General features: G+C 39.5%; 66 protein-coding genes, 9 tRNA genes and 2 pseudogenes (2 of these 77 only partly in view). 22 read left to right on the top strand and 55 right to left on the bottom strand.

All coding sequences use genetic code 11. The annotated features are described in order from the left end of the window. On the bottom strand, window positions 1–1,648 hold the 5' portion of the coding sequence (locus HNQ85_RS02580; RefSeq protein ID WP_181535910.1) for a restriction endonuclease-like protein. 827 nt of this gene lie to the left of the window's left edge; only the first 1,648 of its 2,475 coding nucleotides appear in the window; it begins with the start codon at window positions 1,646–1,648; its stop codon lies off the left edge, out of view. After that, window positions 1,623–3,158, bottom strand: a complete 1,536-nt coding sequence (locus tag HNQ85_RS02575) for an McrB family protein (RefSeq protein WP_181535907.1) — start codon at window positions 3,156–3,158, stop codon at window positions 1,623–1,625. The genes HNQ85_RS02580 and HNQ85_RS02575 overlap by 26 nt, the downstream gene beginning before the upstream one ends. A gap of 214 nt (window positions 3,159–3,372) precedes the next feature. Here HNQ85_RS02575 and HNQ85_RS02570 point away from each other — a divergent pair, with 214 nt between their 5' ends. Next, window positions 3,373–3,609: a hypothetical protein gene (locus HNQ85_RS02570; protein ID WP_181535905.1), complete on the top strand. Its 237-nt coding sequence runs from the start codon at window positions 3,373–3,375 to the stop codon at window positions 3,607–3,609. A 158-nt stretch (window positions 3,610–3,767) separates the two neighbouring features. Here HNQ85_RS02570 and HNQ85_RS02565 read toward each other — a convergent pair whose 3' ends face one another. The 4 genes and pseudogenes from HNQ85_RS02565 to HNQ85_RS02555 all read right to left on the bottom strand — a co-directional run bounded on the left by HNQ85_RS02565 (window position 3,768) and on the right by HNQ85_RS02555 (window position 6,220). Beyond that, window positions 3,768–4,382, bottom strand: a complete 615-nt coding sequence (locus HNQ85_RS02565) for a hypothetical protein (RefSeq protein ID WP_181535903.1) — start codon at window positions 4,380–4,382, stop codon at window positions 3,768–3,770. A gap of 900 nt (window positions 4,383–5,282) precedes the next feature. Continuing rightward, window positions 5,283–5,794, bottom strand: a pseudogene (locus HNQ85_RS02560) (multidrug resistance efflux transporter family protein). Window positions 5,795–5,862: 68 nt separating this feature from the next. Further along, window positions 5,863–6,090: a hypothetical protein gene (locus HNQ85_RS17990; RefSeq protein WP_409994108.1), complete on the bottom strand. Its 228-nt coding sequence runs from the start codon at window positions 6,088–6,090 to the stop codon at window positions 5,863–5,865. Then, window positions 6,053–6,220: a hypothetical protein gene (locus tag HNQ85_RS02555; RefSeq protein WP_181535902.1), complete on the bottom strand. Its 168-nt coding sequence runs from the start codon at window positions 6,218–6,220 to the stop codon at window positions 6,053–6,055. The genes HNQ85_RS17990 and HNQ85_RS02555 overlap by 38 nt, the downstream gene beginning before the upstream one ends. Window positions 6,221–6,536: 316 nt before the next feature. Between HNQ85_RS02555 and HNQ85_RS02550 the strand changes: the two genes are divergently transcribed. The 3 genes from HNQ85_RS02550 to HNQ85_RS02535 all read left to right on the top strand — a co-directional run bounded on the left by HNQ85_RS02550 (window position 6,537) and on the right by HNQ85_RS02535 (window position 8,207). Next, on the top strand, window positions 6,537–7,025 hold the full coding sequence (locus HNQ85_RS02550) for a CBO0543 family protein (RefSeq protein WP_181535900.1): 489 nt from the start codon (window positions 6,537–6,539) through the stop codon (window positions 7,023–7,025). 373 nt (window positions 7,026–7,398) lie between these two features. Then, entirely contained in the window at window positions 7,399–7,833 is a 435-nt protein-coding gene (locus tag HNQ85_RS02540) for an SRPBCC family protein (protein ID WP_181535896.1), read from the top strand. After that, entirely contained in the window at window positions 7,833–8,207 is a 375-nt protein-coding gene (locus HNQ85_RS02535) for an ArsR/SmtB family transcription factor (protein ID WP_181535894.1), read from the top strand. Before HNQ85_RS02540 ends, HNQ85_RS02535 begins: the two co-directional genes overlap by 1 nt. 99 nt (window positions 8,208–8,306) lie before the next feature. Here HNQ85_RS02535 and HNQ85_RS02530 read toward each other — a convergent pair whose 3' ends face one another. From HNQ85_RS02530 to HNQ85_RS02505, 6 genes are all read right to left on the bottom strand, one after another. Beyond that, window positions 8,307–8,675 (bottom strand): VOC family protein, encoded by a 369-nt coding sequence (locus HNQ85_RS02530; RefSeq protein WP_181535892.1) that lies wholly within the window; start codon window positions 8,673–8,675, stop codon window positions 8,307–8,309. A gap of 198 nt (window positions 8,676–8,873) precedes the next feature. Continuing rightward, window positions 8,874–9,653, bottom strand: a complete 780-nt coding sequence (locus tag HNQ85_RS02525) for a YhfC family intramembrane metalloprotease (protein WP_246326757.1) — start codon at window positions 9,651–9,653, stop codon at window positions 8,874–8,876. Window positions 9,654–10,479: 826 nt separating this feature from the next. Beyond that, window positions 10,480–10,992, bottom strand: coding sequence for a DIP1984 family protein (locus tag HNQ85_RS02520; protein ID WP_181535888.1), 513 nt, complete (start codon window positions 10,990–10,992; stop codon window positions 10,480–10,482). A gap of 105 nt (window positions 10,993–11,097) precedes the next feature. Beyond that, window positions 11,098–11,487, bottom strand: coding sequence for a VOC family protein (locus HNQ85_RS02515; protein WP_181535886.1), 390 nt, complete (start codon window positions 11,485–11,487; stop codon window positions 11,098–11,100). 239 nt (window positions 11,488–11,726) lie between these two features. Then, entirely contained in the window at window positions 11,727–12,614 is an 888-nt protein-coding gene (locus HNQ85_RS02510) for a 5'-3' exonuclease (RefSeq protein ID WP_181535884.1), read from the bottom strand. A 63-nt stretch (window positions 12,615–12,677) separates the two neighbouring features. Then, window positions 12,678–13,118: a GNAT family N-acetyltransferase gene (locus HNQ85_RS02505; RefSeq protein WP_181535882.1), complete on the bottom strand. Its 441-nt coding sequence runs from the start codon at window positions 13,116–13,118 to the stop codon at window positions 12,678–12,680. 99 nt (window positions 13,119–13,217) lie between these two features. On the opposite strand from HNQ85_RS02505, the gene HNQ85_RS02500 reads away from it, so the two are divergent. After that, window positions 13,218–14,459: an aminopeptidase gene (locus HNQ85_RS02500; protein ID WP_181535880.1), complete on the top strand. Its 1,242-nt coding sequence runs from the start codon at window positions 13,218–13,220 to the stop codon at window positions 14,457–14,459. Between the two features lie 683 nt (window positions 14,460–15,142). On the opposite strand, the gene HNQ85_RS02495 is transcribed toward HNQ85_RS02500, so the two are convergent. Then, window positions 15,143–15,409, bottom strand: a complete 267-nt coding sequence (locus HNQ85_RS02495; protein ID WP_181535878.1) for a hypothetical protein — start codon at window positions 15,407–15,409, stop codon at window positions 15,143–15,145. 22 nt (window positions 15,410–15,431) lie between these two features. On the opposite strand from HNQ85_RS02495, the pseudogene HNQ85_RS17480 reads away from it, so the two are divergent. Continuing rightward, window positions 15,432–15,575: pseudogene (locus HNQ85_RS17480) on the top strand (STAS/SEC14 domain-containing protein); the annotation flags it as partial. A gap of 123 nt (window positions 15,576–15,698) precedes the next feature. Here the strand turns inward: HNQ85_RS17480 and HNQ85_RS02490 are convergent. Next, window positions 15,699–15,899 carry a cold-shock protein gene (locus HNQ85_RS02490; protein WP_181535876.1) on the bottom strand — a complete coding sequence of 67 codons (201 nt, stop codon included), beginning with the start codon at window positions 15,897–15,899 and terminating at the stop codon, window positions 15,699–15,701. A 603-nt stretch (window positions 15,900–16,502) separates the two neighbouring features. Here HNQ85_RS02490 and HNQ85_RS02485 point away from each other — a divergent pair. The 4 genes from HNQ85_RS02485 to HNQ85_RS02470 all read left to right on the top strand — a co-directional run bounded on the left by HNQ85_RS02485 (window position 16,503) and on the right by HNQ85_RS02470 (window position 20,522). Next, window positions 16,503–17,990, top strand: coding sequence for a flavin monoamine oxidase family protein (locus tag HNQ85_RS02485; protein WP_181535874.1), 1,488 nt, complete (start codon window positions 16,503–16,505; stop codon window positions 17,988–17,990). Between the two features lie 220 nt (window positions 17,991–18,210). Then, on the top strand, window positions 18,211–19,104 hold the full coding sequence (locus HNQ85_RS02480; RefSeq protein WP_181535872.1) for an acyl-ACP desaturase: 894 nt from the start codon (window positions 18,211–18,213) through the stop codon (window positions 19,102–19,104). A 591-nt stretch (window positions 19,105–19,695) separates the two neighbouring features. Next, the gene (locus tag HNQ85_RS02475) at window positions 19,696–20,151 is read left to right on the top strand and encodes a CBO0543 family protein (RefSeq protein ID WP_181535870.1); all 456 of its coding nucleotides are present in this window, start codon (window positions 19,696–19,698) and stop codon (window positions 20,149–20,151) included. A gap of 176 nt (window positions 20,152–20,327) precedes the next feature. Next, window positions 20,328–20,522 (top strand): hypothetical protein, encoded by a 195-nt coding sequence (locus HNQ85_RS02470; RefSeq protein ID WP_181535868.1) that lies wholly within the window; start codon window positions 20,328–20,330, stop codon window positions 20,520–20,522. A 148-nt stretch (window positions 20,523–20,670) separates the two neighbouring features. Here the strand turns inward: HNQ85_RS02470 and HNQ85_RS02465 are convergent. From HNQ85_RS02465 to HNQ85_RS02425, 9 genes are all read right to left on the bottom strand, one after another. Next, window positions 20,671–20,744 (bottom strand) — tRNA-Arg (locus tag HNQ85_RS02465). A gap of 154 nt (window positions 20,745–20,898) precedes the next feature. Next, a tRNA-Ile gene (locus HNQ85_RS02460) sits at window positions 20,899–20,975 on the bottom strand. A gap of 4 nt (window positions 20,976–20,979) precedes the next feature. Next, window positions 20,980–21,053, bottom strand: a tRNA-Gly gene (locus HNQ85_RS02455). A gap of 4 nt (window positions 21,054–21,057) precedes the next feature. Continuing rightward, a tRNA-Cys gene (locus HNQ85_RS02450) sits at window positions 21,058–21,131 on the bottom strand. 8 nt (window positions 21,132–21,139) lie between these two features. Continuing rightward, a tRNA-Gly gene (locus HNQ85_RS02445) sits at window positions 21,140–21,211 on the bottom strand. Between the two features lie 4 nt (window positions 21,212–21,215). Then, window positions 21,216–21,290: transfer RNA gene (locus HNQ85_RS02440), tRNA-Gln, on the bottom strand. Window positions 21,291–21,528: 238 nt separating this feature from the next. After that, window positions 21,529–21,604: transfer RNA gene (locus HNQ85_RS02435), tRNA-His, on the bottom strand. A gap of 7 nt (window positions 21,605–21,611) precedes the next feature. Continuing rightward, window positions 21,612–21,685, bottom strand: a tRNA-Trp gene (locus HNQ85_RS02430). A gap of 27 nt (window positions 21,686–21,712) precedes the next feature. Continuing rightward, window positions 21,713–21,797 (bottom strand) — tRNA-Tyr (locus HNQ85_RS02425). A 267-nt stretch (window positions 21,798–22,064) separates the two neighbouring features. Between HNQ85_RS02425 and HNQ85_RS02420 the strand changes: the two genes are divergently transcribed. The 3 genes from HNQ85_RS02420 (at window position 22,065) to HNQ85_RS02410 (ending at window position 23,970) form a co-directional block, all read left to right on the top strand. Beyond that, window positions 22,065–22,352 carry a hypothetical protein gene (locus HNQ85_RS02420; protein ID WP_181535866.1) on the top strand — a complete coding sequence of 96 codons (288 nt, stop codon included), beginning with the start codon at window positions 22,065–22,067 and terminating at the stop codon, window positions 22,350–22,352. 109 nt (window positions 22,353–22,461) lie between these two features. Beyond that, the gene (locus HNQ85_RS02415) at window positions 22,462–22,905 is read left to right on the top strand and encodes an Hsp20/alpha crystallin family protein (RefSeq protein ID WP_181535864.1); all 444 of its coding nucleotides are present in this window, start codon (window positions 22,462–22,464) and stop codon (window positions 22,903–22,905) included. Window positions 22,906–23,175: 270 nt separating this feature from the next. Beyond that, a complete protein-coding gene (locus tag HNQ85_RS02410) occupies window positions 23,176–23,970 on the top strand; it encodes an EcsC family protein (RefSeq protein WP_181535862.1) in 795 nt (264 codons plus the stop codon). Window positions 23,971–23,998: 28 nt separating this feature from the next. On the opposite strand, the gene HNQ85_RS02405 is transcribed toward HNQ85_RS02410, so the two are convergent. Then, window positions 23,999–25,666: a glycerol-3-phosphate dehydrogenase/oxidase gene (locus HNQ85_RS02405; RefSeq protein ID WP_181535860.1), complete on the bottom strand. Its 1,668-nt coding sequence runs from the start codon at window positions 25,664–25,666 to the stop codon at window positions 23,999–24,001. Window positions 25,667–25,805: 139 nt separating this feature from the next. Further along, window positions 25,806–25,997, bottom strand: a complete 192-nt coding sequence (locus HNQ85_RS02400; protein ID WP_181536519.1) for a hypothetical protein — start codon at window positions 25,995–25,997, stop codon at window positions 25,806–25,808. 267 nt (window positions 25,998–26,264) lie between these two features. Here HNQ85_RS02400 and HNQ85_RS02395 point away from each other — a divergent pair, with 267 nt between their 5' ends. Continuing rightward, a complete protein-coding gene (locus HNQ85_RS02395; protein ID WP_181535858.1) occupies window positions 26,265–26,738 on the top strand; it encodes an Hsp20 family protein in 474 nt (157 codons plus the stop codon). 110 nt (window positions 26,739–26,848) lie between these two features. Here HNQ85_RS02395 and HNQ85_RS02390 read toward each other — a convergent pair whose 3' ends face one another. Beyond that, entirely contained in the window at window positions 26,849–26,998 is a 150-nt protein-coding gene (locus tag HNQ85_RS02390; protein WP_181536518.1) for a hypothetical protein, read from the bottom strand. A gap of 134 nt (window positions 26,999–27,132) precedes the next feature. Between HNQ85_RS02390 and HNQ85_RS02385 the strand changes: the two genes are divergently transcribed. Both HNQ85_RS02385 and HNQ85_RS02380 read left to right on the top strand, forming a co-directional pair. Then, entirely contained in the window at window positions 27,133–27,312 is a 180-nt protein-coding gene (locus HNQ85_RS02385; protein ID WP_181535856.1) for a hypothetical protein, read from the top strand. Then, the gene (locus HNQ85_RS02380; RefSeq protein WP_181535854.1) at window positions 27,312–27,566 is read left to right on the top strand and encodes a sigma-G-dependent sporulation-specific acid-soluble spore protein CsgA; all 255 of its coding nucleotides are present in this window, start codon (window positions 27,312–27,314) and stop codon (window positions 27,564–27,566) included. Before HNQ85_RS02385 ends, HNQ85_RS02380 begins: the two co-directional genes overlap by 1 nt. Window positions 27,567–27,659: 93 nt before the next feature. Here HNQ85_RS02380 and HNQ85_RS02375 read toward each other — a convergent pair whose 3' ends face one another. Next, window positions 27,660–28,013 (bottom strand): YppG family protein, encoded by a 354-nt coding sequence (locus tag HNQ85_RS02375; RefSeq protein ID WP_181535852.1) that lies wholly within the window; start codon window positions 28,011–28,013, stop codon window positions 27,660–27,662. A gap of 170 nt (window positions 28,014–28,183) precedes the next feature. On the opposite strand from HNQ85_RS02375, the gene HNQ85_RS02370 reads away from it, so the two are divergent. Beyond that, complete coding sequence (locus HNQ85_RS02370; RefSeq protein WP_181535850.1) at window positions 28,184–28,384, top strand: YppF family protein; 201 nt, start codon at window positions 28,184–28,186, stop codon at window positions 28,382–28,384. A 179-nt stretch (window positions 28,385–28,563) separates the two neighbouring features. Next, entirely contained in the window at window positions 28,564–28,734 is a 171-nt protein-coding gene (locus HNQ85_RS02365; protein ID WP_181535848.1) for a hypothetical protein, read from the top strand. A gap of 115 nt (window positions 28,735–28,849) precedes the next feature. Here the strand turns inward: HNQ85_RS02365 and HNQ85_RS02360 are convergent, their stop codons facing one another. Both HNQ85_RS02360 and HNQ85_RS02355 read right to left on the bottom strand, forming a co-directional pair. Beyond that, window positions 28,850–29,224 (bottom strand): YppE family protein, encoded by a 375-nt coding sequence (locus HNQ85_RS02360; RefSeq protein ID WP_181535846.1) that lies wholly within the window; start codon window positions 29,222–29,224, stop codon window positions 28,850–28,852. Between the two features lie 35 nt (window positions 29,225–29,259). After that, window positions 29,260–29,514, bottom strand: a complete 255-nt coding sequence (locus HNQ85_RS02355; RefSeq protein WP_181535844.1) for a hypothetical protein — start codon at window positions 29,512–29,514, stop codon at window positions 29,260–29,262. Between the two features lie 284 nt (window positions 29,515–29,798). Here HNQ85_RS02355 and recU point away from each other — a divergent pair, with 284 nt between their 5' ends. Together recU and HNQ85_RS02345 are read left to right on the top strand one after the other, a co-directional pair. Then, window positions 29,799–30,416: a Holliday junction resolvase RecU gene (gene recU, locus HNQ85_RS02350; RefSeq protein ID WP_409994107.1), complete on the top strand. Its 618-nt coding sequence runs from the start codon at window positions 29,799–29,801 to the stop codon at window positions 30,414–30,416. Window positions 30,417–30,483: 67 nt separating this feature from the next. After that, entirely contained in the window at window positions 30,484–33,216 is a 2,733-nt protein-coding gene (locus HNQ85_RS02345; RefSeq protein ID WP_181535840.1) for a transglycosylase domain-containing protein, read from the top strand. A gap of 46 nt (window positions 33,217–33,262) precedes the next feature. On the opposite strand, the gene HNQ85_RS02340 is transcribed toward HNQ85_RS02345, so the two are convergent. The 4 genes from HNQ85_RS02340 to asnS form a co-directional block, all read right to left on the bottom strand. Beyond that, window positions 33,263–33,793 (bottom strand): YpoC family protein, encoded by a 531-nt coding sequence (locus tag HNQ85_RS02340; RefSeq protein WP_343046471.1) that lies wholly within the window; start codon window positions 33,791–33,793, stop codon window positions 33,263–33,265. After that, the gene (nth, locus tag HNQ85_RS02335; RefSeq protein ID WP_181535836.1) at window positions 33,768–34,439 is read right to left on the bottom strand and encodes an endonuclease III; all 672 of its coding nucleotides are present in this window, start codon (window positions 34,437–34,439) and stop codon (window positions 33,768–33,770) included. Before nth ends, HNQ85_RS02340 begins: the two co-directional genes overlap by 26 nt. Window positions 34,440–34,532: 93 nt before the next feature. Further along, window positions 34,533–35,240 carry a DnaD domain-containing protein gene (locus HNQ85_RS02330; RefSeq protein WP_181535834.1) on the bottom strand — a complete coding sequence of 236 codons (708 nt, stop codon included), beginning with the start codon at window positions 35,238–35,240 and terminating at the stop codon, window positions 34,533–34,535. A gap of 230 nt (window positions 35,241–35,470) precedes the next feature. Then, window positions 35,471–36,763 (bottom strand): asparagine--tRNA ligase, encoded by a 1,293-nt coding sequence (gene asnS, locus HNQ85_RS02325; RefSeq protein ID WP_181535832.1) that lies wholly within the window; start codon window positions 36,761–36,763, stop codon window positions 35,471–35,473. Window positions 36,764–36,933: 170 nt separating this feature from the next. Between asnS and HNQ85_RS02320 the strand changes: the two genes are divergently transcribed. Then, window positions 36,934–37,149, top strand: coding sequence for a hypothetical protein (locus tag HNQ85_RS02320; protein WP_181535830.1), 216 nt, complete (start codon window positions 36,934–36,936; stop codon window positions 37,147–37,149). Window positions 37,150–37,203: 54 nt separating this feature from the next. Here HNQ85_RS02320 and HNQ85_RS02315 read toward each other — a convergent pair whose 3' ends face one another. The 14 genes from HNQ85_RS02315 to HNQ85_RS02250 all read right to left on the bottom strand — a co-directional run bounded on the left by HNQ85_RS02315 (window position 37,204) and on the right by HNQ85_RS02250 (window position 50,304). Beyond that, entirely contained in the window at window positions 37,204–38,391 is a 1,188-nt protein-coding gene (locus tag HNQ85_RS02315) for a pyridoxal phosphate-dependent aminotransferase (protein ID WP_181535828.1), read from the bottom strand. 21 nt (window positions 38,392–38,412) lie between these two features. Next, a complete protein-coding gene (locus HNQ85_RS02310; RefSeq protein ID WP_181535825.1) occupies window positions 38,413–38,889 on the bottom strand; it encodes a cell wall elongation regulator TseB-like domain-containing protein in 477 nt (158 codons plus the stop codon). 11 nt (window positions 38,890–38,900) lie between these two features. Then, entirely contained in the window at window positions 38,901–39,071 is a 171-nt protein-coding gene (locus HNQ85_RS02305) for a YpmA family protein (RefSeq protein ID WP_181535823.1), read from the bottom strand. 289 nt (window positions 39,072–39,360) lie between these two features. After that, window positions 39,361–42,144: an ATP-dependent DNA helicase DinG gene (gene dinG / locus HNQ85_RS02300; protein ID WP_181535820.1), complete on the bottom strand. Its 2,784-nt coding sequence runs from the start codon at window positions 42,142–42,144 to the stop codon at window positions 39,361–39,363. Window positions 42,145–42,381: 237 nt separating this feature from the next. Beyond that, a complete protein-coding gene (panD, locus tag HNQ85_RS02295; RefSeq protein ID WP_111643991.1) occupies window positions 42,382–42,765 on the bottom strand; it encodes an aspartate 1-decarboxylase in 384 nt (127 codons plus the stop codon). Window positions 42,766–42,778: 13 nt separating this feature from the next. Next, entirely contained in the window at window positions 42,779–43,627 is an 849-nt protein-coding gene (gene panC / locus HNQ85_RS02290) for a pantoate--beta-alanine ligase (RefSeq protein ID WP_181535818.1), read from the bottom strand. Further along, on the bottom strand, window positions 43,624–44,463 hold the full coding sequence (gene panB, locus HNQ85_RS02285; protein WP_181535816.1) for a 3-methyl-2-oxobutanoate hydroxymethyltransferase: 840 nt from the start codon (window positions 44,461–44,463) through the stop codon (window positions 43,624–43,626). Before panB ends, panC begins: the two co-directional genes overlap by 4 nt. Before the next feature lie 257 nt (window positions 44,464–44,720). Then, window positions 44,721–45,710 carry a biotin--[acetyl-CoA-carboxylase] ligase gene (locus tag HNQ85_RS02280; RefSeq protein WP_181535814.1) on the bottom strand — a complete coding sequence of 330 codons (990 nt, stop codon included), beginning with the start codon at window positions 45,708–45,710 and terminating at the stop codon, window positions 44,721–44,723. Next, window positions 45,668–46,885, bottom strand: a complete 1,218-nt coding sequence (locus HNQ85_RS02275) for a CCA tRNA nucleotidyltransferase (protein ID WP_181535812.1) — start codon at window positions 46,883–46,885, stop codon at window positions 45,668–45,670. The genes HNQ85_RS02280 and HNQ85_RS02275 overlap by 43 nt, the downstream gene beginning before the upstream one ends. Beyond that, entirely contained in the window at window positions 46,882–48,018 is a 1,137-nt protein-coding gene (bshA, locus tag HNQ85_RS02270; protein ID WP_181535810.1) for an N-acetyl-alpha-D-glucosaminyl L-malate synthase BshA, read from the bottom strand. The genes HNQ85_RS02275 and bshA overlap by 4 nt, the downstream gene beginning before the upstream one ends. Next, a complete protein-coding gene (gene bshB1 / locus HNQ85_RS02265) occupies window positions 48,015–48,731 on the bottom strand; it encodes a bacillithiol biosynthesis deacetylase BshB1 (protein ID WP_181535808.1) in 717 nt (238 codons plus the stop codon). Before bshB1 ends, bshA begins: the two co-directional genes overlap by 4 nt. Window position 48,732: 1 nt before the next feature. Beyond that, entirely contained in the window at window positions 48,733–49,143 is a 411-nt protein-coding gene (mgsA, locus tag HNQ85_RS02260; RefSeq protein WP_181535806.1) for a methylglyoxal synthase, read from the bottom strand. 14 nt (window positions 49,144–49,157) lie between these two features. Continuing rightward, window positions 49,158–49,958, bottom strand: a complete 801-nt coding sequence (gene dapB / locus HNQ85_RS02255) for a 4-hydroxy-tetrahydrodipicolinate reductase (protein ID WP_181535804.1) — start codon at window positions 49,956–49,958, stop codon at window positions 49,158–49,160. Between the two features lie 7 nt (window positions 49,959–49,965). Next, window positions 49,966–50,304, bottom strand: coding sequence for a nucleotide pyrophosphohydrolase (locus HNQ85_RS02250; protein WP_181535802.1), 339 nt, complete (start codon window positions 50,302–50,304; stop codon window positions 49,966–49,968). Between the two features lie 135 nt (window positions 50,305–50,439). On the opposite strand from HNQ85_RS02250, the gene HNQ85_RS02245 reads away from it, so the two are divergent. Beyond that, window positions 50,440–51,309, top strand: coding sequence for a YitT family protein (locus tag HNQ85_RS02245; protein ID WP_181535800.1), 870 nt, complete (start codon window positions 50,440–50,442; stop codon window positions 51,307–51,309). Between the two features lie 115 nt (window positions 51,310–51,424). Here HNQ85_RS02245 and ypjB read toward each other — a convergent pair whose 3' ends face one another. The 8 genes from ypjB to HNQ85_RS02205 form a co-directional block, all read right to left on the bottom strand. Next, on the bottom strand, window positions 51,425–52,210 hold the full coding sequence (ypjB, locus tag HNQ85_RS02240; protein WP_181535798.1) for a sporulation protein YpjB: 786 nt from the start codon (window positions 52,208–52,210) through the stop codon (window positions 51,425–51,427). 74 nt (window positions 52,211–52,284) lie between these two features. Then, window positions 52,285–52,863 (bottom strand): lipoprotein heptaprenylglyceryl N-acetyltransferase LhaT, encoded by a 579-nt coding sequence (gene lhaT / locus HNQ85_RS02235; RefSeq protein ID WP_181535797.1) that lies wholly within the window; start codon window positions 52,861–52,863, stop codon window positions 52,285–52,287. Window positions 52,864–52,938: 75 nt separating this feature from the next. Then, on the bottom strand, window positions 52,939–53,706 hold the full coding sequence (locus tag HNQ85_RS02230) for a menaquinol-cytochrome c reductase cytochrome b/c subunit (protein ID WP_181535795.1): 768 nt from the start codon (window positions 53,704–53,706) through the stop codon (window positions 52,939–52,941). A 54-nt stretch (window positions 53,707–53,760) separates the two neighbouring features. Then, window positions 53,761–54,435: a menaquinol-cytochrome c reductase cytochrome b subunit gene (qcrB, locus tag HNQ85_RS02225; protein ID WP_181535793.1), complete on the bottom strand. Its 675-nt coding sequence runs from the start codon at window positions 54,433–54,435 to the stop codon at window positions 53,761–53,763. A gap of 3 nt (window positions 54,436–54,438) precedes the next feature. Continuing rightward, window positions 54,439–54,948 (bottom strand): QcrA and Rieske domain-containing protein, encoded by a 510-nt coding sequence (locus HNQ85_RS02220; protein ID WP_181535791.1) that lies wholly within the window; start codon window positions 54,946–54,948, stop codon window positions 54,439–54,441. A 146-nt stretch (window positions 54,949–55,094) separates the two neighbouring features. After that, window positions 55,095–55,550, bottom strand: a complete 456-nt coding sequence (locus HNQ85_RS02215; protein WP_181535788.1) for a DUF2487 family protein — start codon at window positions 55,548–55,550, stop codon at window positions 55,095–55,097. Between the two features lie 89 nt (window positions 55,551–55,639). Continuing rightward, a complete protein-coding gene (locus HNQ85_RS02210; protein WP_181535786.1) occupies window positions 55,640–56,176 on the bottom strand; it encodes a ReoY family proteolytic degradation factor in 537 nt (178 codons plus the stop codon). A 90-nt stretch (window positions 56,177–56,266) separates the two neighbouring features. Continuing rightward, on the bottom strand, window positions 56,267–56,380 hold the 3' portion of the coding sequence (locus HNQ85_RS02205; RefSeq protein WP_181535784.1) for a tetratricopeptide repeat protein. 1,146 nt of this gene lie beyond the right edge of the window; 114 of the gene's 1,260 nt are visible here — the last part of the coding sequence; the start codon falls outside the window, past its right edge; it ends in the stop codon at window positions 56,267–56,269.

Genomic DNA, 56,380 nt, shown 5'->3' with positions numbered 1-56,380 from the left:
ATTCTTCTTGATTCCATGGAAATAATACATACGCACCAAATGCGGTGCGCTCGTATGGACCGTTCTGTTCACTTACTAACGCATCACGGTAACGATGCATTGTATTGATATCCTCTTCTAAAGGCCCGGGTGATGGTTGACTAGTATCGCTGTAATCAATCCGATACTTTGCATCAAATATATAGTTATACGTATAGGACTTTCCTTGTTTCTCTAGTGTTAATACCATATCAGGCTTTTGGGTAACAGTTGGGAGATTTCCAACTGACTTTTGATAGTATAATGTGATTTTTTCTTTCGTTTTCGGATGGATAAATGTTTGTTTGGCAGTTCTGGATTCATCTAATGTGAGATATAATCCATTATTGTTAACCTTTATAATATCTTGTTCAATTGGCAAATATTTTTTAGCTAAAATTTGGCTTAATTTAATAAACGTCCAATACTCGTAAAGCTTGGCAACGTCTTTTACAGACATTTTCATTTGAATGCCTTCTAGCGAAAGCCCACGTAGCATCAACGTATACATTTCAAACGCATCCCGATAACCAGGAGCCATTTGGATGACAAGTGAAAAAATAGAACGGTCAAGTTCCCCGATCTCTCTCCAAAAACTTCGTGATAATTCATTCTCAATTTGTTGCATCCACTTAACGATTCTTTTTGTTAAATGTTCATCCGGATCATGTTCGCGAAAGCGTCGAGGACGTTGAATCTCCTTATATAAATCCTGCATTTTATAATTCAGCCGCTGCATCATCCATTTCACAAAACGATTTTCTAGTGTATCAAAAGAAATTTCTTTTTTAATCGTTAGCCCTGCCGTTGGTATAAGTGTTTTATTATGAATATGGATTCCATTTTTCGTTTCAACAAACAGATATGGTCGCCTATGTAAATAACTACGGCAAAAAGAATCCATTCTCTTAATCTTTTCGCCGCGAACTTTATCGTATTGCTTTGTTAACTCATGATGCGGCTGTCTTTTAATTTGCTCAACGGCATGCATGAAGCGAGTGAAATAGTGCTCCAGCAGGCGATAAAATTCACTCATCGTTGGATTAGTACTTTCGTGAGAACCTGCATGGAGATATGTTTTTTTCAAAAAATGATAGGCCAAATTATAGATTTCATCATTCACTTCATGCAGTAAACGTCTGTAATCTTCCTTATAATCTAGCTTTGTTGGAAAAATTTCAATCGTAACTGATAATAAACATTCCGTTCCATCGTAAATCTCAAAAGTAGAAAAACCGATTTCGTTTTGAAAATGTAACGTTCCCGTTAAGAAATTTTGTGTACCAATTTTCGATGCACTTACCGCTGTACGTAATCGTGGGTGCTCATGATAGAACGTTAATTGTTTGTTTTCCTTTGATATAACAAGTAATTCATATAATTCATTTTCAAAAAAGATGGGACTATGTTCTCCATGGGGAGTAAGTTTATTCACGTTTCTATCAAATACTTCAATTCTTTCAATATTTTTACCTGTACAGTTAAAAAACATTTTTTCGCTTGTATGTAGATTTAAAGCGATATGTTTCAAGTTAGGAAGCTTCCCTTTCATCACTAAAGAAAGATGGGCTGTTTCAATTTTTATGAGTTCAACAATCTCTGAATTAGAACCAGAAGGAAGTAAACCCATCTTCATCAAGCCTCCGTAACATGGTTTGCACTTTTTTAGTTGACTTAGGAAAACGCATATACGAGATTTCAATGACTTCTTCTTCACGATAAGCTTGGTTTGCACAATATTTATATAGTTCAGTTAATACTCGTCGAGTACGTGGGTTACTCCCAGCAATTCGAGGTAAAATCTTTTGATGAATTTGAAAATCTAACGCTTGTTCAAATGAAAGCAGATTTGCTCGTTTGTTATAAATCATATAAAAGCATATTTCATCACGGACACGATAGCCGATTTGAGCACCAATTTCTTCAATAATTGCATTTATTTTTATTAGCTCTTCCGTCACTTGATGCACAATATCTTTATTTTCCTCATAGCAATCCACTATATGAAGATAGTCACTTTTTAAAATATCATTCGTGATGATTAGACTTTCAAGTGCACTGTCTTGTTGGACAAAGTGAAACCGGTCAAGAAACACATCGTTAAATTCAATCGTATTTGCACGGTCAAGTACCTTTTTACTAAATGGATACGTTGTCTCATCCATATTAACTGTACCAATAAAATAGACGTTAGGTGGAATCGGTAAAGGTTGTCCTAAACGCTTTGGTGATAATACGCTTGAGATAACAATTTTTCCATCTTTCCACTTACGGCTTTCCATAACACTTAATAAATCACTGAAATAGTATTCAACACGCGCTAAATTCATTTCATCGAGCACGACAAAATACGGAAGATGTTCATTCTTACTTGCGCTGATCAACACTTCTGTAAGAGGTCCTTTCACAAACTCCCCCTTAATATCAGTATATCCAAGCAAATCGGAACCATCGCTCCAATCAGGACGAACAGGAATAAGTGTAAAACGACCGTTTTCTTCCGTGGCTCCGAGACTTTCTGCAAACCATTGAATCATTTTTGTTTTTCCCGTTCCGGAAATTCCAGATAAAATCACGAAAGGTTTAGTTTTTAGTGATAAGAAAAAATTGATTATGTCATTTCGTTCGTAAGTAAACCCTTTGCTTTGTATGTATCTGTACACATAATCTAGTGTTTCGGAAATATCCAATTTAGTATTAGAGTTATTTGTGACTAACTTTAAACGATATACAAATGGCTTACCTGTGGAGTAAAATTCAATATATTCTGCGAGATGATCCGGTACTACAATCATTTTGTTTTGTTTAGATTTTTGCTCTTGAATATATGTATAGGAAGTATGAAACGTTTCGGTGAAAAATTTTTTCAAATCGCTATTGTACACAATCTGTAAAGTGTCCGAAGGTGTATTTCTATCTTTATTATATAAATAAGCATCAAACTCTTTTTCATCGATCAACAGCGTTACTTTTTCTCTCTCCCCCCTTTTAATATATTGGTTATTATTAGCCATTTGGAAATCTTCATGAAATTCAATCGGAATAGTAGTACCAAAATCGAATATAGATTGATCTACTCTCTTACGACCAATTAAGTTTGGAATATTAGGCTTTGACCAACTTGCTTTTTCTTTTAACATCATTCTTCACCTTAACTTTGTCATTACTATTTGAAACTATTATAAAATTTTTACCAATTATTTTCTATCAAATCATCGTCTTCAAATCTTTTATAACAACGCTAATTGCATACTTTGATGGATCTGCTTAATAGATTGATCTATAATAAATCAGAGAGTTTAACATCCATTTTTCAGTTTACTAAATTATGGAACGTAAAGAGGGAGTAAATATATGAACCTCTACAAATTCACCGAACTATCCGAAAAGGCTAAACGAGTAGCTGCTGAAGGTTATGTCGAGGATGCCCACGCCTTTGGATTTGACCCAACAGTAACTTTAGAAGAAGCATATGAGATTTTAGCCAGTCCATGGGAACGGCATCGCTATGATGAAGAAGGGATATTAATTGGAAAAGTATACTACTCATGCAATGGAGAAGTGTACTTCGAAGAAACGGGAATGTATTGAAAACGTTCATTCGAATATTTTGCCAAGGCGTTAAACAATTTCAGTCTTCCTCACCATTGCTCTTTTCATCTTGCTTTTCTTGATTTAGCTTTTGATAAGCTGGAGCTTAAAACTGAGTGCTGAACACAGGCTTTGAAAAAAACAAAAATCCCTCTCTATTATTCTTCTCCTCTTACTGCCCCTAATATTTTCATATATTCCTCTTTATACTCGTCCTTCACATACTTTACAAACAGGTCGTTTGGGACAAAAATTCCTTCATCCCATTGTCCGATTAGCTCTATGTTTTCTCGCGGTATTCGCTCAAAGAAAAGAATCTCATCATCCCCCTGAACATGGCGATCCTTCCTTCTTGTTCGCCGATCATACTTAATGAAGTCCTCTAACGAGCAAGAGTAATTCCAATATTTTTTGCCGACATCTTCTTTAATAAATAGAAGATCTTCTTCATCCATTTCCTCGAGCGGGCATTCGGTTAGGCAAAACCCGCCATACAATTGACTGCCCATCCACCCTTTATTATTGGGTAATTTCACAGCATATAAATCACTGGATGGATAACCAATCATCAATAAAAAATCAACCGTTATTTCCGGATACAGATAAAGAGCATTCATACGCTTTACCCAGTCAGGAATCCACTTTGGCTTTATGCTATCTAACATTCGACTGGCGTTTTGCACATCTTTTTGGACCTTTTGGGAATTTGGCAACAAACCGTTCTGCAAAATCGATTTTCTATTTTCCCGCTCTGTAGTGTGGTAAGCAATCATAGAGTGATGTACATCACGGAACAGTTTGGCCCTTTATAATAAATTCCATATCCCCATCGTATTAATTCCGGGACTTTCCCAAGTTGAATATGCTCGTGAAACCAATTTTCCATCATTCTGTATAAACCTTTTCTAAAACGGCCGCTGAACTTGATCGTATCACTCTCTTCAACCCCTCCAGTTTCAACGTGAACACGTTGATCCTCATAATATAATAGTGCTTTAAGGCATCAGTTATTATAATGAACCCAGATATCCTTCATAGCCATTCTCCTTGTGATGTATAATGCCAGCAGTTCAATACGAAATATATTTGATATATAACTTTCTCATGAAATCTCTCCCACCTATACTCCGTTTAGAGGAGGGAGACTTCTCGAAAAACATGTTAATTAAAAATATAGGAATTCGAAAGACACGATTGACGCATTCTTTCAATTCCAATGATGCACACCCTTTCTCCTCAAAAGGTTCGTTTTTATCTGAATTCATTTTTCTCATCGTCTTTTTATTAGTCTATATACTGAGAAAAGATTTAGAAAGAAATAGTGAATAAACTTCCCAAACTTCAGAACCTTTTTTATGTATAGAGCATGATTCATTTTTAGTGCAAAAGTCTATCAAACTTGAACATACTCCAAAAGTAATCACAAACAAGTGCATATCTCATGCATCGCTAGTTAATATGACATACTATTATAAAAAGTTTTAGGAACAATAAATAATCCAAATTGCCCTTTAACCATTTAACGCTTTTTAGTAAAATAGCATATATCCTTCTTCATGAAGTACCCCTATATTATATATTTATGACTAGAGCCAACCTTTAAATGGTTGGCCCTTTTTTTTAGAATGTTAAGGAACAATGAGCAGCTTTCAAACAAATGTATATCGTGTATTTCAGGCACTGACCTCTTGTTTATCGGTAACTTTGCTTTTGTGTGAAGCATAACTATGTGAAACCATACCAAACATTACAATAAACATGCCACACCAAGATAAAGCGGAAGGAAATGGAGAAGCTAACAAAATGAATTCTCCAGCTACTGTGAAAAGCACCTCCATAGATTGTGTTGCTTCAACAGCAGCTAGCTTTTGCCGCTCCCTCTTACCATTATCAGTTACACAGAAGAAGAGTAGCGTCACAATGCCCCCGCGGCTAAAACAGATTGTATCGTTTGTTCCTTACTCGGTACTCCCGCAGTGAATAAACGATACAACGAAAGCAAAAACCAAAATGGTAAACTAGCTCATGTCATACCCAGTACACGTTGATAAGCATCTAAACGATCGACACATATACCCATCATTTTCCGATTACCAAGTGGATAAGCAAATGACACAATCATTACAAGTATGCAAACTAACAATATCTCTTTTAAAGAAAGATGATTTGCCTGTCCCACGTGCATAAAGACTATTCCTAGAAGAATAAGGAGTGATATAGCAAGACCCTTAACCGGTCATTTCCCTCTTACTTTTAAAGGACCATTTGCTGCCTCAATAGCATGTAAAAAAATGGAATGAACAAAAAACCAGATATAATGGTAATCTGCCTTGTTCCGGCAATAAGCCAACCTGGTAATACAACAAGACGCAGCATAAAAACTCCTCGTTGCAGTTCAGGAGGAGTTGGTGACATCAGTAAGGATAATCGATCAGTAATTACTTCACTCTTTATCTTTATAACGTATAGCAATAATAGCATTTACAAGTAATCCTAAACCAATTCCGACTAAAATACCTACACTCGGCTTTCCAAATAGCATACCAATACCCATACCTAGAAAAAGAAAAGCTCCGTAAAGTAATCCAGCATATCGATAATGTTTTTTCAAAAATCCACCTCTTTTAAGCTTTTTTATTAGGATTTCTTTGAAAATATACGCTGCATGATCTGAACCTATGTTAAAAACAACTTTCTATTTACATAACATTTCTTTTAGGAAGTTGGTATAAATCCCCACTTAGCGCCCAAGGTGGTTCATTTCTTCCGTTTTTACCGTTTATGCAGGATTTTATACATGGTTGATAAATCAACGTTTTCGGCTTTTGAAGAAGCCTAAAGTCCTTTTTATACATTGATAAATATTTAATTTTTACTTGGGTATAATAAACGATAAAGCAAATGAACAATGGGAGACGAATTGATCCATGGACAGAATCATTTTGTGGTCATTTTTTATCATTGGAATTGTCTTATTATTTTTCAGTTTCCGAAAACCATTAATCAAAGAAAGAAAACCAATCATCAAAGACACGATTTTAGTTTTCCTGATGAAAGCTTATTTTTCAACATTTATTGGCATTTTTGTTGCAAAAGAAAAAATGATTGAATATCCTGTAAGGTTTTTAAGTAAATATTTCGAAACCAGCATTATTTTTGAATCCTTTCTATATCCAATTATGTGTGTTTATTTATTTCAAACCACTTATCATTCAAGATTTCTAGGTATTATTGTACAATGTGCATTGTATACCGCTGCGTTAACGATCATTGAGGTTTTTTGTGAAAAATATACCGATTTAATTCATTACCATACATGGACATGGATGCACTCGTTTATAACCATCTTTCTTCTATCCCTTTTTGTCCGTATCCTTATGCAATGGATAAACAAAATGGATCAATCAAAGGTATAGCGTGCTTTATAGCGCGCTATAAAATCTTTTATATTACTCCTCTTCTAAAATTGTCCCCTTTTTTCCTTAACTAACTCAATTTTTTCCTTTTCATCTTGATATTTTTTCGTTTTGTTATCGATCAGGAGACCAGCTGATTCTTTGATTCGATGACATACTCCATATAAAGCTGCCACCTCAAGAGGACTTTCTTCTTTCTCATAGAGCATTAGGCGTGGGATTTTCCTTTTTCCAAAAAACTCTAAATATAAATGTTCCACTGCTGTTTCATGGCTATTCTTGATCATAAAAGATTGACATGTAACCAAAAAGTTTCATATAATCAATACGAAACCTTTTGGTTACATATTAATGCAACATGGAGGTACGTTAGATGCAAACCAATAATCAAAGCAAAGTTCCAGACATTCGAAAAACGGCTGTATTTAATGCACCGATTCAAAAAGTGTGGGAAGCAGTAGCAACTTCAGAAGGAATCGCCGCATGGTTTATGCCGAATGATTTCGAGCCAAAAGTTGGACATGAATTTACTTTGCAGACACCTTTTGGACCATCACCTTGCAAAGTTCTTGAACTCGACCCGCCTCATCGCCTTTCCTTTTCATGGGATACATCCGGTTGGCGTGTTTCTTTTGAATTAAAGGAACTAAATGGAAAAACGGAATTTACACTCATTCACTCCGGTTGGGGAGAGACGCATGAGATTATTCCAAAAGCAGGAGAAACACATTCAGTAATAAGAAACCGAATGGACAATGGTTGGGAAGCGCTTGTTAATGAGAAACTGCGCAAGGTAGTTGAAGGTTAATGTCTGCGGCGCAAAAACATGATATTTTTCAAGCTATTGCTGATCCTACTCGGCGTAAAATCCTCAAACTTCTTGCTGATAAGAAATTACCTGTCACCGCGATAAGCAGGCATTTTCCTATGAGTCGTACAGCCGTTTCTAAACATTTACGCATCCTTTCAGAATCAAAACTTGTAAGTGTGGAGAAAGCAGGAAGGGAGAAATTGTATAAGCTCCAGCCAGAGGCGCTGCTCGAACTCAAAGAGTGGCTTTCCTTTTTCGAGCAATTTTGGGACAACAAGATTTCCATGCTTAAATATTTTGTAGAAAACGAAGAAATCGGCAAGCTAAATCTGATAATGCCTGAATCCAATGAGGAATCTAAGGATTCGTGACTAGAAGATTAGAATGGTCAACATTTCCATCACCTCTCCCTCATCGAAGTGGATAATAGAAGGGAGAGGTTGATTTTTGCGACGGAGTCCCCACGTGCTTTACTGTTTCTCTAAAAACTCAATCCGATTGTGAAACGGATCACGGAATGAGAAACGAATGACATTTGGAATCGGTTTTTCATCATACGTTTGTACACCTTTTTCTTCTAAATAACGTCTCACTTCTTCAATATTCTGAACTTCAAATGCCGGATGGCTCTTACTGTTATATCCGTCTCTGTTTTCGACTCCGATATGCAGCTCAATATCACCAACTTTATACCATAAACCGCCATTTGTTTTTAATGTCTCTGGTTTCTCGATTTCGGTAAATCCTAATAAATCCGTATAAAATGCTCGTGCCTCGTCCTCCGCTCCTACTGGAATACAAATTTGCACATGGTCTAAACGTTTTACTTGAATTTTCAACGACACTTTCCCCCATTTTCCTAATTTCTTTTTCATAGGAATCCGTTATTCGAAACGTACCTAACATATTTATTATAACATTTAATAGATTGTGCCAAAAACACGGTTAGGGCAAAAGAGATGATAAAAAAACGCAGCAACACTCATAGCCCATATGTTTTGGCTCAGAAAAAGATGCATTAGCATCCTAATGCATCTTTACACTTGAAATCTCTTTCTTATTTTCAGCGTAAACATAAAGGCAGCGATACCAAACAGTAAAATCACCGCTTCAGCAATCCAAACATTTGTCACAACTCCTGTTTGATAAAGTGCCGGCACAACGTCCATCAGCGCATGCAAAAGAATCGCGTAAATAACAAAGATAAAACGGCTTTGGCGAATGCCAAGCAAAACTAAAAGCGACATCGCAATATGGAATGAAATCGCTGCCATCCGCTCGATACCGGCTAATAGATACTCATCAAATCCAGTGTTTAGCACTCTCTCTTTCAGGAATGCGGCTTGTTCTGCTGGAAGCGCAGGAGCAACCGTCGCATCAAATGCCCCTGAATTCACTAAATTCGCCAAAACAAGCGCATTGATCGCACCTAACGTACCGATTAAAATCGCTTCAATCCCGCCGTGTCCTAACCCAAACGACAAGCCGTCTTTGTATTCCCGGTTGTTTTTCAACATCCATTTAAAACCGAAATAGCGGCCAAGTTCTTCAAAAATTCCTGCCGCTAATGTCCCATATAAAACAAAAAGAAAGACGCTGTCCGTCCATTTCAAAGACGGGCCGCTTGCATCAATCATGACAAAATGCAGCGCTTTTTCAAGAACTTGTGAAAATAAAATAAAAATAAGAATCCCTACACCCAGTGGCTTCCATGAAAACAACTGTTTTTTTCGCAAATAAATCAACAAACCAATCGGAAATAAAAGTGAAATGAGAAGCTGAATGATCATGCCTGTCATCGTAAAAGAACTAATCAATATAAACTCCCCCATAAAAATTAGTGTCTTTCAAATAATATATTCCATCATTGTCAACTCATTCTTTATACAAGTTTTAAGATTTTCATATAATTTTGTTTATACTCTTCTTTCACGTATTTTTCAAATGAATCTGCGGTGTAAAAATGCCATGATACCATTGTCCAATTCGTTCGATGTTTTGTGGTGGTATCGCCCCCAAAAAGAGAATTTCATCAAATTTTGGGACATAGCGATTTTTTTTTTCGTACTCTTCGGTCATATTTAATATCATCTTCTAGCCAACAAGAGTAATTCCAATATTTTTCCCTACATCCTCTTTTAAAAATGCCTACACTTCTTCTTCAATTTCTTTCATATTCGCATCATTAAGAAAAAAACCTGCGTATATGAGCGATTTTGACGAATCATTTTTGTAGCGAATCCAAATGTCCTTCATGTTGTACTCCTTTTCTATGTATCACAAATAGATCATGTATGGATGACTGTACAACAAAAATGGAATATTTAAGTAAATAATATGTTAAAAGAGCCATGTCTCGATAGACAGTGACTCTTTAACCATCTTTTTCGATTAAGTTGTTTGATACGAGAGCTAGAGAACGAAGCGAATGGATGATTTACCAAAAACAATAACCCGTTCGTAACCTGTAAATCGTAAGTTCGTAACACGTTTAACGTTCACCGGTCGCGTTCCCACATAAGAGCTTACTGACTATTCTCTTCTTTGTTACCCACAAAGATAAGGGATGCTTACACTTCTCTGCGCTCTCGTTTGGTGCCCAGGCACCCATAAGGGCACTTTTCTAAATGCCCTTAAAGCTACCTACGCATCTAAATATTTATCGGCAAGCGGCACTTCCATTTCGACCGTATAATTTACTTTATCAATACGGCTGGACAACAATTCGACTTGCCGGGACAACTTTTCCGCTGCCTTTTTATATTCGCCCGGGTTAAATAAAGCGACCATTTCCATGACGACATTTCCGCCATAATATTCTCTCTGTTTTGTCTCGCCAAGCCGCTTATACAAGTGAATTTGATTACGCAACACTTTCGCCGTCTCAATCGCGCGAATAAGCGGAATGTTTTGACCATCCCATTCCACCGTATATTGCATATTCGTTTTATGAATCAATTCCTGTAACTCAAGTACATCTTTCTGAATTTCCGCTAACTCTTCAAGAACCTGCTCAACCGTCCGTTCAGGCGGAATATACGTTTCCCCTTTTGGAACAGTAATCGTATGAATTTCGAACAATTCCGTTTCCAACTCATATGACCGTTTCTTAAGAAAAGAGAGGAGATTAATAGATTGCGCTAACGTGATTTTCATTCGCTAATCCTCCAAGTAAACTCATTAATGCCATTATATAGTAATAAAGATGCATTAAAAAGTCAATTTACAGTTTGCTAGAATTGCGCGATTTTTCCTTTCCCATTACTGCCACACCTTCATCCGTTCCGCAAGCGTCGATGTATGTAGCTCAAGCTGTGTGCCGTCCAGGTCAAGAAAATTAACCGACCAGCCAAGTCCACGCTTTATCGGGCCGCGGACAATTTCGACATTGTTTTCTTGCAATTGCTTTACCGCCTTATCGAAATCTTTCTCGTCAATGTAAAATGCAACATGATCGACTCCAAGCTGTTCTCGTTGCTTCGCCTTTTCCGGGCGTTCCTGCAGACAAATCCAAGCGCTGCCCCACTCTAAATAAGCGTCTTTCCGCCCGCGATGAACAAGCCGCATCTTTAGAACATCGAGATAAAATGACAGCGAATGGTTTAAATCGCTTACGTTAATCGTTACATGGCTGAATCCTTGCACGTTCATCTTTCTCCTCCTCCAAAAACTACTAACTTCTCATTTATATATCGACACGATGCCATTGATCTTCCATTGCCTTTTGTTATTAGAATACCATATCTTTCCTTTCTAGCAATCTATTTTTATACAATTTCGAGCGACTCCCTTACCGCTGCTCCCCGTTGAACGGTTATGTATGATAAAAAAGAGGAGCTGTGCCATCTGTGCACATCCCCCTCTTCATGACGGCCTACCGTTTAACTTCGTTAGATGTATGTTAAAACTTTATCAAGCAAAGTATCTAGCCCGCGCAACTCTAGCTCCTGAAATGCTGCCTGTACTTTTTCATCATCGATGTTTAACTGCGCATCTTCCATGTGCAATTGAATCGGAAGACTGCAATAAATGGCTGCCAGTTTTTTGGATAAATGAAGCATGTCAATTTGTTGTGTAATTTTATTCCGTTGCGCTTTTGTCAACGACTCGATATTCTCAAGAATCCCTTCAACAGAACCGTATTGTTGAACTAACTTGAAGGCTGTTTTTTCGCCAATTCCGCGCACACCGGGATAGTTATCGCTCGCATCACCCATTAATGCTTTAACATCGATCAGCTGCTTCGGAAAAATTCCGTTTTCTTCATAAAAGCGTTCTAAAGTATACCGTTTGTAATTACCGATTCCTCTATCAAGTATGTATATATTGACATTTTCTTCAAGTAATTGCAACATATCTTGATCACCAGTAAGGATCGAAATGTGCGCCTCATTCTTTAATTGTGCCGCAATCGTGCCAATACAATCATCTGCTTCAGCACCCAACACACCAATGTTAGGAATGTCAAACGCGGCAACGACCTCTTTTACTAAGTCAAACTGTGGAATAAGTTCCAGCGGTGGTTCACCACGGTTCGCTTTATAATCAGGAAACCATTCTGTACGAAATGTCGTGCTCCCCATATCCCAACAACAAACAACATGGCTTGGTTTCAACGTATGAATCGCTGTTAACAAATGCTTAACGAAGCCATGTATCCCATTCGTTGGAATGCCTTTACTGTTCAACATAAAATAGCCGCTCATCGCTGTTGCATAAAAAGAACGGAATAGCAATGCCATTCCATCAACGAGTAATAAATGATATTTTTTCTCCATAATGAACCTCCATGATTTCCAATCTCTCCAGTCTCCACTTTTGAGACTGCTCAAAAAAGTTTGTTATAACTGCTTTTGCAAAATAATTTTCGGCTCTCCCTTCTCATCTGTATATGTTCCTATAATATCAAATCCATAGCGCAAATTTAATATTAACATCGCGCGCCATTTGTTTTTAGTTTGTGTCGTAACAATTTTATAACCTCGTTTCTTTAACCATTCATGCTGCATGTTCATTAATGTCGAGCCGATTCCTTTTTTTCGATAAGCAGGGTTCACTCCGCCAATCCAGCTATAAAATTCTTCAGAATTACTCTCATACCCGATTTTAAAGCCGATGACTTTCTCCTGCTTGAAAGCGGCAAGAACGAGCAAACTTTCTACTTTGTTCATTTTTTCCATCATTCGCTCTGCCGATGTTTGAAAGATCGTTTCATAAAGATAGCGAATTTGTTCGGCAATTGTTTTCGGCAACTGTCCCTCGTAGACGCGATATTGAAACATAGTAATCGCCCTTTCGTTTGTAAAATTTGAATCTTTCGCGTATTCTATATTATACTAAAAGTCTATATAATTCCATTTTCATGAAAAGGAGGAAACTTCATGAGCGGGTTTGAACAAAATCTTGAAAAATATGCAGCGCTTGCTGTTCGTGTTGGCGTAAACATTCAAAAAGGACAGACTCTTTTTATCACTGCTCCGCTAGAGGCAGTCGAACTTGTCCGCAAAATTGCTGTCAAAGCGTATGAAGCCGGCGCTAAACACGTATACGTCGAATGGAACGATGAAGAACTTACACACATTACATATAAACACGCACCAGATGAAGCGTTTCACGAATTTCCGAAGTGGAAAGCCCAAGCAAGGGAGCAGCTTGTCGAGGAAGGAGCAGCTTTCCTATCCATTTACTCACCAAATCCAGACTTATTAAAAGATATCCAGCCAGAGCGAATCGCAAATTTCAACAAAGCCGCCTCAACGGCGTTAATGAATTACCGCAGCGCCTTAATGTCAGACCGCAATTGCTGGTCCATTATTTCCGTGCCAACTCCGGCTTGGGCGAAAAAGATTTTTCCTCACTTAAATGAAGAAGAAGCGATTAAAAAACTATGGGACGTCATTTTCAATGTCACCCGCGTCAGCTTGGAAGACCCGATTCAAGCGTGGCAGGAGCATAACGACCGCCTCACGAAAATGGTTGAGTTTTTAAACAATAAGCAATATAAACAATTAGTTTATGAAGGACCAGGAACAAATTTAACTGTCGAGCTTGTAGAAAATCATGTTTGGCACGGTGGCGCAGCTATCAGTAAAAACGGAGTTCGGTTTAACCCAAACATCCCGACAGAAGAAGTATTTACAATGCCACATAAAGACGGGGTAAACGGAGTCGTTCGCAATACAAAACCGCTCAATTACGGAGGCAACTTAATTGACAATTTTACATTGACTTTTAAAAATGGGGTTGTTGTTGATTTTACAGCAGAAAAAGGATATGAAACATTAAAACATTTATTAGACACAGACGAAGGAGCGCGCCGTTTAGGTGAGATTGCGTTAGTACCGCATCATTCACCGATTTCAAATTCGAATGTCATTTTCTACAACACGCTTTTTGATGAAAATGCCGCATGCCACCTTGCTCTCGGAAAAGCTTATCCAACAAACTTAAAAAACGGGGCAACAATGTCGAAAGAGGAACTGGAAAAATCCGGAGCAAATGATAGCTTAATTCACGAAGATTTTATGATTGGCTCCGCTGAATTGAATATTGACGGCGTCACAAAAGACGGCAAGCGCGAACCAATCTTCCGAAACGGAAACTGGGCATTTGAATTGGAGTAATTGAAATGATCATACTTTCCACTTACACTGCCTCATAGTGGTCACAAACTGAAAAATTACCCTTCAATTAGGTTATCTAACTTTCTAGCCACGTCTTTCTGCATACTTGGAAGGACGTGGCTATATTGATTCAATGTGATGTGGATAGAAGAGTGTGCTAATCGTTCCGCCCTGTTATTTGAACAAGAAAATCAACAACATTCTTTAACAGACACCCATGCCAATAATAATTGGCAAATCGGTGAATGAAATAACAGCAAAAGTTATCCACAGCTATTTCAGGGTAGGGCAAAACAAAAAAGACAGGGAGCTTGTACGTTACTCTCTGTCTTTGGTTTATAATTTAAATATTTGGTTATGGTACACTTCCTGAACATCATCGTCGTCTTTAAGCGTTTCGATAAGTTTTCGTTGATATATCTGCGTTTACGATATTATCCAATGTATTTGAAATTACTATGTTTAGCATAATGAGAATGCTGATTTTAGTGTACATCATTACACGGATACGCATTTTTTATTTAACTGATACCTTATGAACCTCTCCCACCTACGCGTTGTTTAGAGGTGGGAGACTTCTCGGTGAACATGTTAAATGAGGAAACTTATATCTCCTCAGTCTTTTTTTATCCTTCAAAATAAAAAAGAGAGCTATTTCTGACTCCCTGTTACATTTTCTATTCTTAATTTCCTTTTTCCTCTTTATAAATCTTAGTATGAAGTTTTAACTGCTCTAACTCTTCTCTATAATGTAGTAAGAGTTTTCGCAGTTCTTTCGTTTGGCTGGAGGTTACAACCTTCCCCTCAGGATTCTTGCCTGTCTTTAAAGTTTGCTTAATCTCATTCCTAATCGTTACTAGCTTTTGTCCCGTCTCTTTCACTGTCTTAGTCTGATAGGTCCGCATCATATTAATTAGCATATTCTTAGCATCATGAGCTTTTTTATTCAACTGCCCACCTCCAAGTTTTGCAATTCTCAAACATTGTATTGCAACGGCATTTCTCATTGAAGAAGGAAAAATCATGAATTACTTGCGACAATCAAATCCAAAAGAATCAGTGAAATTTTTTGATAACTATGAAGATGCTTTTAAATGGTTAAGTTGCCTGTATTAGCTAAAAATGAAGAACGTTAAAATCAATATAAATATTTAACAAAACAAAAAATAAAAAACCTAACAACATAAAAAAAGGAATCCCCTTAAAAAGAAAAGGGAATCCCCTCCTCCCAAATTTCAATTAATTCTTTCTTACATTAGTAGCCTGAGGTCCGCGGTTACCTTGTTCAACATCAAAAGTAACTTCTTGACCTTCTTCTAAAGACTTAAAGCCTTCACCTTGAATAGCTGAGAAGTGAACGAATACGTCTTCTCCACCTTCAACTTCGATAAATCCAAAACCCTTGTCAGCGTTAAACCATTTTACTTTACCGTTTTGCATGAAAAAATCCTCCTAAAATGTACCTTCATGTACATATCCATTTTTAACCATTTCGCAAGTAATAAAAAGACGTAAAAAACTGCAACCCCTGAGGAGATTTAACCTTGCTATCCCCTTGGAAGTTATAGCATGTTTAAATCTCTAATTGTATTAAAAGTAAAATGGTTTAAAACCACTATAACACTTTTCTAACATAAAAGCAAAAATATTCCGTTATTTAGAATCAATTTATGCCTCTTAGGAATTTATTACAGATTGTATTCACTATTCGGGGCTATTAATGCCTTGTTTCCTTTCCTTGTTCGTTCCGTGTAATTTTTGACCTGAATGTGATAAAAAAACTCCTGAAGCGCACCATCTAATAACATGAAAAAATCCACCTTTGCATAGAAAGTCAATTTCTTATGCATTGGATGGATATCGTAACGCAGGATGATGATTTTTTAGAATGTATGTAGCTTGTCGACTTTGTCTACAGTCTGAAAGGAGCAGCATGTATGCTGCTCCTTTTTTGCATATCTTTACGATCCAGCTGAATAAGATGACAGTAAGCCATCTTTTTATCAGCTCATGGTCTGATGAGCATCGTAGAGGAGTGAAAGGATGTCAAGCTACATATTTCCTAAGTTATCAACGGAGCAAATGATTTCGATCATCAGAAATGGACTTCCAAAAACCCAAATCCCGAAGAAGATTATCATTATTGGCGCAGGTATGGCAGGACTAGTCGCGGCCTCATTGCTTAAGCAAGCTGGACACCACGTGACAATTCTTGAAGCTTCGGAGAGGGTAGGAGGACGAATCTATACGTTGCGATCCGATTTTAGGGATGATCAGTATCTTGAAGCTGGCGCGATGCGTATTCCTCATATTCATTTTTTGACTTTGGAATATATAAACAAATTCCGTCTTCCAGTTAATAGGTTTTTCAACAGTACTCCTAACGATATTCTCCATGCTAGAGGGATCAAAACTCGTTTAAAGCTGTATGAACAGAACCCTGATATTTTTGGCTTTCCGGTAGCCCCACATGAAAGAGGGAAAACGGCTACGGAGTTGCTTCAGTTAGCAATCAAACCTGTGACAGATTTTATTAACCAAAACCCACGGAGAAATTGGCCTTTGGTCATAAAAGAATTTGATAAATACTCGATGCAAACTTATTTGAAATATAACCCAGTTGGAGTCTCGTTATCTCCAGGTGCCATCGATATGATCAAAGTAATTCTTTCACTTGGAGGATTTCTAGAGCTTTCTTTCCTGGAAATGTTACGTGAACTAATGATTTTGTTTACCCCTAATATTCGTTTCTATGAAATTACGGGTGGGAACGACCAACTTCCTAAAGCATTTGTCCCTCAATTGAAAGAGAATATCATGTTTGGACAAAAGGTGAGGAAAATTGTGCAGCACGACAACCAAGTAACGATTCATTCGGTCCATACAAAAATCTTGGAGCCATTCCAAATCACCGGTGATCTTGCGATTGTGACCATTCCTTTTTCCATCTTACAATTTGTGGAGATTGAACCACACGACTCTTTTTCTTATAATAAATGGAAGGCGATTCAAGAACTTCACTATGTGGGCTCTACAAAGACAGGCATCCAGTTTAAAAGTAGGTTCTGGGAAAAAGAAGGCATGTATGGTGGGAAAACCGTTACTGATCTCCCGATTACGTATAGTCAATACCCGAGTCATAACCTCGGTACAACAGGATCGGGTGTTATTTTAGCTAGTTATACATGGGAAGATGATGCGATACCTTGGGACAGTTTGGACAGTGAATTTCGCATGGAATATGTATTAAAAAACTTGGCCACCATACATGGTAAACAAGTATATCGTGAGTTTGAAACAGGAACAAGCTTCAGTTGGGTTCGAAATCCTTATTCTGGCGGAGCTTTCACGATGTTTAAACCAGAGCAAGCAACCGAACTATCTCCTTATATTTCCACTCCTGAAGGAAGGGTTCATTTTGCTGGCGAACATGCTTCAACTACCCACGGTTGGATCCAAGGTGCAATCGAGTCCGGAATACATGTTGCATATGAAGTCAATAATTTACCAAAAACCCCATATAAGTCCTAATGACCAATAAAAAAGAGGGTAATGGTGTAGAAACACCCCCTCCCATTCTGTATGTAATTATACTTTTACCCGGTTTGTACAATACTAAAACTTACAATGATTAACAGGAGCGTTAACATCATTCTCGTTATCGATCATCATCTTATTGCGAACTCCCATTTACGTTAAAAATGGTGACGAGTTTTTATTTTGCTAAATAGAGTGAGAAAAGGAGAATACTATGCTAACAAACGATTTAGATTTTCGATTAGAGCCACGTTTGAAAGAACTTTATGAACAACATAAAGAACGAGCAAAGAAGATTGATTGGGGCTATCATGAGTTTTTACCATGGGATAAGGGAATGGACTTTAAAAGAGTTCCTTGGGATGAAAGTCAAGTTACTCTTCCTTCCGGTGTGATTACTGCTATTGAAACCGCTCTATTAACAGAAGTAAACTTACCATGGTTTACTACCTATTTATCCGAAACCTTTAAAGGATCCCTTTCTGTTATTACGGATTTTATCCATACTTGGACTTCAGAAGAAGATCAACATTCTGATTTATTAGAGACTTATTTGCTGCTCACGCGAAATGTTAATCCTAAACGGTTACATGAGTTAAGAAAATCAGTCGTTGAGAATGGATTTACGGCTAATTTTCATACACCAATTGAAGCGATGACGTATACGACGTTACAAGAGCTTGCAACGATGGTGTTTTACAATAATGTAGCCAAGGTTGCAAGCAAGCATGATCCAGATCTTGCTACGTTATTACGCCGTCTTGCCAAAGATGAGACACTTCATTATGCGTTCTATCGGGATGTCATTCGGGAGCATTTGGAATTGGAACCCAATTATTGCTATCACATTGCCAACGTGATTATGAATTTTAAAATGCCAGGTGCTGTGATGCCTGACTTTGAAAATCGAATGGCTGTCATTGCAAAAGAAGCGAATTATGGTCCGCTTCAATATTTTGATCAAGTGCTTGATGTCATTGTTGATTATTGGAGATTAAAAGACTTGCGACCAATTGCACCTCTAGCTGAAAAAGCAAGAATTGAGATCTTAGAGTATCATGCAAGATTGAAAAAAATACGTGATAGATTTTCAAGGAGCAACAAATGAATATTCTTAGACTTACAATCTGTCCATGTGTCAGAGTCTGAACCTTTGCTTTTATCGTTTTACAACAAAAAGCTCATGCTCGGCGAAAAGACGCTTATCTACGCAGAAATAGTTGGAAAGTGCTGCGATTCAGCGAGCGCATGATATCAAGATTTAGCGGCGGTTATTGAGAGAATTGAGTAGGATGTTAACTGGTAAACACGCTCCATCGTCGAACTGAAACTGCGCCTGTTGCGCATTGTTAATTCCATGTATGACGATTGCTACACGCAAGAACATGCGATTAACGCGTTAAAAGGCGTAATTAGGGGATTGGATAAGTCAGAGCTTAACATTTATTATATTAAGTCCCTTCACAACGTTAGACAGACGTTTTGGTTTACCCAGAGATTACAAAAAATTGCCCCGTAATTTTTATACCAGGGTTGAACATATTTTGTAGTAATTGATAGCAGCATAAGAAAATGGAAATAGATATGAGCTTGAGAGGCCAGCGCAATCAAAAAGAGCCAACTCCTTAGTCGACTTCTTTGATTTTTGAAAGTATCAATATACCCCATCAGCGCAATAATAAACTCGGGGGGAATAATAGTGGTTACTCTTTTTATTTCCATTTTCATCTTTAATCTTGTTGCTTTTCTCATGAAAAAGAAGTTATCTCCATATGAATATTACTCTTCCATTTTATTTAGTTTATTTGTTTCAGAATTTGTCGATCGATTTACAGATAAATATAATTGGTATTACTTTTTTGAACCTTATTTCATTGAAGGAAAAACTTTATTAGTGGTTTTTGGAATATATCCTGCTGCTACAATGCTTATCATAAACTGGTATCCTTATCACGGTTCAAAAAAAGCAAAAATTTTATATTTGCTTTTGTGGTCCATCTTCTCTACCTTTTACGAGTGGATAGCGCTTAAAGCAAATTTTTTGCATCACAATAAATGGAATTTATGGTATTCCGCCATATTATATCCGTTTCTTTATGGAATGCTCATATGGCACCTCAAATTTATTCATTGGTTAACGTCAAAACAGCAATAAAAAAGTAAGTAACATATGGGGAAATGTTTATTATTATAGTTCGCCGAAAGAACATGCGGTTATTATGATTTAAACAGGAGTCTAGTGTTTATTAAACCGTCTGTAACTTGCAGGCGGTAAAATTTTCGGTTATAATACGAACGTATATTCGCTTTTTATTAACGGAGGGGATTCGAATGAAAATCGAGACAGCCGATATGTGCGATTATTGCTGCAACTTATTCGAAAAGTCGGAACTTATCGATATTACAATTGATGGACGGGATATTAATACATACTGCCGCGAGTGCTGGGATTCGCATATCCGCGACGTGGTTATCAAATTAACCGATCAATATGAAGAAGCGCGTAAGAAATACGCAACAAAATAAGCGCTTGCCAACGTTAGGCAGGCGTTTTTTACTTTTGTTTGTTAAGGCTCCGAGGTATAACAACAAAATCCCCGTGACATCAACGCATAATTACCGTTTGGTCAAACGGGACAAAACGTTGATATAACGGGGATTTCCGTAAATGTAACGTCCCAGGAGAGATTCGAACTCCCGACCGACGGCTTAGAAGGCCGCTGCTCTATCCTGCTGAGCTACTGGGACACAGTATAAAATGATATTTGATTTTATTGCTACTTTTTCAATTTCTAGCGCTATCCCAATCTCAGTAAGCTTATTCAAGACGTAGTTCGATTGGTACGCTGTAGTCATTCCAAAAATGCTTACTCGGACGTACTGAGCTATGGAACATTTCATATGGTGGGCCTAAGTGGACTTGAACCACCGACCTCACGCTTATCAGGCGTGCGCTCTAACCAGCTGAGCTATAGGCCCTTCATGGAGCGGGTGATGGGAATCGAACCCACGACATCAGCTTGGAAGGCTGAGGTTTTACCACTAAACTACACCCGCACTATGGAGGCGGCACCCGGATTCGAACCGGGGGTAAAGGTTTTGCAGACCTCTGCCTTACCACTTGGCTATGCCGCCATTTGAAAAGCGGAAGACGGGACTCGAACCCGCGACCCCCACCTTGGCAAGGTGGTGTTCTACCACTGAACTACTTCCGCATATTGGCTGGGCTAGCTGGATTCGAACCAGCGCATCACGGAGTCAAAGTCCGTTGCCTTACCGCTTGGCTATAGCCCATTGAATCTTCTTCACGAGATGCTTCCTTGAGTATGCTACATGATTCAGCATCGCAGGATGATTTCACAAATTTCAGAAGGAAATTGGGGAAATCATCCGACATTGACTTATTTACCTTACAAATACTATATAACGTCTCTTGACTCAACACCGCAGAATTATTTCTGAAATTTCTACAAGGAAATTTCGAAAATCATTCGACACTAGTATAACAAATACCTAAATGGACCAATTGAAATGGGGCGACTAGTGGGAATCGAACCCACGAATGCCAGAGCCACAATCTGGTGCGTTAACCACTTCGCCATAGCCGCCGTCTCTTGGCAGGGGCAGTAGGAATCGAACCCACACCGGAGGTTTTGGAGACCTCTGTTCTACCATTAAACTATGCCCCTATCACTCTTTTTGTGCTCATTGTAAAATGGTGGAGGGGGACGGATTCGAACCGCCGAACCCAAAGGGAGCGGATTTACAGTCCGCCGCGTTTGGCCACTTCGCTACCCCTCCAAATATTTTAAAAGCAAGCAAGAATTATTATATTCAAATAAAGGGGGTTGTCAATATATTTTTACATATAAAAATTCAACAAAAACGGCTTGATAGGATCATGACTTCCTCAATCTACCACGTTCTATTGTTTTTGTCAATATATTTTCGATTGCGACAACCTACAAATCATATCATAGCGAGTTTTTTATTATTTACGTATAATTTTATCATAACCCTTAAACTTCATCGGTACATTACATAAATCTGAAAGGAGGATTTCCTAAAATGAAGCGATCTTTTGTTGAATTGTTGAACGCTTATCGCCAACTATGGTCAAATCGTTCGTTAGCAAATGACCAAAACTTAAACGAGGAAAATAGCCGACAGTTATTGCTTGAAACGATCGAGAAAGAACTTCGCGATGAAATGACGCATCCACGCGTGCGGCAGTCTCCTGAAGTGAAATTTTATATCGCGCTGCAGCGAATTATGCTCTCCTCCTTAAGCGATCATGAAAAACTCGAGTTAATTAAACTGCATCTTGAAGTTATGAATAAAATTAGTCATTATTGAACTTCCTTCAACTGCACCGTAAAAGAGCCGCCCATGGCTCTTTTTTTCACATAAAACGGCGATTTTCGCAAAAAATATGTAGCGAATTCATTCTTTAGGAGGGATTTTTATGTCGTTAATTCCGTACGATCCATTCCGTCATTTCGATACGATAAGACGCGATTTTGACCGTTTCTTCTCAACCGATTTTCCTTCATTATTTTCCCGCTTTGAAGAACATATGAGCATGCCGCGCATCGATATGCACGAAACAGACCATGAATACATTGTTTCTTGCGACCTACCAGGCCTTGAGAAAAAAGAAGATGTGAACATTGATGTGAACAATAATGTGTTAACAATTAGCGGCACCATCCAGCGCAACCAAGATATAAAAGAAGAGCAACTCCATCGCCGTGAACGCTTTTTCGGACGGTTCCAGCGTTCCATTACTTTGCCAACTAACGCTTCTACCGAAAACATAAAAGCATCGTATAAAAATGGCGTGCTTGAAATCCATATTCCGAAAACGACTTCCCAACATAAAAAGCGCGTCGATATTGAGTTTCATTAATAATATGTCATAAAAAAGCTGTCTCATAAGGGTCTGACCTCACACAAGCCATCAATGATATAGGGGGTGTGTAGTCTGACCTATTCTTTTTGAGACAACCTCTGTTCAGCTACTGCCTTCGCGAATCATTTGGGCATTATGACCTTTTTGGAAATATTTCTGTGTGTTGAGCAGCAAATTTTTGCGGTAAATTGAAACAATCTTATTTTCTAAAACGTATAAAAAAGGCAGAATTAGCACACCTTGTCTATAAAAGGAGCGTTGTTAGTAATGGAAACAAGAGAATTTTTGGAAGAAGAACTCAAGAAACTAGAGTGCTGGGAACAAGAACAAAAAGATTTATGGTTTTGGGAAAGGCTTGGACGACTGCCTTTTAAAATATTAGATAAACTGACCCCGTCCTTCATTCATAAAAAGGTCGGTCAGCTTCTTGATGAAATTGGCAGCTATATTCAAACCGGTGGACAATATCTCGTTCAAGAACAAAAAATATTGAGTAAATTTGCCCAAAATGATACGATTCCACCATTGGAGCAGGTAAAGCATTTTCCTATTGAAACAATGGACCGCGTCTGTGACGAAATCGTGCAATCCCGCACCACGTTTGCTCAATATCAAGGCGCAACAACCGGTGTCGGCGGCATTTTTACGCTTGCAATCGACATTCCTGCACTACTTGGTCTTGCTTTAAAAACATTACAAGAAATCGCAATTGCTTACGGATACGATCCAAAAGAAAAAAAGGAACGAATTTTTATTATTAAATGCTTACAATTTTCCTCCGCTGACATTGTCGGCAAAAAAGCGATTCTCGAACAATTAACGTCTATTCATCATGAACATCAACAAGTTTTTTCACAGCTGCAAGGTTGGAGGGAAGTGGTGGTGACCTTCCGTGACCAATATGGTTGGAAAAAGCTTTTTCAACTGATTCCTATCGTCGGTATTATCTTTGGCGCCATCTTAAATAAATCAATGATTGAAGGCATTGCTGAATCAGGAAAAATGTTATACCGCAAACGGCGAATTTTAGAAAAACTTTCAGAAATGAAAAACAGTGTCTAAGAAAAATTCTTGACACTGTTTTTCTCAATTATATGCTTATTTTTAACAATGACTCATCGCATGGAACCGTTGCGTCATGCAGCGCTTGTTCCAATTCTTCACTATACGCCTGCTTTTGTTCTTCCGTCCAGTTTAAAATACTGGCCATATAGTTGATGACCGGCTTCTTCCATCTCCGCACCCAATCAATATTGAAAAACAGCGCTCCAGTCCGGCGAATAAAATAATCGACTGGCTTAACAGTCATCTCCTCTTCTATTGCATAGACAAGGGTTGCAAATATGTCTCGTGGTATCCCGCTCTCTTCATTATATTTTTCGCCAATTTCAAAAAGCTGATCTACATTCGCTCCATATTGTTTCGCCAGCTGTCTTCCTTGTTGTTCTGTAAAACCGTACTGCCGCGCTTCTATCGCCTTTTTCTCTACAAACTGTAAAAAAGCATGGGAAGAACCGACATTCCCACCGGAAATCGGCAATGTTTTCGTTTGGCATGGTTTAAATGTTCCGTATCCTTCTTCACTCCATTGCTTCATTACTAAGTCGACAACCGTTTCGGCCATTTTTCGATATCCTGTTAATTTCCCGCCTGCAATAGTAATCAGCCCTGATGGAGACTGCCAAATCTCGTCTTTACGGGAAATTTCAGAAGGCGCCTTCCCTTCTTCATGAATGAGCGGACGCAATCCCGCCCAGCTCGATTCGATGTCTTTTTCTGTAAGGTGAACGCTTGGAAACATTCCATTAATAGCGTTTATTAAGTATTCACGATCCTTTGATGTCATTTTTGGATTGGCAATATCTTCGTTATAAAACGTATCCGTTGTGCCGACATATGTTTTTCCATCGCGTGGAATGGCAAAAACCATACGCCCATCTTGTGTATCGAAATAAATCGCCTGCTTTAGCGGGAACCGTTTTTGATCAATCACGATATGAACTCCCTTTGTTAAGCGAAGCGTTTTTCCTGATTTTGAACCGTCCTTTTCGCGCAATGTGTCTACCCAAGGACCAGCCGCATTAATAATTTTTCTCGCATATACGTTGTAAGAGTGCAGGCTGATTTGATCGACACAGCGCACACCGATCACTTTCTTTTCTTCATAAAGAAATTCTTCGACTTTGACATAATTAACTGCATGCGCTCCGAGTTCTGCCGCTTTTTTTATGACTTCCATCGTTAGCCGGGCATCGTCGGTTCGATATTCAACATAATAGCCACCACCAAGAAGACCTTCTTGTTTCAAAAGCGGTTCCTTTTTCAACGTTTCTTCAACGTTCAACATTTTCCGCCGCTCACTTTTTTTCACGTCCGCCAAGTAATCATACAATTTCAGTCCAATCGATGTCGTAAATTTGCCGAACGTCCCTTCTTTATAAATCGGCAATAACATCCATTCCGGAGTCGTAACATGCGGACCATTTTCGTAGACGATGGCTCTTTCTTTACCAACCTCGGACACCATTTTGATTTCAAACTGCTTTAAATAACGAAGCCCGCCATGAACAAGCTTTGTGGAACGGCTCGAGGTTCCAGCTGCAAAATCCTGCATTTCAACGAGTGCGGTTTTCAAGCCTCTGCTTGCCGCATCTAACGCAATGCCGCATCCGGTAATCCCCCCTCCGATAATGAGCACATCGTATACACTTTCATTCATTCTCTCTAAAAACATTTGACGTTTTCTACTTGAAAACATATTCCAAACTCCCCCTTAAAAAATAAAAAGAGACCACTACAAACATGACAAGCCGACACTTATCATGCATGTATGGTCTCTCCTGTTCTCCTGACAAAATATTAACTTATTTTTATTATAGCATAAATTTTTCATTTATCTAGTAAAAATTTTCGCTAAACTCACCGCAACAAAACATCTTTTTCGTGTTGTCAAATGCACTTGCCACTGATAAAGACATAGCTGCTCTTGGCTTGCAAGCACTGATATTAATTCCGCGTTTTTTAAACTTTTCCACAACACGGCGAACCCGATTTTTTTCTGCAACTTCCTCTCGTTGGAAATGATCCAAGATTTCTCTCACCTTTCATCAATAAATTTGAAACATATGTACAAATGTCCTACCAACATCTTCTGCTTCAAATCCATTATAAAATTCGCAAATAATAGTGAAATTTTGACCTTTGTTCTTTAAACAGCTTCTCTTTTCCATTTCTACTTTAATAAGACGTATTTGAACGAAAAAAGTTTCATTTATTTTTATAAAGTCACTTTTTTATGGTTGATGCATAGACTAAATTGAAAATCTGATGAACGGTCATGAAAGGAGTTGCCTGTTGTGAGTGAACAATTTCAACCACCAATCAAGAAGAAACAAGACACTGATGCGCTTCAACATTTGTTGGACATAGTCGAGGAATTTTTCGATGAGCGCCCATTGCAAAAAATGCTGGAAACGCTTGATGACTATTTCCAGCAGACGTTTAAGCAAACATATATCCCAATTGACGTTCATGAAACAAAACAAGAATACATCATTACCGCTCATCTTCCGAATGTAAAGAGCAATCAAATTGAATTAGAGTTTATTGACGATCATTTAATTTTGACTGTGAAAAACAATGAAACGATTGAATCAGTAAATGAACAGTCTCACACTTATCAGAAAAAACAAACTTATCAAAATATTAAACGAACGATTCCATTGCCTTACCCAGTTTCAGAAAAAGAAATAAAAGCATCGCTTCACGATGGAAAATTAGTCATTCGTTTCCCACAGCGACGAAAATTGATTGATGTGGAAGAAAACTAAACGTAGAACAAATCAATAAACGAGGCTGCCCTCGAGTAAAGTGTCAGACCACACGACCACCATAAACAATGTATTATGATGTGTGAGATCAGACACTGATTGAGGCAGCCTTAATTTTTATGAGATTTACTGCCGTATTTTGCATTTTCCTCTGGCGTCGGATCGTTTTGAATGTTGAATTCTTTGGCAAATTCATTGCTTAGCTTATTGTTCGGATATTTGTTTTTTCGTTCGCGATTATCATTGCGGTTTGTCATCATTTCTCACCTCTTTTAATGATTTTCATTCAATAGTTTACACGTTCTCATCTATGTTTACTCTCACAAATTCTTCCGTTTCACTCATACATACTTTCCGCTTTGTTTCGTCACTCTAGTTCTAGGAGGTGTTGTAAATGGATAAGCATGAAGACAGAAGTTTTCACCGAATCATTGCTGAACCGTCGACGGAAGTGAAGCTTGTCATCAAAACGAACTTAGACCCACAAACAATAACAGAAGAAAATCCATACATTGACAAAGGAAATAAAGCCAGTGAAGAATTGAAAGCATTTTTTGAGGAGGAGAAAAAATAGTGGAAAAGACGTTAGCTTATTTACGTGAGATTTTATCGAATTATACAGAACACCATGATCAAACTCCTCGTATCATTTATCATAAGTTGATAAGGAACCCGTATAGAAATGAAGGAGAGTTTGTCCGTGATTTATCACAAAAAGAAGTCGCGTTTTTAGATCGCATTCTTCCGGATGAAATAAAATATGCGATGGATGAGCAAGATTTTGAGCGTGTATATCAATTGAATGAAGTTTATGAGCTTTTATTGTAGAACCGCGGTGAACGACATACCGCGGTTTTTTCGTCAATGATGACATTTTTATCTCCGCAATATGCCTAACACCAGCTCTCGTCTATAACCATATCATGAAATTTTAAACGTTTGCGACAGCCCTTTAATCATTGAGCCTACCTGGTTGACAGCATTCACCATCTGCCCCATTGTATTCATCATTTTATTAATATCAAATGTTCCATCTTTTGTTTTAAACTGCGACATGATGGACTGCCATCCAGGCGCTTGCGGCTTGATTGGCGAATACGGCTTCGGATAAGGAGTTGGATACGGTGAAGCAGAAGGTTGCTGCCACATTGAATGATATGGAGGTCCTTGATAATATGGAAATGCTTGCTGCATGTGCCAAGGATGCGATACATCATAATACGGGAAAGCTGATGAAGGCGCTGGAAACATGCCGGATTGTGGATAACGATACATTGAAAATTCCTCCCCCGAAAGTTAGGCTGCTATCAATGTATGACATTTACCTCAAAAAGGTGAAATAAAAAATATGTCACGAATTGTCGGAAGTTTCAATTTTTTGAATTTACATAAATTCTTTACTTTTATGATAAGATGGATAAAAAGGAAGTAAGGGGGAGTTGTACGTGAATGTACTGGAATTAAAAATGAATTTTATTTCCGTCAGAAATTATGAGCCGGCCGATGTTAACGAATTACTTGATTTCGCAAGACAAGCTTACCTTCGCGGACAAATGACAATTGCCCAATACCGCGATATCATTCGCGAATTAGAAGCAGCAGGGGCATGTACTCCCCACTATAAAGGTGAATATGTTGGCTTATAAGTAGCAATAAAGGGGCTGACTTAAAAGTGTCTGATCTCACGCGAAATCCATCATATATAGTATTCTTATCTAACGTTATGTACTATATGGGATCTGACACTTTCTTTAGAGTCAGACCCTTTTTATGTATATTCATACTCCAGAAATGCCATAGTAAAAAAGAAAAGGAGGCGTTCATCATGGGTAGAGGCGTTCATTTTAACCATAAACGTAAAGGACATAAACAAGAAAAACCAAAGTACGGCACAAATGTTCCTCCAAAAAACACGGAAAGAGTTGAGTTTGCGATTGAACCTGCCGCAAGTGAAGAAAATCGTCCTGTTTCCATTAACGTAGAAAAAGATTTGTAGCGTTTGCACATCGTTTCATGAACAATATGCACAAACACCGCTGAATTAAGGGAGGAAAATTCTTACATGAAAAAACCTCCCTTTATTTTATGATACGAAATAAAAAGACCCCTGCTCATTTCTTTTGCGGGGGCATTTCCTGTAGACGTTCAATGATAAGCATCAATGTATACTCAATCGACTGATGCAACTGCTTGATTCTATGCAATTTTACTGTTGGGTAAAAGATTTCAACCGATAATTTTTCGATGTTTTCACTCACTGCTTCAATTTGCAGAGGGTATATATGTTTCGGTTTCTCATGGTGCACCCATTGTAACGCTATGGCTTTCCATGTATCTGTGACTTGTTTTACTTCATCGGCAAACGGTTTTACCGTGCCAAAAAAATCAGACTCATTGCTGCTATGCTGTGTCTGTTCGGCAATGACCAGCATGCGATGATTATACTCAAGCAGATTCTCTGTAAGTTGTCGAAGTTGTTGATTCAATGATATCACCTCATGTTGTTTAGCAATAACTGAAGTTATGAACTGAATGCCGACAGCGGGACAGTGTTTTGAAAAACATCTGCTTGTTTCATTGTTTCGCTGTCTAAATGATTTTCCACCTTTTCCAACCGTTTTGTCAATTCATGAATATGTGCTTCTTTTTGTTTGCAATGTTCTACAATAACAGAGTGAATGATATCATCCATTTTATAATCAATCTCCTGCATTAATTGAAAAATCTCATTCAACTGCTTTTCTACTTCTTCCTTTTTCACCCAGCGCATTTCCATCTTTTCTCCTCCCCCAATCCCTCTTTGGCTATTAAAATTCGCTATTTCCTTTTCCCTCCCTGCCTAGACGACAAAACTAGAAGGTATTCGGCAAAGAAAGTGGTATACTCTTTCATATCGCGGCGTTTCGACAAATAACACCTCGTATAAATATTTTTGACAAAAAAGCTTGTCTTATGGTAACCGTTATTACTGTGACAGTATTTTTCGTTAACTGCCAAATGATTTACATTCCATTTTTCCCGTGCTGTGATATAATTATAGGCATTCAAAGGAGATGAGCCGTGATGTTCAAATATCCCGGGGGAAGAGTTTATCATCAGGTAAATAACCAAGCGAAGCCTGCTTCTCCGCTTGAAACAAATTACGCAAATCGCGGAATGACACTAGAAAACGACTTGAATGCTACGAATGAATTTTATCGGGAGCATGGCATTGCTGTTATTCATAAAAAGCCAACTCCTATCCAAATCGTTCATGTTGACTATCCAAAGCGGAGCGCTGCCGTCATTAAAGAGGCTTATTTTAAACAGGCATCCACTACCGACTATAACGGAATATATAGAGGAAGATATATTGATTTTGAAGCAAAAGAAACGCGGAATAAAACAGCGTTCCCGCTGCAAAACTTCCATGAACACCAAATTCATCATATGAAACAAATTCTTGAACACGACGGCATTTGTTTTGTGATTTTACGGTTTACTACATTAAATGAAACATATCTTCTGGATGCGAAACACTTGCTCACGTTTTGGCATCGCCATCAAACTGGCGGCCGAAAATCGATTGCCAAGCATGAAGTCGAACAATACGGCCATTACATTTCGCTTGGCTATCAACCACCGATTGATTATATTAAAATAGTAGAAAAAGTCTACTTTAACGAGGCGTCCGTTTAAGAGTGAATTATAACGGACCGTTAGCGCAAAATTAATCTTTCAAATATTAGAAAGGCAGGATTGGCTTATGACAGAGGAATATCGTTCTCGTGTAGAACGTAAACAAGCAAAAAAGCAGCAATCTAAACCAAAGAAATCAGGAAAACAAAAGAAGGGTTCTTTCTTGAAAAAATTAGTATTGTCATTGCTTTTATTAGGAACTATCGGCATGGTTAGCGGCATCGCTACATTTGCCTATTTTGTCATGGATGCTCCACCGCTTGATGAAGCAAAAATAAAAGATCCTCTATCATCAACCATCTACGATATGAATGGCAATAAAATTGCTGAACTCGGAAGCGGTGGGGAAAAGCGAACTTACATTTCCTATAAAGAAATACCGAAAGTGTTAGAGGAAGCTGTATTAGCGACAGAAGACGTGCGCTTTTACGAACATCACGGTCTCGATTTTATCCGTCTTGGTGCCGCTGTGATCGCCAACGTGAAAGAAGGATTTGGGGCAGAAGGTGCTAGTACCATTACCCAGCAAGTTGTTAAGCTTTCGTTTTTATCTCCAGAAAAAACGTTAAAACGGAAAGCTCAAGAAGCATGGCTGGCATTTCGCCTTGAACAAAAATATTCGAAACAAGAAATTCTAGAAATGTATCTAAATAAAGTTTATTATTCCAACCGTATCTACGGAGTTAAAAAAGCAGCAGAGTTTTATTTCAATAAAACTGATTTGAATGACTTAACCCTTGCGGAAGCAGCATTGCTCGCTGGTTTACCGCAAAGTCCAAACAATTATAATCCATACCAACACCCGGAAGCTGCAGAAAAACGGCGCAATGTTGTATTATCTTTAATGGAAAAACACGGGTTTATCACAAAAGAAGAAGCAGAGAAAGCAAAAAAAATACCTGTCAAATCGATGCTTGCAGAATATAAACAAGATACGGCTATTCCATACGATGCATTTATCGATCAAGTCATTAAAGAAGTAACTGACGAAGCAGACGTCAACGTTTTCGAGGACGGCTTAAAAATTTACACCACATTAGACCCTGATGCACAACAATATGTCGAAGACTTATTAAACTCTGACGAATATTTCACAGACAAAAAAGATTTACAGGCAGGCATTGCCCTTCTTGATACAAAAACGGGAGAAATTCGCGCTCTTGGCGGCGGACGCGATAAAGACGGAGTCGCGTTCGGATTTAACTTCGCGACAGAAAAAGTCGGTCAGCCTGGTTCGACCATTAAGCCGATTCTTGACTACGGTCCAGCCATCGAGTATTTAAAATGGTCGACATACCATCAGCTTGTTGATGAACCGTACTCTTATTCCGATGGAACACCAATTAAAAACTGGGACGGTTCATACGAGGGACAAATGTCAATGAGAGTCGCCCTAGCTAAGTCACGTAACATTCCAGCATTAAAAGCGTTACAGGAAGTGGGCTTAGAACGCGCGAAAAAATTTGCGAATAAACTAGGCATGGGGCTCGACGAAATATATGAGTCATATGCAGTCGGAGGTTTAAGAGACGGAGTTTCTCCATTGCAAATGGCAGGTGCTTATAGCGCTTTCGGCAATAATGGAGTGTACATTAAGCCTCATGCTGTCAAAAAAATTGTCTTCCCAGACAACACAGAAATCGATTTAACGCCTGAACCAAAAGCAGCGATGAAAGACTATACGGCGTACATGATCACAGATATGTTAAAATCCGTCGTGAAATCAAGTGTAGGTACGGGTAGACTTGCCAACGTTCCTGGCTTGCATATTGCAGGAAAAACAGGAACAACTAACTACGATAAAGAAACAAGACAAAAGTTCGGCTTGCCGGAAGGAGCTGTTCCAGATAGCTGGTTTGTCGGTTATACACCGAACTACACAGCCGCTGTGTGGACCGGATTCAGCAAGCGCAGCGATGAAGCGTATTTATCAACGAGAGAACAAAAAATTCCGCGCTTACTGTTTAGAGAAGTAATTAGCCACGTTGACAACGGCGAAGGCGGAGACTTCAAAATGCCGAAAAGTGTTGTTAAGCTGCCGATTAAAATTGGAACAAATCCTCCGATGATTGCCAGCAAATATACGCCTGAAACAGAAATTGTCTATGAATGCTTTGTCAAAGGTGCAGAACCTACTAAAGTAGCGGAAGATAAGCCTGAACCATTAAGCCCTGTAACGAATCTGCAAGCAGTTTATGATGCTGCTACTAATTCCATTTCTTTATCATGGGGCTATAATAGCGAAAAATTAGAAGACGTTACTTTTGAGGTTCGTATTACAAATGACAAGGGAGAATCGCAAGTTCTCACCGCTTCCGATTTAGCATTAACGCTGACTGGACCAACTCCAGGCGCTGTTTATACGTTCGAAGTAACTGCCGTTCATGAGAAAGAACAACAACGCAGTGAAACTGTCTCAACAACTGTCACTGTCCCAGGAGAAAACACCGATGACCAAAATAATGATTCAGAAGAACAGCCATCACCTGAGGACAATGTACCTGATGATAATTCACCTGATAACAATTTAGACAATAACGGACAGCCTAACGGAAACGGAAATGAGGATGACGACGGAGATGAAGACAATGGAGGTAACGGAAATAATAGCGAACAACCTGGGGATCATGATGACCAACCAACACCACCGCAACCAGACCCAACTACTCCACCGCCAGGAAATAATAACGGGAATGGCACAGGCACAGGAGACGGCGGTAATAATTCAGGGACGGAACCAGGTACAAATAATCTCCCTAATAGACCGAGGGCTTCTGGAAGCGTAGAACAACAGCAGTGAAGTAAATAATTAATTGTCTTCTCTCCACTAAAAAAGGGCTATCTCATCAATAATGAGATAGCCCCTTTTTGCTAATAGCCAAGTTTTTGTAATAAAGTTTGGTCAGCTCATTAAACAATTCTCCCAACTGGATAAAAGAGTGGTATAAATCACATTTTGCAAAGATAAACTGTAGACGCTCAACACAATTCATCGGCTTGATTCGTAATGTATTGACTTCTCTTTCCCAATTGGCAATGCCTTTGACCCGCGTCCCATTTAACCAATATAAACATGCCATGAAGTATGATATCGCCCGAGTCATTGGTTCTCTTGCGGCTTTTCGATCACGATTTTGAAAAAGGATGTCAAGTTGCTCTCTTTTTTCTTTCCATAGCTGCAATACAGCTGGTATCGACTGCCCGATATCCTTCCACGGCTCGTTTTCCACAAATTCTTTACATGCAAGAATATCGTAATAAAAATAAAACTTTTTCATCATCAGCGGAAATGGCGCTAACTCGGTTGTTTCAATCGTTTCTCCTTCCCGATAAAACAATGGATGGACAAACTCATTCGGTACGCGCAAGATGATCACCTCTTGATTTCATCCGCTTCTTTCCCTCTCTACATAATTCAAGCAGCGGACACACATGACATTGCGGTGATTGCGCTTTACAATGATAGCGTCCAAAAAAAATCATGCGATGATGCGTAATGGACCATTCTTCTTTCGGAACTTTCCGCATGAGCGTTTCTTCCACTTCCAACACAGAATCTTTCCAGCGGCAAAACCCCAACCGTTTGCTGACCCGCTCTACATGAGTGTCAACCGCAATGGCTGGCACTCCAAAAGCAACGGAAACAACAACATTGGCTGTTTTTCGCCCAACTCCTGGCAGTTTCATTAACTCATCGCGATCCTTAGGCACCTCGCCGTTATATTTCTCGAGTAACATCTGACAAAGTTTTTGAATATTTTTCGCCTTATTGCGGTATAAACCGATTGAGCGGATATCCTGCTGAAGCTCCTCTAAAGAAACTGCTAAATAATCCTCCGGCTTTTTATATTTTTGAAATAGCTGCCTTGTTACTTTGTTTACTAGTGCATCCGTACATTGTGCCGACAATACAACCGCAATGAGAAGTTCAAACGGATTACTGTGTATAAGCTCGCAATGAGCATTCGGAAACATTTGTGCCATCTTATCTAGACAATAACGAATTTGTTGTTTATTAAGCAAAACAATCCCCTTCCTGCTTTTTTATACAGAGAAACCAGTTGTGAGTTCCAAAGCCTAATTCCACAGAAAAAACGAGAGACGTTTTTCTCTCGCTCAAGACTGCTCCAGCCAATTATAAAAAGGAACTGTGCGTTTATATTCTCCTTGCGTTTGCGCTTGCTTTGCTGATTGTTGGTGTTTGCGGAATTTCTTTCCGTAACTTTGCGCCTGTTCAATCGTACGAATACCGTTCTTTTTCCATTCAAACAAAATGCGGTCAATATAGCGAAAATTCAATTTCCCTGATAATACAGCTTCCCGAAGGGCTGTTTTAATAATCATAGGATCATGTCCATCTTGGTCCATCCACATTGCTAACGTTTCACACTCAAACGGAGAAAGCGGCCGGCCAAACTCTTGCTCAAACATCGTATATAAGCTTTTTTCCTCTTCTTCATAGCGCTCTTTTTCTCCATAAAATGCTTCCGATAAAAGATGGTGAACGAGCTTCTCCCATAGAGGCTTCAGCGAATACTTTTCAATGCGAATGGCACGCTCATCGACATGCTCCTCAATAGCAAGCAATCCCTTTTGGATAAGTCGTCTTACTCCTTCCATGCATTCAGCAGGACTAATCGTCATTTTCTCAGCAATTTGCGCCGGAGTCGGAAACAATACTCCGCTTTCAATATACGAATGAATATGCAGCAATAACATAAACTCCGTTTCCGTCAGCCCCATTTTTTTGTAATGGTTCAACAGCAACTTCGGAATTGCAATGCTTCCTTCAGCCAACCATTCCGCCATTTTTTCTTTGTTCATTGGAACACACCTCAACTATAAGTATAGCATGAACATTTGACACCCGGATGTTACTTGCTATTTTATTTTTTCAAAAAAATCAACGCTTCATAGACAAGAAAGAGGCTGTCTCATCAAGGGCTGACTCCCTCGAACCATTACAATATTTAAGGGCGTTTTCTCCATTGCCCATATATATTGTAGTTGAGGGGCCTGACCATTATGTTTGAGACAGCCTCATGTTTGTGCAATTACGGATACAGGCGGTTTAATAAACGAGGGAATGGAATCGTTTCCCGAACGTGTTCTACACCTGTAATCCAAGCAACCGTGCGTTCAAGTCCTAAACCGAATCCAGAGTGAGGAACTGAGCCATACTGGCGCAATTCTAAATACCACTTGTATGCTTCCATCGGCAGGTTATGCTCTTCAAGGCGCTGCTTTAACAATTCATAGTCATGGATACGCTCTGAGCCGCCGATAATTTCTCCATATCCTTCCGGTGCAATTAAATCAGCACATAATACGACATCTGGACGTTTTGGATCCGGCTGCATATAGAACGGTTTTAATGTTGTTGGGTAATGCGTAATAAATACTGGTTTATCAAAGCTTTCTGCAATCGCCGTTTCATGCGGGGCACCAAAATCGTCTCCCCACTCGATATCATTAAATCCTTTTTCATGAAGCAGTTTAATCGCTTCATCATATGTAATGCGTGGGAACGGCGGTTTTACAAGTTCAAGCTTAGATGTGTCACGTCCAAGCGTTTTCAATTCAAGCTGACAATTTTTTAGAACAGATTGAACAATATGTGACACATATTCTTCCTGTACTTTTAAATTGTCTTCAAATTCATAAAACGCCATTTCCGGTTCAATCATCCAGAACTCAATTAAATGACGGCGCGTTTTCGATTTTTCCGCGCGGAATGTCGGTCCAAACGAGAACACTTTCCCAAGCGCCATCGCCGCTGCTTCCATATACAACTGACCACTTTGAGAAAGATAAGCATCTTCATCAAAGTATTTCGTGTGGAATAATTCTGTTGTTCCTTCTGGAGCACTGCCTGTTAAAATTGGTGGATCTACTTTTACGAAACCGTTATTGTTAAAAAATTCGTATGTAGCACGAATGACCTCGTTGCGAATTTTCATAATCGCATGCTGGCGTTTGGAACGAAGCCATAAATGACGGTTGTCCATTAAAAATTCAACACCGTGCTCTTTTGGAGTAATTGGATAATCCACAGCTTCGTGAATAATTTCTAAGTTTGTTACTGATAATTCATAGCCAAACGGAGAACGTTCATCAACGCGAACCGTACCTGTTACATACAAAGATGTCTCTTGAGTAATCGACTTAGCCATTTTAAATACTTCTTCACTCACTTGCGATTTCTCAACAACACCTTGAATAAAACCTGTCCCATCGCGTAATTGCAAAAACGCGATTTTCCCGCTTGAACGTTTGTTCGCAAGCCATGCACCAATCGTTACTTCTTGCCCTACATATTTACTTACTTCAGCAATTGTTGTTTTCACGTACAAGTCCCTCCAACAAATCTTCGAAAACTATGCTATGTACATAATTTATATTATACCTTTCGACAAAAAATCAAGCAAGAACGAAAAGCGGAAGCGCCGTGTTCAGCTCTCGAAGCCAAATGTTCTTCACCCGCAGAGGTGCTTGTCACCTCAAGGGGGAAGGTTATTTGGCACAGAGAGCTAGGCCGCTGGAGCTAGACATCAAGAAAAGCGGAGGCGAGCGCCTAACGCCAAAGGAAAATGTTCTTCCGACGAGAAATGCTTGCATTTCGACAGAGGAAGGTTATTTTCCACAAGGCGTTGCGAGCCGAGCTAGACAAAAAGAAGAAAAGCGGAAGCGCCGTGTTCAGCTCTCGTGGACAAATAGACCGTCTCACACGTAATCACCACCGGAAAAAGCGGCTCCGTTTTTGAACGAAACCGCTTTTTGGATCCTTTTAACGATTCATTTTTTGTTCCATAAATTGTTTGATACGTTCGATCGCTTTTTCTAATAATTCAAGTGAAGTTGCATAAGACAAGCGAACATTATCAGGTGCACCAAATCCTGAGCCAGGCACAATTGCTACTTTCGCCTCTTCAAGCAATGCTGCCACAAATTCATCAACGTTATGATATCCCGCTAAAGCTGCTGCTTCCTTGGCATTAGGGAATAAGTAAAACGCACCTTGTGGTTTGACGCATGAAAAACCTGGGATTTGAATTAATTTTTCATAAATAATATTTAACCGTTGTTCAAAGGCTTGGCGCATTTCTTCAACCGTTTCCTGTGAACCGCTGTAAGCAGCAATCGTGGCGTACTGGGCGATTGATGTCGGATTGGATGTGCTGTGGCTTGCCAAGTCGGTCATCGCGCGAATAATTTCCTTATTACCAGCCGCATATCCGATTCGCCATCCCGTCATTGAATGGGATTTGGAAACACCGTTAATAATGATGGTCTGTTCTTTTAATTCAGGTGAAATTTGCGCGATGGAAACGTGTTTATGTCCATCATACACTAATTTTTCATAAATTTCATCCGACACGATTAAAATATCATGCTTTAAGCAAATTTCGCCTAAAGCAGCTAATTCTTCTTTCGTATAAATCATACCAGTCGGATTGCTTGGCGAGTTGATAATAACCGCTTTCGTGCGCTCTGTTATCGCAGATTGCAATTGTTCTGGGGTAATTTTAAATTCATTTTCTTCTAATCCTTCCACATAAACAGGGACACCGCCCGCAAGTTTGACTTGTTCAGGATAGCTTACCCAATAAGGTGTTGGAATAATCACTTCATCGCCTTCATCAAGAATGACCTGGAATAACGTATACAAAGCATGTTTAGCACCAACACATACAATGATTTCCGAAGGCTCATAACCTAAGTTTTGGTCTTCCTTAAACTTTTTAATAATCTCCGCTTTTAAGTCAGCCAATCCCCCGGATGGTGTATACTTCGTATGTCCTTCATTCATCGCTTTTACGGCTGCATCAATAATATGTTGCGGCGTGTTAAAATCAGGCTCGCCAGCTCCTAAACCGATCACATCGTGCCCGGCTGCTTTTAATTCTTTTGCTTTTGCCGTAATCGCCAGTGTCGTTGATGGTGTGAGTGACGCAACGCGTTTCGCTAATTTCATAATCCCTTTCCCCCTGAAATGTTATTGTTGGAAGCTATATCGTTTTAAAAAAGTACCATCTTTAAAGCTTAAATAATAAAATGAATAACGATTATCATCGTCGATATATGTAAGCTCCCAAAGAGGTACTCCTTTTTCCATTCCGAGTTTTGCGGAAATAATTTCTTTCGGATTTCGTTCCGCTTTTAACTTCGCAATTGCCTCTTGTTTCGATACTCCGCTTTTTATCTTTTTGACGATTACGTTGCCCGTTTTTTCTGGCACCCAAGCAGCCACTTTTTCTTTTTCACTGTTCGTTCCAACGATGACAACATATGCTTGATCCCCATAATATGTGTAAATCTCTTCAATATCGGTAAAATGGACTTCACTTACGGCACGCTTCATTGCTTTGGATTCGGCAAGCTGCTTCGGTTCTAGTGCCGCATTATATACATTGACTGCTTGCCAAATCATCATACATATAAACACAAAAAGAATGATGCCCCACTTTTTCATAACATCACATCTTATGTACGGTAAATTGTAAATATTGCTTTTTCTTTATCGTTTTCGTCCAATGCCAAACCAAACATTAAATCTTCTTTTTTTAATGTGCGGTTTAAACAATCGACAATTTTATATAAATCTGGTGAATGCTGAATCTTGACGGTTGCTAATACTTCGATTTTGCTTTCCATAACTCTCTCCTTCCACATCACACAAATTTTGTTACTTATACAGAAATAACACGATGGCCACACTATAAATGGGGCTGTCTCATCAAAGTCTTGGTCTTACACACCATAAAAGATGATGTACATGGTGATTGAAGGGTCTGTCAGCCCCATCTTTCCATTATATTATAACAGGTCCGTTGCTTATTTGAAAAATGTAATTGATAAAAAATTCCCCCGCCTACACCTTTAAAGGAAGGCTGTCTCAAAAAAGGGCAAGCAATTTCCTCATGAGACAGCCTTTTTTACCGTTCTAAGAAAGCCATTGTTCAAGCTTTGTTAAAAGCGAATGTAAAGGTCCCTCATGCACTTGAAGCGGAGGCAATGATGATAAAAAGTATTTTCCATAGGAAGCTGTCGTTAAACGCCGGTCAAAGACGAAAACAACCCCTTTATCATGACTTGAACGAATGAGGCGTCCAAACCCTTGCTTAAAACGAATAATCGCTTGAGGCAACGATAAGTCATAAAATGGATTGCCCCCTTGTGCACGAATTTGTTCACATTTTGCTTCGATCACCGGGTCGTCCGGGGGAGCAAATGGCAGGCGGACAATGACGATACATGAAAGCTCGTCTCCTGGAAGGTCCACTCCTTCCCAAAAATTGCTCGTGCCAAACAAAATCGCTTGGTCAAATTGCCGAAAGCTTTTCGTAAGCTTCGCTGCACTACCGCTGCTTACACCTTGAGCGATCAGCACAAAACGTTCGTCTATGTTCATTTCTTTCATCATCGAAGCAGTTAATTTTAATAATTCGTATGAGGTAAACAACACAAGCATTTTTCCATTTGTGCGTTCAGCAATTTCAATGAGTTGTATCGCAACGGAATGAGCGTACTCCTCTAAAGAAACATCAGAAATGGACGGCAAATCGCTTGGAATCATTAATTTTACCTGTTCCTTATAATTAAACGGAGACGGAATTGTTATGCACTTCGGATAAAAATCATTTAATCCAAGCCGCGAAATAATATAAGAATACGTTCCATTTGTCGTAAGCGTCGCAGAAGTTAATACAACACTTTTTTTCTTAGCAAATAAGCGCTCAGCAAAAAATTCTTCTAACTGAATCGGCTGAGAGTAAATCGTTATCGCATTGGCTGCCCCTTTCACATCCACTTCCATCCAGCGAACAACGAGATCATCATCGCTTAACAATAAATGTTGTAATGCTTCTGTCATTTTAGCGAAAGCAACCGTATCCGTAAAATAATCAAACACAAATTCGCACGATAAACGTTCGATTTCTCGTTCTTTCTGCCGCAACATCATCTGCAGGTCATTTAATTTTGTAATTAGTTCATTTGTACGATCGATTAAACGCCATAGCAACTCGTTAATCGCCTTCCATTGATTTCCTTTTTCTGTCATCGGCTGAAAGCGATAGCGAATACGGACGGTATTCTTTTCGTTTTTTCGTTGCATCACGTAACGGCGAATCATGCGGAACCACTCATCAAATTCAAATTGCAATTCAGCAATGATTTGATCTAATTCAATAAAAATTCTTTCAACGCCCATTTCTAATTTGGTACAAACCGTTTTTAACTTCGCCAGCCACCCATCTTCTTCTGACCTGCCGATTCGCCGCAATAATTGGCGAATTGTCACATAGCTTACTTGCTGTCCGAAATAATTGGCTGCTACGTCCTCCAAATGATGTGCCTCATCGACTAACAAATACTCATACGCCGGCAATAAAGGCGTTTCCCCTGTTAAGTCTTGCAGTAAAAAGGCATGGTTTGTAATGATGAGATGAGCATCAAGCGCCCGTTTTTTAGCCCGCTGAAAAAAGTCAATATCTTTCACTGGCTCATCATCATTGTCAATTTGTAAAGTAGACCAAATCAATTTTCCACCCGATGGCAAGTTTAACTCATCGACATCGCCTGTTTCCGTTTCTGTCAGCCAAACAAGCAATTGGCATTTCGTTAATACCGTATCATAATTTTTATCTTGTTCATGAAGAAAGCGAATAAATTTTCGAAGAGAAAGATAGTTACGTTTCCCTTTCAACACGGCAACTTTGAATGGAAAAGAAACAATGTTTCGCAGCACCGGAATATCGCGTTCGATAAGCTGCTCTTGCAACTGCAATGTATGAGTGCTAATGACGACAGGCTTCTTATGCTCATAAGCGAAAAATAGGCTTGGGATTAAGTAGGCTAACGATTTGCCGATCCCTGTTCCCGCTTCGATTAAAGCATGCTGCGATGTTTCAAATGCTTCGTTCACATCATTCATCATTTCCCATTGTCCTAACCGGTGTTCGTATCCGGCAATTGGGATCGATTGAAAACGCTCAGAAAACTGTTGAAAAGACGAGGCTCCGCTATAACTCGATGTTTCCTTCGGCAAAGCCGATGTTTCCTTCTTTAAAGCAATTCCTTGGTAAAAATGAAATTGTCGCTCATCGTTTAATGACAAAAATTTTTCGCCAATTACTTCATCTAATAAATGATACAAATCGCTCTTTAAATATGTCGATAGCCGCTGCAATTGCTGCAATGTGACTATCGGCAATGATTTGAGCCTCTCAAGCAACGCTAAAAACAGTTTTGCTGTTACTTCAGCATCACTGTCTGCTTGATGCGGATTTTCATGCGGCAGCTTTAATATTTGCGCTAATTCGCTTAATTTATAGCTTTCTATTGTCGGAATTAAAATGCGAGACAACTCTACCGTATCAATTTTCGGTCCATCGAAAATCGGAAATCCTGCCATTTGCAGTTCTTCTTGTAAAAAACTTAAGTCAAATGACACATTATGTGCTACAAAATACGACTTTTCCAACAGCTTTGTTACTTTTGGAGCCAACTCTTGAAAACGTGGTGCTCCTTGAATCATCTTTTCATCAATTCCTGTTAGCTGCTGGATGAACGCCGGAATAGTGCGCTCAGGATCAATAAAACTAGAAAACCGTTCGACAATTTGTTCATTTTCAATAACAACCATTCCAATTTGAATAATGCGATCCCCATTTTGTGGAGAGTTTCCTGTTGTTTCTAAATCAATCACTACAAAGCGTCGATTCATTGTTCCACCTCGATGTTCATTGACAGAGAAACAGTCACTTTCTAAACCATTTCTAATTGACATTTTAACATTGAAGAAAGAAAAAAGACTGACTCAAAGAAGGGACTGACCCATAAGTGTTTGACCTCACGCGTAACTCACAATATATAGTGTTTTTAGCCATTGTTATGTCCTATATATTATGGTGGTGGGTTCTGACACTTGCTTTCGGGTCAGCCTCTTGTAAGTCAGCCTCTATTATAACACTGTCGCAGCCGGTTCTTGCACAATTAACTGTTTAATTTTATTATTTTCATCCATAATCGCTACTTTGGGACGATGCTCGGCGATTTTTTCTTCCGGTACAAGCGCGTAAGAAATAACAATAATAATATCATCCTTCTGTACAAGACGAGCAGCAGCGCCATTTAAGCAAAACACACCGCTTCCTCTTTCTCCAGGTATAATATATGTTTCAAAACGCGCTCCGTTATTGTTGTTAACAATTTGCACTTTTTCATTTGCTACCATGCCGACAGCATCTAAAATATCTTCATCAATCGTAATGCTTCCAACATAATTCAAATTTGCCTCCGTAACGCGAGCGCGATGAATTTTCGCATTCATGAGCGTACGAAACATGAATAAATCCCTCCTATTTAACATCAAGTGTAATATTATCAATGAGACGGGCATTTGTAAACCGAACAGCAACAGCAATAATCACTTTTCCAGAAAGTACTTGTATCGGTTTGAGTTCAGGATAGGAATAAATCTCCACATAATCAATTTCAGCATGAGTATGTGTTTTTATATAATCAATCACAAGATTTCGAATCACGACCGGACTTCTTTCTCCTTCTTCAACGGCTGCCTTTGCCTTTTGTAATGCTTCATATAGAGCCGGAGCTTTTTTCCGCTCCTCTTCGGATAAATAGACATTGCGTGAACTTTTCGCTAAGCCGTCTTCTTCACGAACCGTTGGAACAGGTATAAGTTCAATTGGAAAATTAAAATCGCGAATGAGTCCATCAACAACGGCTACTTGCTGCGCATCTTTCATACCGAAATACGCACGATGCGGCATAACGATATTAAATAGTTTCATCAACACTGTCACGACCCCATCAAAATGACCTGGTCTTGATTTCCCGCACAATACATCCACACGTTCAGTAACGACGGTCTTAATGCTCAAAGGACGTGGATACATTTCAGCTACATCTGGATAAAAGAGAACATCGACTCCAGCTTCTTTGGCGATGGTTTCGTCGCGCTTAATATCGCGAGGATAGCGATCAAAGTCTTCGTTCGGACCGAACTGAAGCGGGTTGACAAAAATGCTTAAAACAACAATATCATTTTGTTCGCGTGCTTCGTTTAAGAGCGCCACATGTCCTTCATGTAAATAGCCCATTGTCGGCACAAAGCCGATTGTTTTTCCTTGTAGTCGAAATTGGTTCATTTTTTGCTGCATATCGTGAATGTTCGTTACGACAATCATTGTTCTTTTCCTCCATACAATGCTGTTAACTCTTCTTCTTTCATTGTAAACATATGACTTGATTCAGGAAATTTACGGAATTTCACTTCTGTAACATAACTTGATAATGCTTGTATAATCGTCTCTTGAATGTTCGCATATTTTTTGACAAACTTTGGCACTCGCTCCACACCATAGCCAAGAACATCGTGAAAGACGAGCACTTGGCCATCCGTTTCGTCTCCCGCCCCAATACCGATTGTTGGGATAGAAAGCTCTCTTGTTATTGCCGCTGCCAACTGCTTCGGCACACACTCTAATACCAGTGCTATCGCTCCGGCTTGTTCGCACCGTTTTGCATCTTCCATTAATTTTCGTGCGCTTTCTGCATCTTTTCCCTGCACTTTATAGCCACCTAACACACCGACGGATTGCGGCGTCAGCCCTAAATGAGCAACAACCGGTACGCCTGCCTGCGTCAACGCAGCAATGACTTCTAATACTTGGTCTGCTCCTTCTACTTTGACCGCGTTCGCTCCTGTCTCCTGCATAATGCGCTGAGCATTTCGCAACGCTTCTTCCTTCGAAATATGATACGACATAAACGGCATATCAGTAACGATAAACGTATTTGGTGCTCCTCGGCGAACCGCTTTCGTATGGTGAATCATATCATCGACTGTGACAGGAATCGTTGAGTCATATCCAAGCACAACCATTCCTAAAGAATCACCAACAAGAATCATATCGACAGAAGCTGCTTCTGCCAACTTTGCTGACGGATAGTCATAAGCCGTCAACATGACAATCGGTTCGTTATTTGCTTTCATCTTTAAAAAATCGTTTTTTGTTTTCATTCATGATACCTCCTCTTTTATCAGAGGAAATGAATCACCGAAGACACGATGAATAAAAAATCCTTCTTTCCTGCTGTTGAGAAAGAAGGACGTACTCACACATATCGGTTGACTTCATCCCTCTGTCCCAGTCCGTTATTTTGGATCAAGGCAGATACTAAATACATTTTCCCTAACAAATAAGGTGCAGTTCCGACAAGATACTGCCCATAACCATTTATTATTGTAACAAAATTCTAACAACTTTTCTATATTTTTTATAATTCAATGTCGGCAGAATGAATATAATGAATCACTCCATCAGCTGCTTCAAGCATTAACACACCCTCATCGGTAATTCCAAGCGCTTTTCCTTTTATGCTATCGTTTGGTGTGTGCGCAATAATTTCCTTGCCGATACTGACCGAATACCCTTCCCAAAGCAGCTTGATTGGTAGAAAGCCATGCTGTAAATATTGACGGTATAATGTTTCGAATTTCAATAAAATCGCTTTAATCAGTTCAGCGCGATTGATTTTTTCTCCTTTTTCAAGCGAAAGCGAAGTAGCTATTCGTTGAATCTCCTCAGGAAACTGCTCTATCTCCTGATTAACGTTAATGCCAATGCCGATGATGACCGAATGAATTCGCTCCGATTCTGCTTGAAGTTCTGTCAAAATACCGACGGCCTTTTTGCCATTGATCAAAATATCATTCGGCCATTTAATATCCGGAAAGAGACCTGTCACTTCCTGGATTCCTTGGGCAACGGCAACAGCCGCAAGCAATGTAAGCTGTGGCGCCTTTTGCGGCGGAATTGCTGGCCGCAAAATCAAACTCATCCAAATTCCCGTCCCCTTTGGGGAAAACCAAGTGCGATCTAATCGCCCACGCCCTGTCGTTTGCAGTTCTGCGACAACAAGCGTTCCTTCCGGAGCTCCTTCATAGGCGAGCTTATGGGCAATCTTTTGCGTTGAAGTCACTTCTTCTTCATAATAAATGTGGCGACCAAGCACTTCCGTTTGCAAACCAAACTGAATTTCATTGGCTGTAATTTTATCAGGAGCTTTTGTAATGCGGTAGCCGAGGCGGCGCACCGCTTCTAACTCAAATCCCTCTTTTCGCAAATCTTCAATATGCTTCCATACTGCTGTCCGTGAACAGCCCAATATTTCACTGATTTTTTGTCCGGAAATAAAATCACCTTTTGCCTGTGAAAATAATTCTAATAATTTTCTTCGAGTTTCCGATTGCACTGCGCCAGCCACTCCTTTATTTGCTCATCATTATTTTCAATTTCCCCAGAAATAATGGCATTTTCAACAAGCGTCAGCATTTCCGCCACCCAAGGTCCGCCTCGTTTATTAAACCATCTCATTAAATCGTTTCCGTTAATGGCTAACTCCTTTCGCTCTTTAATAGGAAGCGAATCAAAAAGCTGCCTTAGCTTCGCCATGTTGATGTCGATTTTTTCTCCACTTAACAAAGAACGAATTTTTTCCGCAGACAAAGCATGCGTTAAACCGTATCGATACAGCTTCTCTTTTGTCCAATCATTGTTTTGTTTAATTTCTCCTAAGATATTTAGAATCGCTTGTACATCTTTTATGAGTTGGTTCGGCAGCTTCCAAAGGCGCAAAAATGGAATTAATGTTTGCTGCACATCGAGCAAATAAGCAAACAGTCCCCAGTATTCAGCCCGTTCCGTTAAGAGCGTCCAATTATGTGCGGCAAGCTGTTCAAGTTGTGCTCGTTTTTCGCAAAGCCCCGGCATGTACTTATATAAATTCGTTTCCACTAATAACGAAAGCGCTTCTTGACTATAGGCACCTTGCAATAATTTTTCAAACTCAACGGTGATCCGCTCAACAGAAATGTGGGCAAGAAGCGGAGCAAGCTCTTGAATCGCTTCTTTTGTTTCTTCACTTAAATAAAATCCGAGCTGGCTGACAAATCGAAGAGCCCGCATCATGCGGAGCGCATCTTCAGAAAACCGCTCCTTAGCGTCTCCAACTGTTCGGATGATTTTCATTTGTATCGCTTCCTGCCCGGCAAACGGATCAATCATTTGTCCATGCTCATCCATAGCGATGGCGTTCATCGTAAAATCTCGCCGTTTTAAATCTTCATGAAGCGAGCGGACAAATGTCACTGATTGAGGGCGGCGATAATCTTCATACTTTCCTTCTGTGCGAAACGTGGTTACTTCATACGAAGTTCCTTCATGGAGAACCATGACAGTGCCATGTTCCACTCCGACGCCGATCGTTTTTGGAAAAATGCGCATCACTTCTTCGGGAAGCGCCGAAGTAGCAATATCAACATCACCAATCGGGCGGCGCAGTAAAAAATCGCGTACCGCCCCACCGACAAAATAAGCATCATGACCATGTGCTTTCAATTGTTTGATAATATGTAACGCTTTGGCAAAAGGTTGTTTCATGGCTTCACACCTTCAATAACACGATGATAAATCCATTCGTACTGCGATACAATTCGTTCTGAATGAAATTTTTCGTATACTTTTTTTAGCGCCTCGTCCGCCATATAGGCATGAAGCTGAGAATCCTTCAAAATGCGCAACGTTTTTTCTGCTGCTTCTTCAATAGCTCCTAATTTGCAAAGATACCCTGTTTTTCCATCCTCGATCACTTCGGGGATTCCTCCTATTTTCGTTCCGACACACGGAACACCGCATGCCATCGCTTCTAATAAAACGAGGCCGAAACTTTCTTTTTCTGATAAAAGAAGTTTTACATCACTAAAGGAATACAATTCTTCAAGATTTTCCTGCTTTCCTAAAAATAATACTTTTTCTTTTAATCCTAGCTCTTTCACGAGGCGGCAAACAACAGTCATTTCCGGCCCGTCACCGACAAGAAGAAGCTTCGCCGGAATTTCTTTCTGAATAAGGTTAAACACCTTTACAATATCCGGGACGCGTTTGACATGACGAAAATTTGAAACGTGAATCACGACTTTTTCTTCAGGACGAATGCCGTATTGTTTTTTCAAATCATGAACATCTTTTTTGCGATAAACGCGCTCATCAACAAAATTATAAACCGTTTCAATTTCTTTATTGACATCAAGAAGTTCATACGTTTGCTGCACAAGCGCATTGGATACAGCTGTCACGATATCAGATTGTTCAATTCCAAACTTTATGATTTCGCTCAATGAAGGGTCATAGCCGAGTACCGTAATATCTGTTCCATGCAATGTTGTCACAATCTTGAGATGTTCTCCCACCATTTGCTTGGCGAGCACGGCACAAACCGCATGAGGCACTGCATAATGAACGTGCAATAAATCCAATTTCTCTCGCTTTGCTACCTCTGCGATTTTGCTTGAGAGCGCTAAATCATACGGCGGGTATTGAAATACAGAATATTGATTGACGCTCACTTCATGATAGTAAATATTGCTGTACACTTTATTTAAACGAAACGGCACGCTTGATGAAATAAAGTGAATTTCATGTCCCCGTTCAGCAAGGAGTTTTCCTAATTCTGTGGCAACGACACCAGAGCCGCCAACAGTTGGATAACAGACAATGCCAATTTTTAGTTTCATTTCATCTCTCCTAATAAATCATGTGAAATTAAAATCGGTTTTTTGGAAATAAATCCTTCAGCGAACGGAACACCTGCTTCTTTACCGAATAACCGCTCACGACTTTCTACTGTTTCGATATAACCATTTGTCAGCGGTGTATCCACTGAACCAGCTGTTTTCTCAAATTGGCTTTTATATGCACGCAAACTGGCTAATTTCAGTTCGATCGTATCACTTATATCGATGAGAAAACTTGGCTGATGAAAACCGTTAATCATGTAAAAATATAGGGACTTGACGCGATGAGCCGGTAAATTTCTTTCATCTTCATAACGTCGAATCGCAGCAGAAAACACCGCTTCTTCGACAAGCGACGCACAATTTCCATGATCCGGATGACGATCCACCCAATAAGGGGCAAATACGATGCTTGGACGATACTCGCGAATAACCGAAACAATTTTATGAATGTATGCCTCATTTTTTAGCAAGCTACGATCCGGAAGCCGCAGATTTACTCTCTCTGTCACCCCTAATATATGAGCAGCTTCCTTTGCTTCTTGCTGCCGCAATTCGACTGTTCCATTCGATGAAAGTTCCGCCAATGTTAAATCACAAATACCGATTTTATAGCCTTTGCGCGCGTATTTTGCAATCGTGCCGCCCATCCCGATTTCGACATCATCCGGATGAGCACCAAATGCTAATATATGTAATGAACGATCGTTCATGTTATTCACCTTGTTTTTCATTGATAATTTTTCGCCACGCGAAATCGCCACGTTCTAAGCCCTTGATTAATATTTCCGCTGTTCCCATGTTCGTTGCAAGCGGAATGGAGTATACATCACATAGACGAATTAATGCGCTCACATCTGGCTCATGCGGCTGCGCGGTGAGCGGATCGCGGAAAAAGATGACCATATCCATCTTATTTTGCGCAATCATTGCTCCAATTTCTTGATCGCCTCCAAGCGGTCCAGACTGAAAGCGATGGATCGGCAAGCCTGTCGCTTCATGAATGCGCAAGCCTGTCGTTCCCGTCGCATATAATTCATGTTTTTCCAAAATCGCTTGATAAGCAATGGCGAACTGAATCATATCCGCCTTCTTTTTGTCATGCGCAATGAGGGCGATCTTCATGCTTTTCTCTCCTATCATTCAATAATATTTTCCAATCCATAGACAAGCGTATTTAATTTCATCACTGTCTCCACTGAAAGTTTAACCCCTGACATAAACGATGCCCGATTAAATGAATCATGTCGAATCGTTAACGCTTGTCCATTTCCGCCGAAAATGACTTCTTGATGGGCAATAAGTCCCGGTAGACGCACGCTATGAATTGGAATCCCATCATATGTCGCACCTCTTGCGCCTTGCAGTGTTTCTTTTTCTTCTGGATGTCCCTGCTTTTTTGAAGGTCTTACCATGGAAATGAGTTCCGCTGTTTTCACCGCTGTACCTGATGGAGCGTCTAATTTTTGGTCATGGTGAAGCTCAATAATCTCAACATCGGTGAAATATTTGGCTGCCATTTGTGCAAATTTCATCATTAAAATGGCGCCAACAGCAAAGTTTGGCGCGATAACGGCACCAATTCCTTTACCTTCTGCTAACTCGGTTAATCGTGCTAAATCTTCTTTTGTAAATCCTGTTGTACCGACGACTGGACGAACACCGTAATGCAATGCTAATTCCGCATGCTTTTTTCCAACTTCCGGAGTGGTTAAGTCAATTAATACATCCGGCTTTACTTCTTGAAAACAGCGCTCAGCGTCCGTATAAATAGGAACATCTATTCCGGTAAATCCGTCTACAGAAGAAAGACTTTTTCCATCGTTCATACGGTCAATCACTGCCACTAGCTGAAAATGTTCCGTATTATGTACTAATGATACTGCTTCCCGCCCCATTCTTCCGCGCGGACCGGCCACAACAACGTTGATTGTTTTCATAGGTCGTCTACTCCTTTGCTTCTTCTTTTCTTGTCCAACGATTTTTATCTCTTGTATGAAATTTTTCCATCACTAAATCATGAGCTTGTTGAAGGTCGATATTAAGGGAGTTGGCAAAACAAATAAGTACAAATAATAAATCTCCCATTTCTTCTTCAATCGTTTTTTCTTTTTCTGATTTTTTTTTCGGTTTTTCTCCATAATAATGATTAATTTCCCGGGCTAATTCCCCTAATTCTTCTGTCATCCTTGCCAGCATTGCAAGCGGGCTGAAATAGCCCTCTTTAAATTGACTGATATATGCATCGACTTCTTCCTGCAATTGTCTCATCGTTTTTTCTGACATCTACGTCACCTCTCATTCTTTCATGTTAGCCAAAACGAGCGATTTTGACAAATATTTTCTACGTTCATTGCTTGCAAAGATAACTTCCTCTATAATTAAGGTCGCCGACTATTCTTCATATACAAGGAGGGCTTTATGTTCGGATTAAAAATAAAAAACATTTTGTTTATTTTACTTGGTGCTGCGATTTTTGCCTTTGGTCTCGTTCATTTTAATATGCAAAACAACTTAGCAGAAGGCGGCTTTACCGGAATTACACTTCTTCTTTATTTCTTGTTCAAATGGGATCCTTCCTATACCAATTTAGCATTGAATATTCCACTGTTTCTTATCGGTTGGAGATTGCTAGGCCGTAATGCCTTTTTATATACCATTATTGGCACAGTCAGCTTATCTGTTTTTCTCTGGATCTTCCAACGCTATGCGATTCATATGCCTTTAAAACACGATTTAACACTAGCAGCGCTATTTGCCGGCGTGTTCATTGGAATCGGCCTAGGTATCATTTTCCGTTACGGCGGAACGACTGGCGGTGTCGATATTATTGCAAGGCTCGTGTACAAATATAAAGGCATTAGCATGGGCAAGACAATGTTTGTGTTTGATGCGGTTGTCATTACGTTATCCTTGATTTTATACCTTTCCTACCGCGAGGCAATGTATACGCTCGTTGCTGTATTTGTAGCTGCCCGTGTCATTGATTTTATGCAGGATAGCGGTTATGCAGCAAAGGGTGCGACAATTATTTCTGAAAAAAGCAGTGAGATCGCTGAAAAAATTATGAATGAAATGGACCGTGGCGTGACGATATTAAAAGGACAAGGTTCTTACACAAAGCGTGAACGCGATGTCCTTTATTGCGTCATTGCGAAAAATGAACTTTCCCGCTTAAAAAACGTCATTACGTCCGTCGATCCACACGCTTTCGTTGCCGTGAGCGACGTGCATGATGTATTGGGAGAAGGTTTCACTTTAGATGAAAATAAACGTCCGATCGAACCTTAAACAAACAGAGGCCGTCTCAAAGGCAAAGTGTCGGACATCACAACCGCAATCTATCGTACATTACACTTGATAAGTACGACTGGCGTGAGGTCAGACACTTATGGGACAGCCTCTCTTATTCTTTTTCGTGTAATTTGTTCTGTTCTTTTTCCCCTCTATATTTTCTCCAGCCAACATAACTTAATGTTAAAATGATGATGCTTCCTGTTGAAATAATCACCCACCATAATGATGGGTCAGCTTCATCTTTTTTCACATCGTCAAATAGCGCCTGCAAGTCTTGTTCCATCTGGAGGAGTTGTTTCATCTGGCCATCAGAGCTAAGCTGAGAAAACGCCGGCGCCTCTAACAGTTCTATATTGGCATCAACACGTTTAAATCGCTCAGGCGTAACATCAATTTTTACACTCGGTTCTATCATCTCATATTGATTTAAAAACTGCTGAAACGATGATTGAAATGCTTGCATGTTCCCATTTTCAACCGCTTTTTTCATTCGATAAAATGCGTCCATAATTGAGTGTTCCATTTCTGACCAAAGCGGTTGATGATCAGAACGAACCGCATCAATAACAAGACGAAAGCGAGTAACACGCTCAACCCGCTCTTCAGCTGGTAAAGTTGAAGCTGTTACTGTTTTTAATGCACTTTCATGAGTGACTGTAATCACACGGAGTTCATCCATTGACTTTAATCGTTCACGGGCATTGAGCTTAAAAAACTCCTCAGAAAAATGTGCTAATACTTGTTTTGCCTCTTCAAATCTTTTGTTTTTGGCCAGCTGCAGCGCCTCATCAGAAATTTGATCAAGCTTTTTCCATTCATCCGTTGTTTGTGAAGATGCAACATATGGAAATAACATCATAAAAATCATGATGAATATGAAGATTTTTTTCTTCATCCTTGTCCCTCCTCCGCTACCTACTAACAATGTATGAAGAGGTGGACAAGAGTAGACCATTATTTTAATGGGGCTCAGCTGCGTTTAGGTCTAACACAAAGAAAATATGTAATTCCAATCGAAACAATGCTCAGCCAAAATGTGAAATAACCTATTTCCGGAATGTATTGGTCAAGCATGCTGTATCGCGGCAACATCCGAAACACATAGTCAATCACATCATTGTGCAGCGTCCAAATTGCAACAAACGCTAAATGCCACGGTTTGATGCGATAAAACGGGGCATATAAAATTCCCTCAATAGCCATTGCCGCGTGCGACAAAATTAACATCCAAGCAATAGGATCAATGGTTCCTGTCACTTTCCAAACTAATATATTCATAACGACAGCCCATATTCCGTATTTAAACAGAGTCACAATTGCCAGCGCCTCCAACAGCGGCCAATTTTTCCCTAATAAAAACGCAATGAGCACAAAAATAAAAAATAAACTTGCCGTCGGGCTGTCCGGTACAAATAACAGAAACTGTGGCGGAGTTTCTGATAGTTGACTGCCGTACCATATGTATCCATAAATCGTTCCCAATATGTTAATAATAAGCAAAATCCATAAAATAGAGCGATGCATGAGCATCGAAAAGACGAATCTCATATTTCACCAACTTTCCCAATAGTATACAGAAGTAAACAAAAAAGCTGACTATGGGCTAGCCAGCTTTTTGTATGATTATTCCGCTTTCAAACCTGCAATAAATTCTGCAAGTTTCTTTAACTCTTCGTCTGTACCTTTGAAGACACCAGGTGGCATGTTGCCTTTTCCTTCTTTGGCGATCTTCGCTACTTCCTCAGCACTTAAGCCTGTACCGACAAGCGATGGTGCTGCCGCTCCTCCAGATAGGTTTTCACCGTGGCACGTTGTACATGTATTCGTTTGCGCAATTTTGTAGCCTTCTGCGTTTTTATCAATTTCCACTTCCGCACGAATCTTACCTTGTTCAGCCGCCGCTTCCCAGTCATGAGTAACGACAGATTCCCAAGTTAAGAAAATCATCGCCGCCAAAGTTAAAAGCATCATTCCAACCGCGACAGGACGCTTCATTGGACGGCGTTCTGGTCCGCGATCTAAGAACGGCGCTAAGAGTAACGCACCAAACGCAAGACCTGGCATGACAATCGCACCAATGACTGTGTAAGGACCTGATGCGTACGAATATTTTAGTAATTGATATAAGAATAAGAAATACCAGTCTGGAAGCGGAACGTAAGACGTATCCGTTGGGTCAGCGATACGCTCTAATGGTGATGGATGGGCTACCGTTAAGCATAAGAAACCGATTAAAAATACGGAACCTACCATCCATTCTTTTAATAAGAAGTTCGGCCAAAACGCTTCCGTCTTCCCAGGATATTCCGAATAATCCTTTGGAATATTCGGCTTTCTCTCTGCAGGAACACGGGAGTCGCCGACAAATTTCATCCCTTTTCCGCGATGCATTTCATGTCCCCCTCCTTTTTCTCATAGGCTAACGCACATTGTGCATCGTAATTTTTACAGTGGACCAGAAATACCTTGTTTACGAATCATTAAGAAGTGAGCTGCCATCAATCCAAGCAATGCAGCTGGTAAGAAAAACACGTGAATCGCAAAGAAACGCGTTAATGTTTGCGCACCGACGATTTCAGGATGACCAGCTAATAATGTTTTAACTGCTGTACCAATCACAGGTGTCGCTTCAGCAATTTGCAAACCTACTTTCGTCGCGAATAGCGCTTTCATATCCCATGGTAATAGGTAACCAGTGAAACCAAGTCCCATCATTACCATGAAAATTAGTACACCAACAATCCAGTTTAACTCACGTGGTTTTTTGTATGCGCCTTGGAAGAAGACACGCAACGTATGTAAAAACATCATTACAATAACAAGACTTGCTCCCCAATGGTGCATACCGCGCACGATTTGTCCGAATGCTACTTCGTTTTGTAAGTAATAAACGGACTCCCATGCGTTTTTAATATCCGGAACATAGTACATCGTTAAAAACATACCAGATAAAATCTGGATGACTGTAACGAAGAACGTTAATCCGCCAAAACAGTAAACGAATGCCGAAAAATGATGTGCAGGGTTAACATGTTCCGGAACTTCATGGTCAGCGATATCCCGCCACAAAGGCGTAATATCTAAACGTTCGTCAACCCAATCATAAATCTTATTTAACACGTATTACGCCTCCCCTCGTGGTTTCGCTTTACCTAAGTATAACGTACCGTCTTTCACTTTTAGTTCATAACGGTCTAATGGATGTATAGGCGGCGTTCCTGGAACGTTTGTACCATCCTTTTCATAACGACCATAGTGACATGGACAGAAAAATTGATTTGGATGTTCCTTATCACCGTTCCAGTTGACTGTACACCCTAAATGTTTACACACCGGAGAAAGTGCCACAATTTCTCCCTTGTCATCTTTGTACACCCATGCAGATCTTGGCTCTTCAGATTCATACCACGCATCTTTTACTTTTACTTTAAAGTCGAAGCGTTTTGGTTCTGTTGTAATATCTTTCACCTGTGCAACAGCAACCATCTCACCGCCCGCTTCGCCCTTTAAAACTGGATCCAATGCGAAGCGTACCATTGGCATTAACATCCCCGCAGCCATAAATCCGCCAACGCCAGTTAAGGTGTAGTTTAAAAATTGACGTCTAGAAACCCGATGCTTATTATCGCTCATTGTTTTCCCCCCTCTATACAAAGTTAAGTCCATCCGGACAATAGCATAACACATATAAAACTAGGACATCCTAATGATATATCAAGAAGTCGACAAGGTCAATATTCTCCTTGCTGTAACCGCTATCACATTATGACAATTTTGGCTTATGACCACTTCGCAATCAATAAATTCATCAGTTGCGAAGTTTGATCTGTTACAATTTGCTGTTTATATTTTTCGTCCATATGTTCAAGCGGAATCGATGGCAGCCAAAGAAGCGTACCCGGTAAATTCGCTTCTCCTGCTTTCCACTCCGTATCGGACGTCACGTAAAAAATATGCTTCATCCCGTTCGCTATTAACTCGTCTGTCCAATCGGCAATCCGCTTCGTTTTTTCTTCCATGTTTTCTGATGTGAAATATGTAAAAGGCGGGAATAAAAATACTCTTCCTTTAAACTGTCTTTCAAGCTCGTTTACGATGATTTGCACAAACTCTCCCATCGAAACGATAGACTTTACGTTTTTTTCCAATGTTAGTGGGATGAGCGGAATCACTGCCGTATCCACATATTCTTTTTCTTGCAAATAAACTTCAACATCTTTAACTGTCCATTTCACGTCCGTTCTCTCCTCTTATTAAGTAAATTTCATCTCAACAATATCATATTTAACATAAAAAAGAAAAACCTTGCTACCATACGCAAGGTTTATAGACGTTTCAATTGATCCGTCAAACGCTTAAATTCCTGCTCATCGCCTCTGTCCAGCGCTTCATCAATTAATTTCATCAGCTGTTCCCTTTGAAAGTTTTGTATCGATTTCTCTAAAAATTGTTCCGCCAAAATTTGGTCTTTCTCATTAACTTGTAAATGTTTCGGGATATACGGATTTTCTTCCAGCACAGCTACATATTGTGGAGAATGGAAGGAAGCTCGAAAGTTCAGTTGAATGTAGATATCCTCATCCCGATTTAATCGGATATCATGGAATGACTTTTCCGCGTCGGTCGTCATGACATTTTCCTTATAAAAACGAAACGGCACATCATCGACACAATGCGTCGACATAATCATTCCGCGCGGGCAATATTGCGCTTTTTCCACAAAGTGCACTTTTTTCATCAATTGATCATGGCTCATTAAATAGTTCAAAATCCAAACACATTCGCGCCTTTTCAGCTGGTAATTGCTCAAAAACCAGCGGATAAATTCTTTTTTTTCATTTACGGATACATGAGTTGTCAATCCGCTTCCCTCCTCTATATTTTCAATAAGAAAGAGGTATATGCTTTGACTATTAGACTTCGATTTTTCCAATGCCTGCAACCGCTTTTTTCATTCTTCTTCCAGTTGAAGAACCATTTCCGCTGCTTCTGTATGGGTCGGGTCAATTTGTAAAATTTGCTCAAACAATTGCTTCGCTGTTTTGCGATTTCCTTCCTCGATAAG

Origin of the sequence: [Anoxybacillus] calidus (genome assembly GCF_013760845.1) — a bacterium.
GTDB lineage: Bacteria > Bacillota > Bacilli > Bacillales > Anoxybacillaceae > Paranoxybacillus > Paranoxybacillus calidus.
Note: the sequence above shows the minus strand (reverse complement) of the source record. Positions and strands in the feature narration are given on the sequence as shown.

Bases quoted from the DNA above. Each gene is read 5' to 3' on its own strand.
- HNQ85_RS02575 (WP_181535907.1), bottom strand. From the start codon at position 3,158: ATGTTAAAAGAAAAAGCAAGTTGGTCAAAGCCTAATATTCCAAACTTA.
- HNQ85_RS02570 (WP_181535905.1), top strand. From the start codon at position 3,373: ATGAACCTCTACAAATTCACCGAACTATCCGAAAAGGCTAAACGAGTA.
- HNQ85_RS02565 (WP_181535903.1), bottom strand. From the start codon at position 4,382: ATGATTGCTTACCACACTACAGAGCGGGAAAATAGAAAATCGATTTTG.
- HNQ85_RS17990 (WP_409994108.1), bottom strand. From the start codon at position 6,090: ATGCTATTATTGCTATACGTTATAAAGATAAAGAGTGAAGTAATTACT.
- HNQ85_RS02550 (WP_181535900.1), top strand. From the start codon at position 6,537: ATGGACAGAATCATTTTGTGGTCATTTTTTATCATTGGAATTGTCTTA.
- HNQ85_RS02540 (WP_181535896.1), top strand. From the start codon at position 7,399: ATGCAAACCAATAATCAAAGCAAAGTTCCAGACATTCGAAAAACGGCT.
- HNQ85_RS02535 (WP_181535894.1), top strand. From the start codon at position 7,833: ATGTCTGCGGCGCAAAAACATGATATTTTTCAAGCTATTGCTGATCCT.
- HNQ85_RS02520 (WP_181535888.1), bottom strand. From the start codon at position 10,992: ATGAAAATCACGTTAGCGCAATCTATTAATCTCCTCTCTTTTCTTAAG.
- HNQ85_RS02515 (WP_181535886.1), bottom strand. From the start codon at position 11,487: ATGAACGTGCAAGGATTCAGCCATGTAACGATTAACGTAAGCGATTTA.
- HNQ85_RS02510 (WP_181535884.1), bottom strand. From the start codon at position 12,614: ATGGAGAAAAAATATCATTTATTACTCGTTGATGGAATGGCATTGCTA.
- HNQ85_RS02505 (WP_181535882.1), bottom strand. From the start codon at position 13,118: ATGTTTCAATATCGCGTCTACGAGGGACAGTTGCCGAAAACAATTGCC.
- HNQ85_RS02500 (WP_181535880.1), top strand. From the start codon at position 13,218: ATGAGCGGGTTTGAACAAAATCTTGAAAAATATGCAGCGCTTGCTGTT.
- HNQ85_RS02490 (WP_181535876.1), bottom strand. From the start codon at position 15,899: ATGCAAAACGGTAAAGTAAAATGGTTTAACGCTGACAAGGGTTTTGGA.
- HNQ85_RS02485 (WP_181535874.1), top strand. From the start codon at position 16,503: ATGTCAAGCTACATATTTCCTAAGTTATCAACGGAGCAAATGATTTCG.
- HNQ85_RS02480 (WP_181535872.1), top strand. From the start codon at position 18,211: ATGCTAACAAACGATTTAGATTTTCGATTAGAGCCACGTTTGAAAGAA.
- HNQ85_RS02470 (WP_181535868.1), top strand. From the start codon at position 20,328: ATGAAAATCGAGACAGCCGATATGTGCGATTATTGCTGCAACTTATTC.
- HNQ85_RS02420 (WP_181535866.1), top strand. From the start codon at position 22,065: ATGAAGCGATCTTTTGTTGAATTGTTGAACGCTTATCGCCAACTATGG.
- HNQ85_RS02415 (WP_181535864.1), top strand. From the start codon at position 22,462: ATGTCGTTAATTCCGTACGATCCATTCCGTCATTTCGATACGATAAGA.
- HNQ85_RS02410 (WP_181535862.1), top strand. From the start codon at position 23,176: ATGGAAACAAGAGAATTTTTGGAAGAAGAACTCAAGAAACTAGAGTGC.
- HNQ85_RS02405 (WP_181535860.1), bottom strand. From the start codon at position 25,666: ATGTTTTCAAGTAGAAAACGTCAAATGTTTTTAGAGAGAATGAATGAA.
- HNQ85_RS02390 (WP_181536518.1), bottom strand. From the start codon at position 26,998: ATGATGACAAACCGCAATGATAATCGCGAACGAAAAAACAAATATCCG.
- HNQ85_RS02385 (WP_181535856.1), top strand. From the start codon at position 27,133: ATGGATAAGCATGAAGACAGAAGTTTTCACCGAATCATTGCTGAACCG.
- HNQ85_RS02375 (WP_181535852.1), bottom strand. From the start codon at position 28,013: ATGTATCGTTATCCACAATCCGGCATGTTTCCAGCGCCTTCATCAGCT.
- HNQ85_RS02365 (WP_181535848.1), top strand. From the start codon at position 28,564: ATGGGTAGAGGCGTTCATTTTAACCATAAACGTAAAGGACATAAACAA.
- HNQ85_RS02355 (WP_181535844.1), bottom strand. From the start codon at position 29,514: ATGGAAATGCGCTGGGTGAAAAAGGAAGAAGTAGAAAAGCAGTTGAAT.
- HNQ85_RS02345 (WP_181535840.1), top strand. From the start codon at position 30,484: ATGACAGAGGAATATCGTTCTCGTGTAGAACGTAAACAAGCAAAAAAG.
- HNQ85_RS02330 (WP_181535834.1), bottom strand. From the start codon at position 35,240: ATGAACAAAGAAAAAATGGCGGAATGGTTGGCTGAAGGAAGCATTGCA.
- HNQ85_RS02315 (WP_181535828.1), bottom strand. From the start codon at position 38,391: ATGAAATTAGCGAAACGCGTTGCGTCACTCACACCATCAACGACACTG.
- HNQ85_RS02310 (WP_181535825.1), bottom strand. From the start codon at position 38,889: ATGAAAAAGTGGGGCATCATTCTTTTTGTGTTTATATGTATGATGATT.
- HNQ85_RS02305 (WP_181535823.1), bottom strand. From the start codon at position 39,071: ATGGAAAGCAAAATCGAAGTATTAGCAACCGTCAAGATTCAGCATTCA.
- dinG (WP_181535820.1), bottom strand. From the start codon at position 42,144: ATGAATCGACGCTTTGTAGTGATTGATTTAGAAACAACAGGAAACTCT.
- panD (WP_111643991.1), bottom strand. From the start codon at position 42,765: ATGTTTCGTACGCTCATGAATGCGAAAATTCATCGCGCTCGCGTTACG.
- panC (WP_181535818.1), bottom strand. From the start codon at position 43,627: ATGATTGTCGTAACGAACATTCACGATATGCAGCAAAAAATGAACCAA.
- panB (WP_181535816.1), bottom strand. From the start codon at position 44,463: ATGAAAACAAAAAACGATTTTTTAAAGATGAAAGCAAATAACGAACCG.
- HNQ85_RS02275 (WP_181535812.1), bottom strand. From the start codon at position 46,885: ATGAAACAACCTTTTGCCAAAGCGTTACATATTATCAAACAATTGAAA.
- bshA (WP_181535810.1), bottom strand. From the start codon at position 48,018: ATGAAACTAAAAATTGGCATTGTCTGTTATCCAACTGTTGGCGGCTCT.
- bshB1 (WP_181535808.1), bottom strand. From the start codon at position 48,731: ATGAACGATCGTTCATTACATATATTAGCATTTGGTGCTCATCCGGAT.
- mgsA (WP_181535806.1), bottom strand. From the start codon at position 49,143: ATGAAGATCGCCCTCATTGCGCATGACAAAAAGAAGGCGGATATGATT.
- dapB (WP_181535804.1), bottom strand. From the start codon at position 49,958: ATGAAAACAATCAACGTTGTTGTGGCCGGTCCGCGCGGAAGAATGGGG.
- HNQ85_RS02250 (WP_181535802.1), bottom strand. From the start codon at position 50,304: ATGTCAGAAAAAACGATGAGACAATTGCAGGAAGAAGTCGATGCATAT.
- HNQ85_RS02245 (WP_181535800.1), top strand. From the start codon at position 50,440: ATGTTCGGATTAAAAATAAAAAACATTTTGTTTATTTTACTTGGTGCT.
- ypjB (WP_181535798.1), bottom strand. From the start codon at position 52,210: ATGAAGAAAAAAATCTTCATATTCATCATGATTTTTATGATGTTATTT.
- lhaT (WP_181535797.1), bottom strand. From the start codon at position 52,863: ATGAGATTCGTCTTTTCGATGCTCATGCATCGCTCTATTTTATGGATT.
- HNQ85_RS02230 (WP_181535795.1), bottom strand. From the start codon at position 53,706: ATGCATCGCGGAAAAGGGATGAAATTTGTCGGCGACTCCCGTGTTCCT.
- HNQ85_RS02220 (WP_181535791.1), bottom strand. From the start codon at position 54,948: ATGAGCGATAATAAGCATCGGGTTTCTAGACGTCAATTTTTAAACTAC.